This window comes from Bacillus sp. ABR, assembly GCF_056172715.1.
Window position 1 is genome coordinate 230687 of sequence record NZ_JAOYSL010000006.1, and the last position, 48133, is coordinate 278819.

General features: G+C 37.8%; 51 protein-coding genes and 1 other annotated feature (1 of these 52 only partly in view). Of the genes, 16 read left to right on the plus strand and 35 right to left on the minus strand.

Annotated features, from left to right (window positions below; all coding sequences use genetic code 11):
- From OIT90_RS18155 to OIT90_RS18185, 7 genes are all read right to left on the minus strand, one after another.
- A protein-coding gene (locus OIT90_RS18155) for an ABC transporter ATP-binding protein (RefSeq protein ID WP_474892808.1) crosses the window boundary here: on the minus strand, positions 1-405 show its start. 453 nt of this gene lie to the left of the window's left edge; 405 of the gene's 858 nt are visible here — the first part of the coding sequence; its start codon is at positions 403-405; its stop codon lies beyond the left edge, outside the window.
- Between the two features lie 130 nt (positions 406-535).
- A complete protein-coding gene (locus tag OIT90_RS18160) occupies positions 536-652 on the minus strand; it encodes a class III lanthipeptide (RefSeq protein ID WP_189282667.1) in 117 nt (38 codons plus the stop codon).
- A 32-nt stretch (positions 653-684) separates the two neighbouring features.
- Positions 685-816, minus strand: coding sequence for a class III lanthipeptide (locus tag OIT90_RS18165; protein WP_317615026.1), 132 nt, complete (start codon positions 814-816; stop codon positions 685-687).
- 21 nt (positions 817-837) lie between these two features.
- The gene (locus OIT90_RS18170; protein ID WP_189282669.1) at positions 838-957 is read right to left on the minus strand and encodes a class III lanthipeptide; all 120 of its coding nucleotides are present in this window, start codon (positions 955-957) and stop codon (positions 838-840) included.
- A gap of 59 nt (positions 958-1016) precedes the next feature.
- Positions 1017-1136, minus strand: a complete 120-nt coding sequence (locus OIT90_RS18175) for a class III lanthipeptide (protein WP_219909118.1) — start codon at positions 1134-1136, stop codon at positions 1017-1019.
- 66 nt (positions 1137-1202) lie between these two features.
- Entirely contained in the window at positions 1203-3797 is a 2595-nt protein-coding gene (gene lanKC / locus OIT90_RS18180) for a class III lanthionine synthetase LanKC (protein WP_474892809.1), read from the minus strand.
- A 37-nt stretch (positions 3798-3834) separates the two neighbouring features.
- Positions 3835-5598, minus strand: coding sequence for an ABC transporter ATP-binding protein (locus tag OIT90_RS18185; protein ID WP_474892810.1), 1764 nt, complete (start codon positions 5596-5598; stop codon positions 3835-3837).
- A gap of 569 nt (positions 5599-6167) precedes the next feature.
- On the opposite strand from OIT90_RS18185, the gene OIT90_RS18190 reads away from it, so the two are divergent.
- From OIT90_RS18190 to OIT90_RS18210, 5 genes are all read left to right on the plus strand, one after another.
- Entirely contained in the window at positions 6168-7055 is an 888-nt protein-coding gene (locus tag OIT90_RS18190; RefSeq protein ID WP_474892811.1) for a helix-turn-helix domain-containing protein, read from the plus strand.
- A 226-nt stretch (positions 7056-7281) separates the two neighbouring features.
- Positions 7282-7546, plus strand: a binding site (T-box leader).
- Positions 7547-7605: 59 nt separating this feature from the next.
- Positions 7606-9267, plus strand: coding sequence for a 2-isopropylmalate synthase (locus OIT90_RS18195; RefSeq protein ID WP_474892826.1), 1662 nt, complete (start codon positions 7606-7608; stop codon positions 9265-9267).
- Positions 9268-10323, plus strand: a complete 1056-nt coding sequence (locus OIT90_RS18200; protein ID WP_247544666.1) for a helix-turn-helix domain-containing protein — start codon at positions 9268-9270, stop codon at positions 10321-10323.
- An 18-nt stretch (positions 10324-10341) separates the two neighbouring features.
- A complete protein-coding gene (locus OIT90_RS18205) occupies positions 10342-10818 on the plus strand; it encodes a YbaK/EbsC family protein (RefSeq protein ID WP_058837864.1) in 477 nt (158 codons plus the stop codon).
- Between the two features lie 434 nt (positions 10819-11252).
- Positions 11253-12290 carry a PIN domain-containing protein gene (locus OIT90_RS18210; RefSeq protein WP_474892812.1) on the plus strand — a complete coding sequence of 346 codons (1038 nt, stop codon included), beginning with the start codon at positions 11253-11255 and terminating at the stop codon, positions 12288-12290.
- Positions 12291-12590: 300 nt separating this feature from the next.
- Here OIT90_RS18210 and OIT90_RS18215 read toward each other — a convergent pair whose 3' ends face one another.
- From OIT90_RS18215 to OIT90_RS18280, 14 genes are all read right to left on the minus strand, one after another.
- Positions 12591-13181 carry a hypothetical protein gene (locus tag OIT90_RS18215; protein WP_309217248.1) on the minus strand — a complete coding sequence of 197 codons (591 nt, stop codon included), beginning with the start codon at positions 13179-13181 and terminating at the stop codon, positions 12591-12593.
- A 58-nt stretch (positions 13182-13239) separates the two neighbouring features.
- Positions 13240-14490 (minus strand): tyrosine-type recombinase/integrase, encoded by a 1251-nt coding sequence (locus OIT90_RS18220; protein WP_474892813.1) that lies wholly within the window; start codon positions 14488-14490, stop codon positions 13240-13242.
- Positions 14487-14693 carry a DUF3173 domain-containing protein gene (locus OIT90_RS18225; protein WP_474892814.1) on the minus strand — a complete coding sequence of 69 codons (207 nt, stop codon included), beginning with the start codon at positions 14691-14693 and terminating at the stop codon, positions 14487-14489. The genes OIT90_RS18220 and OIT90_RS18225 overlap by 4 nt, the downstream gene beginning before the upstream one ends.
- A gap of 20 nt (positions 14694-14713) precedes the next feature.
- Positions 14714-15745, minus strand: coding sequence for a replication initiation factor domain-containing protein (locus OIT90_RS18230; protein ID WP_474892815.1), 1032 nt, complete (start codon positions 15743-15745; stop codon positions 14714-14716).
- The gene (locus OIT90_RS18235; protein ID WP_474892816.1) at positions 15723-16229 is read right to left on the minus strand and encodes a peptidase; all 507 of its coding nucleotides are present in this window, start codon (positions 16227-16229) and stop codon (positions 15723-15725) included. Before OIT90_RS18235 ends, OIT90_RS18230 begins: the two co-directional genes overlap by 23 nt.
- 297 nt (positions 16230-16526) lie before the next feature.
- Positions 16527-17798 carry an FtsK/SpoIIIE domain-containing protein gene (locus OIT90_RS18240; RefSeq protein ID WP_474892817.1) on the minus strand — a complete coding sequence of 424 codons (1272 nt, stop codon included), beginning with the start codon at positions 17796-17798 and terminating at the stop codon, positions 16527-16529.
- A gap of 134 nt (positions 17799-17932) precedes the next feature.
- Positions 17933-18295 carry a hypothetical protein gene (locus tag OIT90_RS18245; RefSeq protein ID WP_474892818.1) on the minus strand — a complete coding sequence of 121 codons (363 nt, stop codon included), beginning with the start codon at positions 18293-18295 and terminating at the stop codon, positions 17933-17935.
- A 60-nt stretch (positions 18296-18355) separates the two neighbouring features.
- Positions 18356-18679 (minus strand): hypothetical protein, encoded by a 324-nt coding sequence (locus OIT90_RS18250; RefSeq protein WP_285605129.1) that lies wholly within the window; start codon positions 18677-18679, stop codon positions 18356-18358.
- Between the two features lie 213 nt (positions 18680-18892).
- Entirely contained in the window at positions 18893-19087 is a 195-nt protein-coding gene (locus tag OIT90_RS18255) for a hypothetical protein (RefSeq protein WP_285605130.1), read from the minus strand.
- A gap of 211 nt (positions 19088-19298) precedes the next feature.
- Entirely contained in the window at positions 19299-20840 is a 1542-nt protein-coding gene (guaA, locus tag OIT90_RS18260; protein ID WP_024424487.1) for a glutamine-hydrolyzing GMP synthase, read from the minus strand.
- A 186-nt stretch (positions 20841-21026) separates the two neighbouring features.
- Entirely contained in the window at positions 21027-23231 is a 2205-nt protein-coding gene (locus OIT90_RS18265) for a DUF4129 domain-containing transglutaminase family protein (protein ID WP_474892819.1), read from the minus strand.
- A 9-nt stretch (positions 23232-23240) separates the two neighbouring features.
- The gene (locus OIT90_RS18270; RefSeq protein ID WP_474892820.1) at positions 23241-24431 is read right to left on the minus strand and encodes a DUF58 domain-containing protein; all 1191 of its coding nucleotides are present in this window, start codon (positions 24429-24431) and stop codon (positions 23241-23243) included.
- A complete protein-coding gene (locus tag OIT90_RS18275; protein ID WP_039176899.1) occupies positions 24428-25390 on the minus strand; it encodes an AAA family ATPase in 963 nt (320 codons plus the stop codon). The genes OIT90_RS18270 and OIT90_RS18275 overlap by 4 nt, the downstream gene beginning before the upstream one ends.
- A 102-nt stretch (positions 25391-25492) precedes the next feature.
- The gene (locus OIT90_RS18280; RefSeq protein ID WP_059376152.1) at positions 25493-26392 is read right to left on the minus strand and encodes a cation diffusion facilitator family transporter; all 900 of its coding nucleotides are present in this window, start codon (positions 26390-26392) and stop codon (positions 25493-25495) included.
- A 482-nt stretch (positions 26393-26874) separates the two neighbouring features.
- Here OIT90_RS18280 and gabP point away from each other — a divergent pair, with 482 nt between their 5' ends.
- From gabP to OIT90_RS18295, 3 genes are all read left to right on the plus strand, one after another.
- Positions 26875-28263, plus strand: a complete 1389-nt coding sequence (gabP, locus tag OIT90_RS18285) for a GABA permease (protein WP_039176895.1) — start codon at positions 26875-26877, stop codon at positions 28261-28263.
- A gap of 98 nt (positions 28264-28361) precedes the next feature.
- Positions 28362-29894 (plus strand): multicopper oxidase family protein, encoded by a 1533-nt coding sequence (locus OIT90_RS18290; protein WP_474892821.1) that lies wholly within the window; start codon positions 28362-28364, stop codon positions 29892-29894.
- Between the two features lie 274 nt (positions 29895-30168).
- Positions 30169-30540: a carboxymuconolactone decarboxylase family protein gene (locus tag OIT90_RS18295; protein WP_039176890.1), complete on the plus strand. Its 372-nt coding sequence runs from the start codon at positions 30169-30171 to the stop codon at positions 30538-30540.
- Between the two features lie 214 nt (positions 30541-30754).
- Here OIT90_RS18295 and OIT90_RS18300 read toward each other — a convergent pair whose 3' ends face one another.
- Both OIT90_RS18300 and OIT90_RS18305 read right to left on the minus strand, forming a co-directional pair.
- Positions 30755-31804 (minus strand): hypothetical protein, encoded by a 1050-nt coding sequence (locus OIT90_RS18300; protein ID WP_474892822.1) that lies wholly within the window; start codon positions 31802-31804, stop codon positions 30755-30757.
- A gap of 73 nt (positions 31805-31877) precedes the next feature.
- A complete protein-coding gene (locus tag OIT90_RS18305) occupies positions 31878-32246 on the minus strand; it encodes an RlpA-like double-psi beta-barrel domain-containing protein (protein WP_024424478.1) in 369 nt (122 codons plus the stop codon).
- Between the two features lie 209 nt (positions 32247-32455).
- Between OIT90_RS18305 and OIT90_RS18310 the strand changes: the two genes are divergently transcribed.
- From OIT90_RS18310 to OIT90_RS18320, 3 genes are all read left to right on the plus strand, one after another.
- The gene (locus OIT90_RS18310) at positions 32456-33130 is read left to right on the plus strand and encodes a hypothetical protein (protein WP_341040044.1); all 675 of its coding nucleotides are present in this window, start codon (positions 32456-32458) and stop codon (positions 33128-33130) included.
- A 125-nt stretch (positions 33131-33255) separates the two neighbouring features.
- On the plus strand, positions 33256-33723 hold the full coding sequence (locus tag OIT90_RS18315; protein ID WP_059376139.1) for a hypothetical protein: 468 nt from the start codon (positions 33256-33258) through the stop codon (positions 33721-33723).
- Between the two features lie 138 nt (positions 33724-33861).
- Positions 33862-34212 (plus strand): DUF4064 domain-containing protein, encoded by a 351-nt coding sequence (locus tag OIT90_RS18320; RefSeq protein ID WP_025092751.1) that lies wholly within the window; start codon positions 33862-33864, stop codon positions 34210-34212.
- A 30-nt stretch (positions 34213-34242) separates the two neighbouring features.
- Here the strand turns inward: OIT90_RS18320 and OIT90_RS18325 are convergent, their stop codons facing one another.
- Positions 34243-34677, minus strand: a complete 435-nt coding sequence (locus OIT90_RS18325; protein ID WP_058837870.1) for a hypothetical protein — start codon at positions 34675-34677, stop codon at positions 34243-34245.
- Positions 34678-34922: 245 nt separating this feature from the next.
- On the opposite strand from OIT90_RS18325, the gene OIT90_RS18330 reads away from it, so the two are divergent.
- Positions 34923-35459, plus strand: coding sequence for an LptM family lipoprotein (locus OIT90_RS18330; RefSeq protein WP_474892823.1), 537 nt, complete (start codon positions 34923-34925; stop codon positions 35457-35459).
- Between the two features lie 476 nt (positions 35460-35935).
- On the opposite strand, the gene groL is transcribed toward OIT90_RS18330, so the two are convergent.
- Together groL and groES are read right to left on the minus strand one after the other, a co-directional pair.
- Positions 35936-37570 carry a chaperonin GroEL gene (gene groL / locus OIT90_RS18335; protein WP_474892824.1) on the minus strand — a complete coding sequence of 545 codons (1635 nt, stop codon included), beginning with the start codon at positions 37568-37570 and terminating at the stop codon, positions 35936-35938.
- Positions 37571-37626: 56 nt separating this feature from the next.
- Positions 37627-37911, minus strand: coding sequence for a co-chaperone GroES (gene groES / locus OIT90_RS18340; protein ID WP_024426730.1), 285 nt, complete (start codon positions 37909-37911; stop codon positions 37627-37629).
- A 229-nt stretch (positions 37912-38140) separates the two neighbouring features.
- Here groES and OIT90_RS18345 point away from each other — a divergent pair, with 229 nt between their 5' ends.
- Genes OIT90_RS18345 through OIT90_RS18355 form a run of 3 tightly spaced genes read left to right on the plus strand, consistent with a single transcriptional unit; the run spans position 38141 to position 39749 of the window.
- The gene (locus OIT90_RS18345; RefSeq protein WP_058837872.1) at positions 38141-38875 is read left to right on the plus strand and encodes a CPBP family intramembrane glutamic endopeptidase; all 735 of its coding nucleotides are present in this window, start codon (positions 38141-38143) and stop codon (positions 38873-38875) included.
- Positions 38872-39066 (plus strand): YdiK family protein, encoded by a 195-nt coding sequence (locus OIT90_RS18350; RefSeq protein WP_003213897.1) that lies wholly within the window; start codon positions 38872-38874, stop codon positions 39064-39066. Before OIT90_RS18345 ends, OIT90_RS18350 begins: the two co-directional genes overlap by 4 nt.
- Positions 39067-39122: 56 nt before the next feature.
- A complete protein-coding gene (locus OIT90_RS18355) occupies positions 39123-39749 on the plus strand; it encodes an NUDIX hydrolase (RefSeq protein ID WP_058837873.1) in 627 nt (208 codons plus the stop codon).
- Positions 39750-39788: 39 nt separating this feature from the next.
- Here the strand turns inward: OIT90_RS18355 and tatC are convergent, their stop codons facing one another.
- Genes tatC through moaC form a run of 4 tightly spaced genes read right to left on the minus strand, consistent with a single transcriptional unit; the run spans position 39789 to position 41921 of the window.
- The gene (gene tatC / locus OIT90_RS18360) at positions 39789-40547 is read right to left on the minus strand and encodes a twin-arginine translocase subunit TatC (protein WP_098676753.1); all 759 of its coding nucleotides are present in this window, start codon (positions 40545-40547) and stop codon (positions 39789-39791) included.
- Between the two features lie 6 nt (positions 40548-40553).
- Positions 40554-40733: a twin-arginine translocase TatA/TatE family subunit gene (locus OIT90_RS18365; RefSeq protein WP_008355689.1), complete on the minus strand. Its 180-nt coding sequence runs from the start codon at positions 40731-40733 to the stop codon at positions 40554-40556.
- 27 nt (positions 40734-40760) lie between these two features.
- The gene (locus tag OIT90_RS18370; protein ID WP_008355687.1) at positions 40761-41414 is read right to left on the minus strand and encodes a redox-sensing transcriptional repressor Rex; all 654 of its coding nucleotides are present in this window, start codon (positions 41412-41414) and stop codon (positions 40761-40763) included.
- Positions 41415-41429: 15 nt separating this feature from the next.
- A complete protein-coding gene (moaC, locus tag OIT90_RS18375) occupies positions 41430-41921 on the minus strand; it encodes a cyclic pyranopterin monophosphate synthase MoaC (RefSeq protein WP_039176857.1) in 492 nt (163 codons plus the stop codon).
- 138 nt (positions 41922-42059) lie between these two features.
- Here moaC and OIT90_RS18380 point away from each other — a divergent pair, with 138 nt between their 5' ends.
- Positions 42060-43982 (plus strand): ABC-F family ATP-binding cassette domain-containing protein, encoded by a 1923-nt coding sequence (locus tag OIT90_RS18380; RefSeq protein WP_474892825.1) that lies wholly within the window; start codon positions 42060-42062, stop codon positions 43980-43982.
- Between the two features lie 270 nt (positions 43983-44252).
- On the opposite strand, the gene tsaD is transcribed toward OIT90_RS18380, so the two are convergent.
- The 5 genes from tsaD to thiL are packed head-to-tail and all read right to left on the minus strand — an operon-like array spanning position 44253 to position 47865.
- A complete protein-coding gene (tsaD, locus tag OIT90_RS18385) occupies positions 44253-45281 on the minus strand; it encodes a tRNA (adenosine(37)-N6)-threonylcarbamoyltransferase complex transferase subunit TsaD (RefSeq protein ID WP_041086990.1) in 1029 nt (342 codons plus the stop codon).
- On the minus strand, positions 45274-45702 hold the full coding sequence (gene rimI / locus OIT90_RS18390; RefSeq protein ID WP_047202836.1) for a ribosomal protein S18-alanine N-acetyltransferase: 429 nt from the start codon (positions 45700-45702) through the stop codon (positions 45274-45276). Before rimI ends, tsaD begins: the two co-directional genes overlap by 8 nt.
- Positions 45703-45727: 25 nt before the next feature.
- Positions 45728-46417, minus strand: coding sequence for a tRNA (adenosine(37)-N6)-threonylcarbamoyltransferase complex dimerization subunit type 1 TsaB (tsaB, locus tag OIT90_RS18395; RefSeq protein WP_216100109.1), 690 nt, complete (start codon positions 46415-46417; stop codon positions 45728-45730).
- Entirely contained in the window at positions 46398-46874 is a 477-nt protein-coding gene (gene tsaE, locus OIT90_RS18400; protein ID WP_064497654.1) for a tRNA (adenosine(37)-N6)-threonylcarbamoyltransferase complex ATPase subunit type 1 TsaE, read from the minus strand. The genes tsaB and tsaE overlap by 20 nt, the downstream gene beginning before the upstream one ends.
- Positions 46875-46887: 13 nt before the next feature.
- Positions 46888-47865: a thiamine-phosphate kinase gene (gene thiL / locus OIT90_RS18405; RefSeq protein WP_064497653.1), complete on the minus strand. Its 978-nt coding sequence runs from the start codon at positions 47863-47865 to the stop codon at positions 46888-46890.
- Positions 47866-48133 lie beyond the last annotated feature (268 nt).

The window sequence follows — 48133 nt, forward strand, 5'->3', positions numbered from 1 at the left end:
TCCTCGCGAGAGTTTACCTACTAATCCATTCTTAGGTAATGAAAATAAATCTATATACTTAAAAAACTTTTCATTATCCCATTGACGATAGATATTTGATAACACCCGTGATAATTGCTTAATACTTATGTTTTCTGAAAAATTATTATTATCAAAAACAACACCTATGTTCTCTTTTATCGAAATATCATTATGGGGTTCTACTCTATCAAAGATTTTAATCGTTCCATTTTGTTTTTTTAATGAGTTTAATATCGTCCCGAAAGTTGAGGTTTTGCCGGCACCATTTTCCCCAATAAAGCCAACAATTGAAGACTTAGGAATCTTAAATGATATATCTCTTAATTGAAAATCGGAATGAGAGTACTTTTTTGAAACCTTTTGCACTTCTAATACGTATTCCACTCTATTCACCTTTCTTAATAAACAGGAAAAGGATTTACTATCCTTTTCCTAGTTTTTCAGATTGACTTCAATTATAATTGATATTTCAAATATTTTACATGTGAAATTCGAACTTATTTTTTTGCTTTTTTTAGCAATTGTTACTAACTGTTGAACTTCCCACTAATGTAGTAAAAATCGTATACCATCTTTCAGGCTCTACTTCAGAATTCTCAGTTAATTGTTGTAATTTCAATACATCTTTCATTATTATCCCTCTTTTCAATATGAGTAAATTTTTTAGCAGTTATTACTTATGGTTGAGCTCCCCACTAATGTGGTAAAAATCGTATACCACGCCTCTGGACTTACTTCAGAATCTTCATTTAATTGCTGGAGTTTTAAAACTTCATTCATAACTATCCCCCACATTCAGAAATTTTTTCACCGATATTATTTGCAGTTATTGCTAACCGTTGAACTTCCCACTAATGTTGTGAAAATCGTATACCATCTCTCTGGTTCTACTTCAGAACCTTCTGTTAATTGTTGAAGTTTTAAAACATCTTTCATCCTTTCTCACCTCCTTTCAAGGAAAATATAGACTTTATAGTTCAACTAGATATTATCAATTAACAGTGATTACTAATCGTTGATAATGTGACTGAAATGGTTGTAATAGTAAACCACACTTCCTCCTTTTTTGTTTCAGAATTCTCTGTTAATTGTTGAAGTTTTAAAACATCTTTCATATTTTCACCCCTCCACAAAATTTAGTTTAAATCTCAAAGTCACTTAAAATAAATCAAATGAGTTTTTCACATCACTTTCAATAAATTCCCTCTAGTTTTCTCTAAAAATTGATCAATATGAATAATCGGCAACCAATACATAGGGTTTGAATATTGAAGTGACTTTAAGCCCAATATGATTCCTGCACTTCCAGAATAAAAATCATCTGATAAGCGATAACAAAAATTTCCTGGAAACAAAATTTGATCATCTTTATATATAAGAAATAATTCTAATTTTCTCTTTACCAGATCTATTTCATCTGATAACATTTGTTTATTTTTAATCATTGATGGAATTAAAAGAAAACTGCCCACTCCATCGAAAAGTCCTCCACTAAATGCACATCTAACTTTATTTAAATTAATGATTTTCTCCATCTCTAATTCAAATATATTGCTTGAATTTATATAGTTTAAGTACCAAATAGCAACTCCAATTCCTATGGAACCTCCTGATAAATAAGGTAGCAATCGATGATTATCATCAAATGTTTGCAAAGTGTTTGTACTAGAATCCACTTTACACCTTTTCAGGTCTCTATTTATATATTCGATCGATTTTAAATAGTAGTCTCTTTTCTTAGTAATTGAGAACAAAGCTGTATAAAATAAAGATATTCCTGACCACCCATCAATTAATCCAATAGGAACTCCCGTCCAATCTGTCGATGTCAATTTAATTTCTTCCCTTACTTTGTTTTCAATAATATTTGCTATCTCTTCACAAATAGCTAAGTATTCTGATTTATTTTCTTCTAAATACAAACTGATTAATGATAATCCTATTCCAGGCAAACCTGATCTTAATGACATATCATTCATACTAGAGTATTCAATTTTTCTGAATAACTTTTTTGCCTCCTCTTTGTAACCTAGTTCATATAAAATGACTCCAATACCTGCTTTTCCTGTAAACAATCCATCCTCTTCAAAATGATCCAAGTTTTTAATTAAAACATTGGAAACCCATTCAATCACTTGTGTGTTTAAACTTCCAGATCTAGATAAAGCTAAAATTGATCCTGTTCCACCGGTAAGTATATTAAATTTTCCATCTGTGTTAACAAACTGTCTAACATCCCCATGAACCAAAGAACTATCAGGCAAAAGATTATTTTCTATTCCATTTCTCAGACCACTAATAATTGTTGAAATATCATTCCTTTTTGCCATTTCCGCGCGAATATTCTGTTGAAATGTTTGCTCTTTAGTTTCTGATAGTTCTTCATCACATTCTTTTTCTATATTCAAAACAAATTCATAAACCTCTTTTCCAAATTCACGTTCTATCCAATTTCTATGTGTATTTTTAATACTCGGCTCTAGGTCAGTAACAGGGCCAATAGGTAAAATGCAAAAGTGCAAAATTTTCTTGATAGCATACCAATCTCGTTCTTTATGATTTTTATTTTTCACATGAGTAAAACCGATTGTTTGCAAAGTACTTTTTTCTTCAAGTTTTGTACTAGCTGCTGACTCAAAGTCAATAATTTTCACATCCAAATCAGGTGTAATCATTATATTTAACGGCTGTAAGTCTCCCATGCCAATATCTCTTTCATGCATTTTTTTAACTGTGGTGATTAACTTATTTAAAATGATTTTTACTTTCCTGATATATGCATCTTTATCATTTTCCAAGTTGAATGGATAGTTTACTGCACACCAAGATTGTAAAGTTAAACCCTCTATAAATTCTTCCACAAGAAACACATGCTTCCATGTTTTAAAATAATCAACAATATTTACTACTCCACTAATATCTGCAAGCTTAGTTAGAGCATCATGTTCAATGTTCAAACGATCAATAGCATCATTATATTCTCCATCCAGACCTACTTTTGGTCTACCTTCTTTAATGACCACACTTTTTTGATCCAATTTCCTTATACCTGTGTATATCCCACCTCCATTATTAAATCTAAGAACGCCTTGAAAGTCATAACCATTAAATTTCTCATTTTCTTCATTTTCATGGGAAATATTTATTGAATCTAAATATTGATCTAACTCCTTTACAAATTCGGGAACTTTATAATATGGTTGTCTGTTATCTAGAATGAGATTTCCCTGTTCATCCTTTATGCAAAGTTCGCCTTTTTCGTTATAAATATTTTTGAAAGCTCCATATCTATAATATATGTTGCTATCTTTCCATGATTTATCATTAAGAATATATGGGCCATTTTCATAACCTCGTAACTCTTCATACAAATCGTTGAGCAATTGTAAAAACTCATTATCTGTTGGAGGGTATATCGCTATAAACTTCCCCGAAGAAATTCTATTTCCATGCTTTGAATTTAAATTGAATAACGTCTGCTTGTCCTTAATATGCTTAAAAGCAACTTTTCGCTTAAACAATAATTTGCTTACCACTTTTAAAATATCTTGTGCATCATTTATTGTCGCACTTATATGTATTTTCCATCCTTGTTCTTTTATATTGATGCTAGGGTTAGAATAATAAATCCATGGTGAATTCTCTTCTATTGTTATCTTGTAACCTTTAGGTAAGTTATCAATCTCGTAAGGTCTGCTTGGAATTAAAGATTTTTTCTCTACATAATAATTAGAATCATCACTCATATGCTGAAAATAAACAAATTTCTTATCCATCTTAATGTTCTCCTTACTCAATTAAGTCATTTTTTTATTAACTGCTTTCTTGCAGATCATTTTTTGTTTCTTTAAACTGTTGCTCACAAAATTGACGATAAAGTTGATGATTATTTTTTAATTCGTGATGCTTCCCATTCCCTGTTACCTCACCATTCTCCATAAAAACAATGTTATCGGCGTTAATAATAGTTGATAATCTATGTGCTATTACAATAGATGTTCTACCTTTTATGATTTTCACCATCGCTTCATTTACGAATTTCTCTGATTGACTATCTAAATTTGAAGTAGCTTCATCTAAAAAAATAATTTTTGGATCTTTTAGAAACATCCTTGCAATAGCAATTCTTTGCTTTTGTCCACCAGATAAATTCAAACCTTTTTCTCCAATATCAGTATCTAATCCATTTGTAAATTTCCCCACAAACTCCCATGCATATGCCGATTTACAAGCATCGATTATTTTTTCTTCGTCTGGAATTTCATTTAAACCAAAGAGAAGATTCTCTCTTATTGTTCCACTTATTAAACTATGTTCTTGTGATACATATCCGATTTGATTGCGCCAAGACTTTAGGGAAAATGTTTCTATATCTTTCCCATCCATAAAAATTGTTCCACTAGTTGGTTTATAATATCGTTCCAATAGAGAAATTAGAGTTGTTTTACCACTACCACTCGGACCCACTAATGCATTTGTAGTTCCACCCTTGATAGTTAAATTTATATTTTTTAGTGAAAATGTGTCATTCTCACTGTAATAAAATCTTAAATCTCTAATGACTAAATCATTATTGGTTATAGTTAAATCTTCACCTTCACTTTGCAATTCTTCACTTTCAGATAATAATTGAGAAACCCTTTCAGTTGCTCCAATAGTTTTTTGTAATTGAGTGAAAAATAAACCAAAGTTTGTGATCGGACCTATGACATAAAATATAAGTGTTAAAAATGCAATAAATGTCCCTGGACTTAAATCTCCATTAGCTAATTTAACACCGCCCACCATAATAATAGTGACTATGATAATCATCATAATTAAATTAATTACTGGATTAACTAAGACCATCCATTTCGCTTGTTTTAAACTAATATTCTGTAACCTTTCAATATCTTGACTTCCTTTTTGAATTTGAAATTCCTCTGCTGTTGAAGATTTCACCAATTTAATAGCTGAGATTGTTTCAACAGCTCTTACATTTAAATTTCCTGTTAAAGTCTGAGTTAATTTTGAGAGTTTTGCTAATATTTTTCCTAATGGGATAAAGAATATTAAATAGAGTGGAATTGCAACAATAATGATCAATGTTAATTGCCAATCATAATAAAATAACCAAAATCCACAAAATAAAATCATTAAGACTGCGTTTACAAATTGTGAAAATGAATTACTAACCAAGTTATAAATTACAGAAGTATCATTTACAAATCTACTGGCTATATCTGCTGAACGGTTTTTGTCGTAAAAACCAATCGGTAATTTTACCATTTTCCTCCACAATAACATTCTGAGATTGGCCACTACTTTCAGTCCTTCAACACTCAACATATAACTACCAATCGCTCCTAAAATAGCACTAGATAAAAATATTCCGATTAGCGCGGTTAAATCCAAAGAGTGAATAGTGTTTTTGGAATTATATGAATCTATTATTTTCTTCAAAAAATGTGGTACTAAAGTCGAAGCAGTTGCACTTATTGCAGTTAAAATCATTGCAATGATAAACAAATTTATGCTGATTCTCGTTTTCCTAATTAAAGAAAAAAATACTTTCCACTTGGTTTCTTTGTATTCCATATTTATCACCTTTTATATTCTTTATTTAGTGAATATCGAGTTAGGTCTTCTTTAGGTGTGGGAGTATGATATACATTTACTAAATAATTTGTATTGATAGGGATTATTTCAAATTATTATAATTAATGGGTTAAATTGTTATTATGTATATACTCCCACATTTTCCATTTAAAAGTCAATAAAAGATTCCAAAAAAATCAAACTTTGGTTCTGATATAAGGTTTCTCATAGTCATATCTAGGTGTATCTTTATTATTAATAACTATTTAAAAACTAATCATACGTTTGAAAATCCAATCGTTCGACTCAATTACTATACAGTTCATAATAATGAATTTTATTTGTTTATATAAAGAGAATTAGAATATCTTTCTTTACCAATTTTAAATCTGTGGAATAGCCATTTTTACACTCTTGTCACTTCATGTTGAGTTAAAATCACTATAGATATACCCGTTCGGGACTTAGGACAAGAATACCCATTCTACTATCGAAACTTAGCACAAAAAGTCAAGTTTCCTAAAGAGCATTTCGGCTATACTAAACTCGTAAGGCAGGGAGGTGCTCGGTTGTCCTATCAAGAACATGAGAAATCGATTCAAGAAACATTAAATTATATTGAACAGCATCTGAAAGATGATTTACCGCTTCAAACTCTAGCGAAACACGCTGGTTATTCTAGGTTTCACTTTCACCGTATATTCAAAAGAGTGATTAAGAAATCAGTTGTGGATTATATAAGGGAACGACGGATGACCCAAGCGGCGAAGGATTTAATTCATACGGACCAAAGGGCGATTGATATCGCATTGCAGTATCGTTTTGGTTCACAGGAATCCTTTACTAGAGCCTTTAAGAAGATCTATGACATGTCACCCGCACGTTATCGGAAGTTATTAAGGAATATCATTGATGAGGAGGAAACGAATATGGCTGCAAACAAGAACACACCTACTGGCTGGATTATGACGGGGGACACCCCATCTGATTATGAAACAGGTTTGGATAACAGAATTGTACACAGTGGTACGTACTCCGCTTACCTGAAATCAAAGGATGAAAAAGCACGAGGATTCGCGACCTTGATGCAGCAAATTAAGTCTGATCGTTACCGTGGAGAACGCCTTCAATTTTCTGCTTTTGTCAAAAGCAAAGATGTGAAAGGTTCAGCTGGTTTATGGATGAGAATTGATCATTCTTCAGGTGAAGTTCTTGCGTTTGACAATATGATGAATCGTCCCATTACAGGAACAAACGGCTGGAATCATTTTAGTGTAGTTCTAGATGTTCCAGTAAAAAGTGAAGTGATTGCGTTTGGCATATTGCTACATGGTCAAGGTCAAATTTGGATGGACGAACTTAGTTTTAAAACGGTAGATGAAAGTGTGCCAGTGACAGAACAAAATACTGTGGATCATTTAGAGGATGAACCAGTGAATTTAAATTTTGAAGGCTAGCAGACTGAATTTAAGAGGTGGTTCATTGCCATGAAAAAAATTGGTGCGATTTTATTGTTCGCTATGAATTCACTCACCTTTATTTGTGGCCTTGGATTTTTATTTGGTGAAGAGGATTAAAAATGAAGATAAGACATCCATAGGACAAAAAAAATCAATTGAAAAAGATATCCCTGTCACTATCTCTTTTTTATAGACTTGGTATAATAGAAAAAATCAGAAAAATGAGAATGCGATGATAAGGAATAGTACTTGCCGAATTGTTTTCAGAAAGTTGCTGGCTGATGAGAAGCAATAACAAAAAGGCAAGGAACTCACCTTAGAGTAGCCTTAGTGAAATGAAAAGGATTGATGTAGTTAAGGTCGGCACCCCACCGTTATATGGGAAGGATATAAGATCAAACAATCTGTATCCGAATAAGGGCATGATAATGTTTGTTTATCATGAAATAGGGGTGGTACCGCGTAAGAAGAAGTCTTTCGTCTCCAAGTTAAATCTTGGGGATGAAAGGCTTTTTTTATATTCCAATTACAGGAGGAATCAATGATGATGTTTAATCACAAAAAATACGAAAAGAAATACTTTTTGCCACCGAAGCTTACTTATGATTGGGTGAAGAAAGAAACACTAGAAAGTGCTCCGATATGGTGCAGCGTGGACTTACGGGATGGAAATCAAGCATTACCTATTCCTATGAACTTAGAAGAAAAATTGGAAATGTTTCAGTTACTAGTAGAGATCGGTTTTAAAGAAATTGAAATCGCATTTCCAGCTGCTTCTGATACAGAGTTTAGGTTTTTGCGGACACTGATTGATCATCATATGATTCCAGACGATGTCACGATTATGGTGATCACGCAAGCGAGAGAGCATATTATCCGCCGAACGTTCGAAGCCATTAAGGGGGTACCGAAAGCGATTGTTCATTTATATAATTCGACTTCAGAAGCGCAGCGCAGACAAGTATTTAAGAAAACAAAAGATGAAATTAAACAAATTGCCATTGATGGAGCTATTTTAGTAAAAGAACTTGCCGAAAAAACAACAAGTGATATTTATTTTCAATATAGTCCAGAAAGCTTTCCAGGAACAGAAGTTGATTATGCGTTAGATATTTGTAATAGTGTTTTAGATATTTGGAAACCGACACCAAATCATAAAGCAATCATCAATATTCCGACAACAGTTGAATATTCAATGCCTCATATCTTTGCAAGTCAGATTGAGTATATACACAAAAATCTGTCTTACCGAGACAGTGTGACATTATCTGTTCATCCTCATAATGACCGTGGCTCTGGGGTGAGTGATGCAGAATTTGGTGTTCTGGCTGGCGCAGAAAGAGTCGAAGGTACATTATTTGGTATCGGTGAACGTACAGGGAACGTTGACTTGATTACCTTGGCGATGAATATGTATTCACAAGGTTATGATCCAAAATTGAATTTCAATAACCTAGAAGCTATTCGTAAAAAATATGAAAAACTAACAAAAATCACTGTTCCTGAGAGGCAGCCCTATTCTGGGGAGATGGTTTTCACCGCATTCTCTGGGTCACATCAAGATGCGATATCTAAAGGGATGAAATATAGAAAAGAAAATAATGTTGATAAATGGGACGTTCCGTATATCCCAGTAGATCCAGTTGACTTGGGGAGGAACTATCAAACGGATGTGATTCGAATCAATAGCCAGTCTGGAAAAGGCGGCATAGGCTATATACTAGAAACAAATTATGGCATTAAACTTCCTTATCAAATGAATGAAGCCATGGGATATGCAGCGAAAAAAGTATCTGATCAGACAAATAGGGAATTGTCTATCGAAGAAATATATCATGTTTTTGAAAAGCAGTATGTTGATTTTCACCCTCATTTCCAGCTGCTTGATTATCAATTTAATAAGGGAAATAAGCAGGAAGTCACCTTAACTTTGCTGAGAGATCAGCAACAAATTGACATACAAGGAACTGGCACTGGAAGTTTAGATGCCATCAGTAACGCGTTAAAAGCATATTTTCATCTCGAGTATGTTTTGGAAGTCTATGAACAGAATTCTTTGGGCAAGGATTCCGAAGCAAAAGCCTGTGCACAGATTGGAATTTCATCTCAAGGAAAAATGCATTGGGGTGCGGGAATTGATAAAGATATTATAGAAGCAACAGTGAAGGCCCTGGTGGTGGCAGTAAATAAACTAGAGGTTTGGATGTAGATGGAAAAAGATAAACTTGAAAAACATGAAGTGATGCAATATTTAAGAGAATATAACGAACAAGAAATCTTTTATCAACAATACCAACAGAAAAAGCATGACAATACATCATTGCAATTATTTTTGAAGGATTATGATAAACACAGTCTAATGCATAAACAAATATATATAGAAGAATTTTTGCTAAAAGGACAGAATGAATTTGAAAAGGAAGATACCATGTGGTTAGATCAGGAGAAAGATATCGAAGTGAGAAAGTATAGCCGTTTTATGCCCCAATTGTCGGCTATCCATGATTTCTTTGAGATGATCTATGTTCTGGAAAATGAGATGTATGTAGAAGTGGAAGGCAAAAAAATGGCTTTAAAATCAGGAGATATTGCCTTTATCCCACCTAACACAATACACAAGCCAATTGTAATGGAGAATACAATCGCCATGCAAATCATGATCCGTAAGAGTACTTTTCAAAAAGTGTTTTTTAAAATGTTAAAAGGAAATCATGTCATTTCAGAGTTCTTTTTGAATGCATTGTATATAAAAGAAAATAAAAATATTCTTATTTTCCATAGTCACTTGGATAAACATTTGCTAGACTGCTCTCTTCAACTTTTTACAGAAAATTACAATCGACTCCCTAGTTACCAGTTGATTATGAATAATTTGTTTGAGATATTATTATGTCTTTTATTAAGATTCAAACCAAGTCATATGAACGTCAATCATGTCAAACAATCTAGTGATATACGTATGATTCAAATGCTACAATATATTCAGCAATGTTGTGAGCATATTACCATCCAGGAGATGGCAGAGGAATTTAACCTTTCACAATCTTATCTGTCAAAATATATAGCTCGTAAGCTTGGCAAATCATTTCGTGAGATTCGACAAGAAATAAGAATGGAAAAAGCCTGCGAAATGCTCACTGGCAGCCATTTACAAGTAGATCATATTGCGGCAGCCGTTGGTTATCAAAATGCAGAACATTTCATTCGTTTATTTAAGAGAAAATATCACCTAACACCACATCAATATCGATTAAATAATAGATAATAAAGAGGAGAAATGATCATGTCCATCAAACAAGTAAAAGACTATTTTAAACAATATGATATGGATACTCGAATTCAAGAATTTTCAGTATCTAGTGCAACCGTAGACTTGGCTGCTTCTGCACTGGGCTGCGAACCTGAAAGAATCGCAAAAACCCTCTCCTTTCTAGTAAATGGACAAGCTATTTTAGTTGTGACCTCTGGCGATGCAAAAGTTGATAACAAAAAATTCAAGGAATATTTTAAAACAAAAGCTAAAATGCTTTCTCCTCATGAGGTTGTTGATTTGGTCGGTCATGAAATTGGGGGAGTTTGTCCTTTCGCTACAAAGAATGGCGTTTCTGTTTATTTAGATATTTCACTAAAACGTTTTGAGACAGTCTATCCAGCCTGCGGGAGCAGTAACAGTGCTATTGAACTCACAATAAAACAATTAGAAAAACACTCCGGTTATTCACAATGGATTGATGTGTGTAAGGGATGGAATGATGAATGAACACATGAAGACGGAAGGAAAAAGTGCAGTTAAAAATAAAAAAGAGCTAGAGACCCTTGATACACAAAGGTTTCTAGCTCTTTTATAACTATTCCCACTCGATTATATATGGTACTTTAAAAACCTTTAGAACATTAAGTTTTTTAACTGTAGACATTAATTTGGTGGGGGGATTGGTGGTCTGTCTACCAATATTAAAACAAATTCACTCAGTGCCAATGTACAATTTAATCCCATATAAACATTAAATCTTCATTTTTTAAATGTACTTGTTTTTCATACCTTTTTCTCTCCTAAATCGTCCGAATTTATAAAATTGAAATGTTAAAGAGCAACTTTTCTCATAACAATATTAGTTGAATATTTTGCCCAAAATTCATTTAGTATGTATAATTAAATATTAAAGGCTTTAATCAAAAAAAGGAGAGAATTTAATGTCCTATATAATTATTTTGGATACAAATATTGTATTTAATGATTTTTTCTTCAAATCTGCAAATATGAAAAAATTACTAAAATTAACACAACATGATAAAATAGAACTCTGTATTACGAAGTTTAATTATTATGAAATCCTAAAAAAATTCAGAGATCAAATTAGACCTCAGATTAAAACAATAAAGAGTACTAGAGCTGATTTAAATAAATTAGAAGTATCCCATATAATTGATTTTGATAATTTGAAAGCTGATACATTTGTTGAAACATATAAGAATACACTTGATGAGATAATTAATAAGAATAACATAAAAATTATTGGTTTCCCTACATCAAAAGATGTAACTGAAACAATCTCACTTAAATACTTTAATAACAAGAAACCATTTGATGAAAATAAAATTTCTTTCCAGGATGCAATTATTTGGGAAAGCTTAGTAGAATATTATTGGGACAACCAACCAGATCAAATTGCATTTATCTCAACTAATCATAAAGATTTTGCTAATAAAGATAAAAAAGTTATTCATAAGGATTTAGCAGAGGATATTGAAGATTTATCATATTATGAGTCGTTATCGGAATTTTTAAAGAATGAAGAAAACAATTTAAGAGACTACTTTATTGATAACTATGAATACGATGAAGAATCATTATTAACTAACTTAAAATCATTCTGTGAAGAAAATTCGTTTATGCAAGATACAATTGATGACATGCTATTAAATGATCAATTTGAAGGTGAATATTTTAGTGGTTGGGGTACTGATGGATATATCGAAAATTACGAAATTTCTATAAACGAAGTTTCTAGGGATATTGAAGATGATACTTTGTTGGTACATTTTGATATCGAAGTAGATGTAAGTTTTAGTATTGAAACATTAGACCCAACATATGAACGCGGAGATCCTGGCGATGGAATGATGTCAGAAAGTAGTAGTACACAAATTTTGATTTGTAGTAATATAACTTACTTATTAGAAAGTGAAGAACTAATAGATTATGTTGAATTACACAGAGAATTTCGTTAATATTCCGAATCCATTTTGATTAACTTTTTCAAAATGGATTCTTTTTATCTACCGTAGAATACTAGTTAAAAAGGTATGTTTAACCATACTTTTTGTAAAAGCAATACCACACATTGATGCTTATTTACAGTCTCTAACTTCTTTTGAAAATATCCAAAGAGAGAAGATAAATTAAATTCTCGATAATTGTTATTCTAAAATCACCTTGATAATAATTGCAATTTTTTAAAGAAGATTCATTTTAAAATTCACCTTGTCAAAGATCTCTTTTTTAGATCACGCTGATGGTTAACCAATTCTTTATTGTGGAAATCCTCTATCAAAGTCAATTAAATAAGTATTGTACTTTTCAAAATGATTAGAGCCTTTATCATGATAATACTTTTCAGCAGATAAACAGATATTCTTACATAGTTCATCTATATTTATAGTGACTGTCTTGATTTTATCTTTTTTTAAGTCACCATGACTTTGGTTTGTATAATTTGAACTAACAGATTCACCAAATGAATCTGCACCATTTACTCCTAATGTAAACTCATAGGAATAATAATACTTTTTATCTTCTTTCTTTCCCCATTCTTTTATTTCAGAATTTCCAGCATGCAAAAAAGAACAGCGTAAAAAATAACACATTCTTCCTGTAAAGTAGGGGTTTTTTGCTTTAGCATAATCCCTAGTCCACCCTTTACAGTCTGCATAATACTGATTTACCCAATTATCAAACCACATCGCATACTGTTTCCCAACATTTCGCTTCCCATCATCAAATACAATATTCGGGTATTCAATTTCTCCACAAATATCAGGTAAAGTTAAGGCTAATGCAAGAGCAGACAAATAACTTTTATTTTTTAGAGCAATTTCAATATCCCTTATTTTATCTAACATAAAATTTTCCTCTCTTAATTTATTCTGTCTCTGATGATTAGCACATTATAAAGCTTGATCAAGTGCTACTATTTTTTAATACTTGATTGCCATTAAAATTAATGTTTGTTTGTGATGCTGTCTTGATTTTAACGTTCCCCTTCATTATTTCAGCTATCGCAGTATCTGCCCCACTCCACATATGGGCATAGTGTTTTAAAGTAATCTCTGGACTTGAATGCCCCATACGTTGTGATAACACAAGAACAGAAACGTTAAATTCATTGATTAGATACGAAGCATGGGAGTGACGCAATCCTTTTGCTTGAATCCTTGTTACTCCTGCGAATTGAGAATAACGTTTAATGATTCTGCCTATTGTCGATTTAATCATTGGCAATCCATCATAACTAAAAATAAAGTCATTTGAATTACCTAACCCTATCTCCAATTGTCTATTTCGCCATATTGTTAATATATTTATTGTATCATCATCAAGAGCGATAATTCTCTTTCCATCTTCCGTTTTTGTATAAGAATTTCTTTTCCATTCACTTCGCGTTTTCATAATTAACATATGATGGACACGTAAACGTTTATTTTTCAAATCGACATCATTCCAATGTAAAGCAGTACCTTCATTCACTCGTATTCCGGTCATATAGTAAACCCACAGCATTACAAAATTCAAATGTTCATAAAAATCTTCTATATAAATTTGGTTTATCACTTTTTCAAAATCTTCTTTTGTCCAATACGACACATTTGCCTTACCTTTTGGTATTGCTCTAACCTTCTTAGAGATATTCATTTCTAAGTATTGCATTTCCACAGCTTTATCTAAACTTTTACGGAACGTTCCAAATACTAGACTTGCATATGATTGTGAATACCCCGCACCACCATTTTCTTTACTTGTTAATAACCATGTGCGAAAATGCTGTACATCTTCTACTGAGATTGAACGAAGAGGGATAGAAGCAAATCTATCCCTGATCTTCTCTAATATTCTTTTTCGCACAGAGAATGTACTTTCTTCAACATTTGTTTGATAATAAGGTATGTACACACTATTCATAAATTGTTCATAAGTCATTTTATAGTTAGAATAGCTGTTAACCTTATGATATTCTCTTTTTAATCGAGTTAACTCTTTGTTTGCTTCAAATGCAGAAGAAAAAGGCTTGCCATTAATATCTTTTCTTCCTTTTTTTCGTATTCGTTTTCCAGTAATTCGATCAATACCAAATTCAGATTGATAAAAGAAATTTCCTTTATCATCAACATATACACCAGGATATTTCGTTGTTTGTTGCGTTTTATTTTTCATTGGGAGTTACTCATTTCTGCCAAAAGTGAAACTCCTAAAATTGATTCAACCACATCCCTCGGTACTCTCCCCAGCCTTTTGTTGTTATAATATAGACAACCTTTTTGTACCATGATTGCTTTTGCCTGCCTAATTAACGAAATAGCTTGATATTTCTTATAGCCTAGTTTTATTAAATCATCTTTACAAATTGTTGTACCCATCACACATATCCCTTTCCACACTAATATTCATCTTCGCTTACAAGTTCTAAAACACGTTGCTCGATTAATGATTGATCAGACTCAGTGATTTTTTCTTTCCCTATATGTACTAACTCTTTCAAATATTCCTCAGCATATTTTTCGCCGTATACTCGCCTAAATGATTCATAGACCATACTTATTGACTTTACAGTTGAATGCTCAACCCATTTTTTCTTTTTCTTTAAAGTCAACTTTTCACGCTGTACTTTCAAAGGTATTTCTTCAATACCTTCTATAAACTTTCCCCACCATTTCATAGTAGGAAGCCTATTTTTGTTATGTAACTCACTAACATTCTTAGGTTGTCTCTTCAAACAATAATGTGCTGATAGAACACCTTTAACTATAGCGTTCAATGGTTTCCCATTTGAGATTTGAAGAGCAACTAACATTGCTTTGTTTCCTGTCAACTCCAGTTCCCATCTAACCCATTTTCCAATGTTCACAACTTCATCTGCATTATCTCGTCTTTCTTGTTTCTTATCATAAATTCGTAAAATTTGAGGAGATGATCCTACGTACAACGTAAACCCTGTTAGTTTTCCATCAAGAATCCTTCCACTATTTATTTCAACATATTTATGGCTTTTCGTACTCAACTGCCCTCGTTTCACATAATCCTGTAGCGTTTTTACAGATGGAGAAGCATTATCGAATATATCTAATGCCAAATCTATCCTTGATAACTTCCCTTGTATTCCTAAAATAAATGATACAAATTTGTACCAATGCCATCCATCAATTCTTGACATGTATTCCTCATACTGCCGGCAAGCTTGTCCTGACATATCTACAAGAATGCTTCCATGATTTCCCGAAGAATGGAGTTTTATATTCGCAAAGCTAATGCATCTATCGTATGTTGGATAAGGTGACCCCTTAATCTCTGAAGAAAATTCAGAGATAGGGATTCCTAAAATTTCATTAGCAACGATTGAAAATTCACTATTCGGAATTGAACAACGAAAGTAATCAATGAGACACTGATTACTTCGATTTAGACGACTCATGTGCTTCACCAATGATATAACTATCAGCTTCAACTTTAAGCTCTGAATACTGCCATGTATCAATCATTGGTTTACCTTGCCCAACAAATGCTTTCTTTTGAACCTTTTTAGGCTTTACTTTTAGTCCCGAAAAGGAAATTGGAATGAACTCACCATCTTCATAATCATCTAAAATAGGTAGGCTATCCTGTTTTTCAACTATTACAGTAATAGGGGAGCCAATTTCAGTACCGCCATTTTGTAAGACGAGTTCGATAAATGGACGATCATATACTTTAAATGTGACAGAATACTTTCCAGTTTCAACTAACTCTCCATTTAGATTTTTTTCTTTCTCAATTCGAGTAGCAAAGCCGTCTTTCTGAATCAGCATGGCTGTAGGAATCTTAAATTGTTTAATATCAAAGTGGAAATCAGCCAAATCCACATTTTCCGAGTCATTTAACGAATGTAATTTAGACGATTTTAATATTAGTTTTCCCATTTTTACAGACACCTCTTTATCATTTTTTAAATCCCCAACTCTCGGGATTTCACACAGCCCTCTAACCCATGAGCACCAAGGGTTTCGAGCATTTTCGTTGAGGGAGATTCACCAGTGTTACCCAACTGGTGCGACTTTTTTTCGATTCATGTTGAGCAAAAATCGCTCAACTGGCCATCAATTTTTCTGAACGTTTTCGACCACTCCGTTCGGATGGCTCTGCCACCGCCTCAAACCTTCACAAAAATTGTCGGTCAATATTGGCTGTAGCTGTTTGACAAGAATAGCATTAAACACTTAATTTACTCTCTGACTCATTAGTTTTTCTATTTCTGCTATAAAATCAAAATCTTTGTCTATATACGGCGTTTCGAAATAAACTGGAGAAGTGTGTTTGCCATCTAGTTGTATGTAACCTCCACCTTTTTCTGTGACGGTCTTATATTCAACGTTTTTCGTATCAAATATCATATTATAGCCAATGGAATCCATAGCACCTAACCCAGCTTTAAACCCCATTTGTGCCCTTATATTCGTAGGTAGATCATCTGCTGATGGACGTTGCATAAGGATCTCGATCATTACTCCTGCTTGTCTACCTTTCATTACTAAAGTAAATACATAATCTAATGCTTCTTTAGCAATTTTCTTATCTACTGAATGCATAAAAGCTGAAAATTCATCAAATATCACAATAACAACAGGCAAATTGAAGTCTCGATACGTTTTTCCGAAAGCTGATATATCATTAAAATACTCCGTATATCTTCGTTCCATCAATTCGACAGTTTCCCTAAGAATTCGGCATATTTGGTTGGCATCTGTTGCAACTTTATTTTCAAATCCAGTAACAAATCTAAACAGACTCAAATCGGCTTTTTTAGGATCTATAATTCGCAAATCAGCTTGCGGAGTTAACTTCAGATAATTAACAATTTTACCTAATATAAAGAAAGACTTGCCCGATCCAGTGCCTCCTACAATGAGAGAATGGGGAACCTTATGAAGCTCATAAGATATGTTGCCAGTTATTTTGATTTCATCTGAATCATTTACGTTAGTTACAGTAGAATTTAAATCTATACGTTCATCTTTGTGCTTTAAAAATACATATTCAGCATAATCCACTGTCTTATTGGTAGAGTCTAGCTCCAAGCCTAAAGCAGCTTCTAAATTCTCTCCTAGTTTGGTTGCTTCTTTGGTAAACCTGTCACCATCACGTAAAATTCTTACAACCACATGCCTACTTGTTTCCCTATATTGGATGCGGATTACTCTGACAATTCTCTTTTCCCTAACAACTCTATCGTTTTTAATAGATTCAAAGTATTCCTCGTCATATAATTTCAAAGTATCAATCATATAAGCTAAATTGTTCGCAATCCATGATTTAGGATTCTTAACAAATTTAAAATAGAACCTTATACTTTTATAAATGGATACCGCCCAAAAAATGATGATGATTAGATTAACGAAACCATTAAAACTGATTGAGCGATACACAACAGGAATATTAATTACTAGTGGAGGAATAGCATTAGACACCATTCCACAAAAAGCTGTCAGCACAAAAATGAACACTCCAAGGAGATATTTTAATAAATTCATTTTCCTGCACGGAAAAACAACATGATGCCATTCACTCTGCCTTCTACTAAGGATATTCTTTAGTGCCTCTAGCTTCACGGATCACTAACGCCCTTTCAAGTTCTATTTTTTATATTTACTCGATTCACTAATAATTTTACAAGGCCCACATGAATTAGCTTGCCGATTAAAACTAGAAGAATTGCAGATATTAATCCGCCCCAAAATACATGGGAAACATCAAAACTGTAATTTTTAAAACCTTGACCAAAGGTATCAAACTCTATCCAGCCATACTTTACTCCTGTCCCATAAACTTCACGAAGGTTAGTTACATCAGATGAAAACACATATGTTCTACCAAAATCCGTAATACCTGACAGCCAATTCCCCAATATCAAATAAACAATCGTAAAGGGTAGAAGAATTATGGCTACTTCAAAGATGAACTTGTTTATCACTTTAATTTTATTTTTCATTAAAATCTCCTTATTTCCCTAGTTAATAGAGAGTAACTAGTTAGCTACCCTCTTTTTTGATTACCTATACTCGATGAGATAGTTGTTAAAAACAATTCTCTTATGATCAACAATATCGTCTATCAATAAGGAATCTGTTAAATAATGATGATGATTTGAACAGTACTGTAAAGCACATAAGGTCTCTCTTGCATACTTACCGTAGACTTTACCTGCGTTGAATATCTCCTCTAACTTTTTTCTTGCAGTCTCTTCAAGGTCATAATGAGGAATGTTTTTTATTCCTCTAATCTTCCTTTCTTGACCATGGACTTTGCGAATCGTTCTTGCTGAATATTCTCCTTGTAGAAGCTTGCCCAATACACCTTCAAAATTTAAATTCATTTCTATTCCCCTTTCCTTATACCTTTTAATACTCTTTAAGAATCTTAAGGATTCTTAAATACTCTTATAGAGTACAATTAAAATCTTCTTAGGTCAACTATAATATTATTTAATAATCTAAAATATTCTTTAATCACCCTAAAAACCATAATAAAAAATCCGATAAGACTAACTTATCGGACTAGTTAAGTGATAACAGAAAGAGAATTAATTCTAATCATTCTCTACTTTATCTATATCTTTTTCATTTGGGAACTCTTTCTCATACAACAGAGCCATAGCTTTATTCAATACATATGCAGTTGTAACTCTTCCACCTTCTTCCTCCCACTTTTCTCTAACTTTTCTTTCCTTTTCTTCATTAGCCAAGGTTAAATTGTACGAAACTTTTCTTCCCATTTTAGCCATATTCCATCCTCCTTATACGCATTTAGGAATCCTTTAGATGCTTTGATATTATTATAGCATCCACATTATTTTTTTCATAATTAAATAACCCCACCTATATATTGGTGGGGTTGTTGGGGGGTATCTATATTAAATCATGTTTTTTTTCACACTCTTTATACATAGAAACTAGCCCTATATCAAATTAAATTAATCAAATCAACATACGTGTTTATTCCCACTCAATCGTAGCAGGCGGCTTACTCGTAATATCATACACCACGCGGTTAATATGCTTCACTTCATTCACGATACGAGTCGAGATCTTCTCAAGTACATCCCAAGGGATTCTTGCCCAGTCACTCGTCATACCATCAATAGAAGTAACAGCACGGATACCGATTGTGTAGTCGTATGTTCTTGCGTCACCCATAACACCTACGCTGCGGATGTCTGGGAGAACCGTGAAGTATTGCCAGATGTCGCGCTCAAGGCCGAAGTTGGCAATTTCTTCGCGTAGAATTGCATCCGATTCACGGACGATTTCTAGTTTTTCTTCTGAAATTTCACCTAGTACACGGATACCTAGTCCTGGACCTGGGAATGGCTGTCTCCATACGATGTCATCAGGAATGCCAAGCTCTGAACCTAAGGCACGGACTTCATCCTTGAATAGCGTATTGAGTGGCTCAATCAATTCGAACTGCATGTCTTCTGGAAGACCGCCTACGTTGTGATGAGATTTGATTGTTTGTGCCGTTGCTGTTCCGCTCTCAATGATGTCTGTGTAAAGTGTTCCTTGTGCTAAGTAGTCGATTCCTTTTAGCTTGTCCGCTTCGTCATCGAATACATAGATGAATTCGTTACCGATGATTTTACGTTTTTGCTCAGGATCAGACACACCTTTTAGCTTGTTTAAGAAACGATCTTTTGCATCTACTTTAATCACGTTCATGTTGAAACCTTCGCTAAATGTTTTCATAACCCCTTCTGCTTCGCCTTTGCGAAGAAGACCGTGGTCAACGAAAATACATGTCAGCTGATCGCCGATGGCTTTGTGGATCAATACCGCCACAACAGATGAATCAACACCGCCGCTTAGTGCGCACAATACTTGCTTGTCGCCTACTGTTTCACGGATTTTCTGCATTTCGATTTCAATGAAGTTCTCCATTGACCATTTGCCATCACAATCACACACGCCGAAGACAAAGTTTTTCAATAGGTCATTTCCGTACTCAGAGTGACGTACCTCTGGGTGGAACTGAACGCCATAGAAATTCTTCTCAGCTAAGCTCATCGCTGAGTTTGGACAATGTGCACTTGTTGCATCGACAGTAAAGCCCTCTGGTACTTCAACTACGAGGTCACCATGGCTCATCCAAACGACTTGATCCGTTGGAAGGTCTTTGAATAAAGCAGGTGTTCCGTTAATATGAATATCTGCTTTTCCATATTCACGCTGGCTGGCCGCTTCTACTTTCCCGCCTAAATAGTGAGTCATGAGCTGCATGCCGTAGCAAATGCCTAGAACCGGAATGTCTAGATCAAAAATCTTTTCATCACAGCGGAAAGATCCTTCATCATAAACACTGTTTGGTCCACCAGAAAGGATGATTCCTTTAGGCGCCATTTCTTTAATTTCTTCAGCAGTTAAAGTGTGCGGATGAAGCTCACTGTACACACCAAATTCACGAATACGGCGTGTGATCAACTGATTGTACTGACTGCCGAAATCGAGAACCAAAATCATTTCATTTACTAAATTTGTCATGGTGTCACCTCTATGTCCAATATAGTTTTTTATAAACGCACAGAAAAAATGAGAGGAGAAAACCTGCTCTCAGTGTGAATCACGCTTTTGAAGCGCCCAGACTCACATCCGAACGCTTCAATTTCATGTATTTTAGAAGGTTTTAATATTCACCTATTCTAACAACAGGAAGGTACGCGGTCAAGACTATCTCCTGTTTATTAAATTTTCCCATAACTTTGCCGACTGCTGCCAAAGCGCCGACGAATCCTCTCGCCGATAAAGCGCACGTTCATAGAGCTGCGTCAGCTCTGACATGTCATGATCTCCGTCCTTGTCATCGATCAAAGAAGCGAATTCTCTTAGCGTCATACCTGGCTTTTTCTCAATTCCCCTACGCCCTAGATGCTTTAATAGAGCCGCATATGCATAGAAGAATGCTACATCCTCCGGCAGACGTTTCACCTTTCTTACAATAAAGAATGGCAGCCATCTTGTTCTGAATCGATAAAGCAACCAGCTGATGAATCCAAGCAGGACAATAGCTCCTGCCGCATAACCTACAACCCAACCAGCATGTACCATATTTGGCTTTGCCTTCGCTGCTTGTTCCTTTTGTTGTGCCGGCTGCTCTGTCTCCTGCTGCTGCGGCTGGTCTTGCTGCTTTTCTTCACTTGCATCAGAACTAGACTGATTTTCTTCTTCCTTTTGATCATCCGTTTGATCGCTTGAAACGGCTTCATTCGTAAATGTCTCTGGGTTTGTAAATCCTTTTGTCGGTTCAAAGGTGACCCAGCCTCTGTTTGGAAAATAAACCTCTACCCATGAATGCGCATTGTTATTGGTTACTTCATACACATTGTTTCCATCCATTTGTGTTTCATATAACTGGCCAGACGTATACCCTTTCACCCATCTCGCCGGAATGCCGATCGAACGAAGCATCACGATCATAGAGGTTGAAAAATTATCACAGTAGCCAATCATCGTATCAAATAAAAATTGATCCACATAATCTTCATTACGACCAGGCACAGCGACATTCTGCGTTTCATATGAAAACTTCGCAGATCCTAAATAATCCTCGATCGCTTTCGCTTTATCATACATATTGTCCTTCGTTTCCGTTAAGCTGTTTGCCAAAGTTTTCACACGCTCTGGAAGTGAGGATGGAAGCTGCAAGTATTCACGGCCAACCTGCTGATTCACCTGCTTCTTTGTCGGTACTTTAATTCTCTGTAAATCCTCTAGGATAAATGTAGGGGATAAAAAGCTGACTTGATAGTTCCCTAAATTTTTGGGTGGGTTTTGCATAGACGGGACAATTTTCTCCGTTTTGCCCATGATTTGCAGCGGAATGTTTTCCATTGGCGTCAGCATGATCGTTCCAATAGGATACACAGCATGATTAAATCGATAGTCCGATTCTATATCAACTCTCGTTTCATGCACCTCTGTTTTCACACGCTCGGTAAACCACCGATTCGGCACAGATTCGTCCTTTAGCCGAGTAGGCTTCGTATCATTTGACGCATCCTCCCAGCCCTTTCCTGTGTAAATACTTTTTGTTTCTACACGAAAATAAGTCGGCTCCTTTCCGCTCCACTTAAAGACTGGTGTACGGTCCTCACTAAACGGGCCGCCAAGCGCCGAATCATCTGCACTATATCCCACTTTATTCTGCCCGGCTGTCCCATCTTGATTCGTGACCGCCTTAAAAAACGGGACAGGATCGGGCCATTTCGGATCAGACTTTGGCAAAGAAGCACCGAGTGACGCTGATAGAAGGACAAGCGCCAGCATGGGGAAAAACCATTTTAGACGTGCTTTCTGTGACACCCGAACGCCCTCAGCTGAACGCAGTCGATCGAAATACAGCAATCCAAGCAAACAAAAGCCAAATACCATAATACGAACGATCGCAAAGGTCGCATCATATGGCGTAAACGTATCAAGAATTGTGACATACACAATCGTCATGAGTAAAAAGAAAAAGATACGCTGCTGATAGACCACCCAATAATGAAGCAAGTAGACAAGCAGCCACAGCAAAATATAAAACAACAATGTGCGGAAAGACGGATACATGTCACTCCACATGCCCATGCTCATTAACGTGATATTATCCTTAATATCAGCAAACAAAGCAGACGGATAGCCTGGCGCTGATTGATAAAAGATCAAATATAAGGCGAGCAAAATCAGTCCAGCACAAATAGGAAACGTCACATACCACTTCAGACGAAAGAACGTAAACAAACACGTAAGCCCGATAAAAATGATGAAATAAGACGTATGGCTCGTCTCTGTAAAATCTTGAAGTGGACGAAGCCACTCCCATAGCAGCAGAAAAGCTACAGCATAATAGATGAACAATTCAAAACGGCTTTGCCGCAGATGCGTATGCAGCATAAATGTTTGTCACCTCACAGTTCTTTCGTGCAGCCGGTCTTCAAATAAAAGGGTGATGCGTATTCCAGAGGCCTTGAGCCGGTCTGCAAGCTGTTTTTCTTTTGTCGTCAATCGGTCAACGGCTTTCTTCACTAAAAGCACGGTGATGTTGTTTCTATTTCGATTTCCAAAGAGACTTGCCGCAAGCTCCTCCTGCAGCTGACCTGTGACGACATATTTTCCTGAATGCTGATACTCACTCGCTGCTAACGGTTTATATTCTAGTGCGCGGGAAGGCTGATGCTGCACTCTTGTTAAATAATAAAGCATGTCCTGTAAATGAAGTTCTCCTTGATCGACTCGAAAGGCATACTGATCTCCCAGAGGGACAAGACCTGACGGCACTCCTTTTTTCACAGCCGTTTGAAGAACAGATGCTGTAATAGAGACAACTGTTTCATAAACAGCTTGATCAGTAAAATCAGCAAACACGACAAGGTCCTTTGCTTGATTCTGTTCAAATTCCTTCGTCATCAGCTGGCCTCTTCTGGCCGTCGTCTTCCAATCCACCCAAGCAAAACGGTCTCCTTGCTGGTATTCTCGTACGCCTGTTGTCACATGAGTCGGTTCATTTAACCACGAGTGAACCGCTTTGCCTCCATTTTCACTCAGTGACTCAGCAGGCTCTACAGGGATATCCAGCACTTTTGGGTAGACAAGCAGTTTTTTCTCTAGCGGAATGATGATTTCTTTTTCAACAAACCCAAACATATCACCCGTTTTGATTCTAACCGCTGTCAAATGATGCTCTCCCCGCGGAATATCATTCAATTGATAAGAAAATCTCCATGTTTTCCGAAACCAAGGAAACAGCATTTGCTTCATTTCAATCTGTTCCTGTAAATGAAAGGTGTCTGGCGGAGCATCCTCAATCATGACGTAAACGTACGGAAATGGATGTGTCCGCTTGATTTCAAGGTCAACGGACAGCACGTCCCCCGCCTTCAAGCGGGTTTGCTGTAATGTTCTCTTGGCTGTCGCGCGAAGCGGAACGAGCGCAAACAGCAATGCATACAAAGCATATGGTAAAAATGCATAAAAAAGGAACCAGCTCACAAACCCTCCCTGAAACATGGCATAACAAAAGGCTGCCGCAGTGAGAATGATGAGCATCATCACCCGTAACCATAATGAAACTGCTAAACGATGACGTGACTTCATTGAGTCATCGACTTTTGAACTGGCACGCCAATTTGCTCTAGCATTTGTCGCAGCAGTGTCTCCGCCTTCTTCCCTTCATATGTCGCTTCTGATGTCAAAATCATACGATGCGGTAATGTATAAGGCACCAAATACTGTACATCATCAGGAATCACATAATCGCGCTGATTCAAAAGAGCATACGCCTGTGCCGCTTTCATTAAGGCGATCGATCCCCTTGGACTGACACCTAGATAAACAGATGGGTGTTTACGCGTCGCTTGAGCAATTTCAACAATATATTCTTTAATGGATGCATCCACATGAATGGTTTGAACAGCCTGCTGCAACGCATGGATATGTTCCTTTGTCATGACAGCTTGGAGCGTATCAATCGGGGATTGCTTCTCCTGCAAGTTGAGCACCTCCAGCTCCTCGAGCATGGTCGGATATCCCATCTGCAGCTTGAATAAAAACCGGTCCATTTGCGCTTCTGGTAGCGGATAAGTTCCTTCATATTCCACTGGATTTTGCGTCGCCATGACGAAAAATGGATCCGCAAGCGGCATCGTTTCTCCGTCCACTGTGACACTGCCTTCCTCCATCGCTTCAAGTAATGCTGATTGTGTTTTAGGAGAGGTCCGGTTGATCTCATCAGCTAAAATAATCTGCCCCATGATCGGTCCTTGCCTAAATTCAAATTCATTCGTCTTTTTATTGTAAATCGACACGCCTGTTACATCTGAAGGCAAAAGGTCAGGAGTGAATTGGATTCTCTTAAACTCACAACCAATGGATTTTGCCAAAGCACGAACCATCATCGTCTTCCCTACACCAGGCACATCCTCTAGCAGCACATGCCCCTTCGCCAAAATCGCAACAAGGCTTAATATCGCAATGTCTTTTTTCCCAACCATGACTTTATTGATGTTATCTACGATTTTTTGTAAATCTGAATGCATCGGTTCTTCAAATGCCATCCTGATCCTCCTATCACGTTTCTGTCAAATTTCATATAGTCTAACTTTACCATACAACACGCATTTGCATATAACATCAGCACGTATAAAAAAGAAGCCTTCTCACGATGGAAAAGACTTCTTCTCTTCTTTCGGCTCACTTGCTGGCTCCATATGAACATGAGAGTGTAAAATATCATGCTCCTGTTTCATTCTGCGTTCAATTTCATCTGCAATATCATGGCTTTCTGCAATGTTCAAGTTGGGCTCGACCTCAACCACTACATCCACATGGACTGTACTTCCAAGATAACGCGCTTTAATATCCTTTAAATCGCCCACTCCTGGTGTTGCTTCAATGGTCTCTTTATATTTAGACATATCTTTGATATGAAAACCGTCTGTTAACGAATGAGAGGCATCTCTGAAAATTTCCCACGCAGTTTTACAAATAATTAAGCCAATGACAAACGCTGCAAGCGTATCAATCCATGCCAGCTGAAATTGAGAAGCGATAATTCCTACAAATGTTCCAATACTCACATACGCATCTGATTTATTATCAGCAGCTGCCGCATGAAGTGCCTGGCTATTGATCCGTTTGGACAGATTGCGGTTATAAATATACACACCGTACATCACAACAGCACTTCCTGCTGCCGTCCAAGCCGCGATCATATCCGGCGTTTGATGCTCAGATGAGAAGAGCGACTTCCCTGCACTCAGCAAAACCTGAAGCCCAACAAGCATCATGATAAAGGAAGCCACAAGAGACGCAATATTTTCCGCTCTAAAATGACCATATGGATGATCTTCATCAGGCGGCTTTTGAGAAATACGCAGCCCAATCAACACAGCAAGGGATGCAATAATATCCGTCGTGTTATTCAATCCATCTGCCGAAAGGGCCTCTGAATGAAACACGTACCCAATAATGAGTTTGACCGCAGATAAGATCACATAGGCAATGATGCTGACCCAAGCACCCGTTTCACCTTGTCTTAATTCGTTATAGCGCTCCATGTCGAACCGCGCCTCCTCACACATCACTTTTCTATTATTTATCTTACAAAGCAAAGCCCGTGTGGGTCTACAGCAACATGATTCGCTTATGTCAGCAAAATAGGATAAATAGAAATGTGTTGACCTAAGTAAACTTATTTTTACAAGGTCAAATGACCTCAAGACCTACTCCTATCAACCTTTTTCCAATTCTCTTCGAAATGGACATATCGTCAAATCTCTCTCCTTGGGGAAATTATCAGAATAATTTTATTTTGTGACACAACTTCCCCACCCCCTTTTTTATGTTATTTTAAGAATCATCCGAAGGAAAAGAGGGAACATAATCTCTCAAATCCTTTATACTTTTTAACATCATGTTAAGAGGTTTGAAATGTCAGTTTGATAACCTGTCCAATGCTGAATGACAATTCAGTGTGATAAAATTTAAAATATTCTAAAAACAAATTCTCTATTCATGAGAAATGTTTGGAGGTAAAGAAATGTCCAACATGACAAACGGTCTTCAAAAAAACCTTAAAACAAGACATATTTCGATGATCTCCATTGCTGGGGTCATTGGGGCAGGGCTATTTGTTGGTAGCGGCGCTGTCATTCATTCTGCAGGGCCTGGATCCATTCTTTCCTATTCTTTTGCCGGACTTCTGGTGATCTTTATTATGAGAATGCTCGGAGAAATGGCATGTGCCTATCCGACAAGCGGTTCTTTCTCACAATATGCGAGCGATGCTATCGGTCCATGGGCCGGTTTTACAATCGGCTGGCTTTACTGGTTCTTCTGGGTGATCGTCATTGCCATCGAAGCCATTGCTGGTGCTGCCATTATTCAATATTGGTATGGAGATGCACCTGTTTGGCTCACAAGTCTTATCCTCACAATCCTCTTAACATTAACAAATATCTTTTCTGTTAAATCTTTTGGCGAATTTGAATATTGGTTTTCATTGATTAAAGTCGTCAGCATCATTCTCTTTCTACTCATTGGTTTTGCATTTATCTTTGGTTTTGGCGGTCATCATACTTCAGGTCTTGCCAATCTAACAGGGAACGGCGGTTTCCTTCCAAATGGATTCAGCTCTGTGTTACTCGGAATCGTTGTCGTCATCTTTTCCTTCATGGGAACGGAGATTGTGGCCATAGCGGCCGGTGAATCAGCAGACCCAGTCAAATCTGTGACGACAGCCACACGCTCTGTTGTATGGCGTATTATCGTATTCTATGTCGGATCAATTGCTGTCGTTGTCACCTTGCTTCCGTGGAATTCCGCAAGTATTTTAACAAGCCCTTTCGTTGCGGTATTAGAATACATCGGTGTTCCATCAGCCGCTCAAGTCATGAACGTTATTGTCTTAACAGCTGTTCTATCTTGTTTAAACTCCGGATTGTACACAACGTCCAGAATGCTTTATTCATTAGCAGAAAGAGGCGAAGCGCCGAAACGCTTTATGAAAATTAGCAAACGTGGTGTTCCTGTAGCAGCTACAGTCGCAGGTACCTTCTTTTCCTACATTGCCGTCATGATGAACTATTTTTATCCTGAAACCATCTTTTTGTTCTTAGTCAATGCATCTGGCGCCATTGCCCTTCTTGTCTACTTAGTCATCGCCGTTTCACAATTAAGAATGCGCCGTAAAATCGAAAAAGAAAATCCAGAACAGCTTAAAATCAAAATGTGGCTGTTCCCATACCTCACGTACTTTACTATTTTGGTCATTTGCGCCATCTTGGCATCGATGCTGTTTATCGAATCCATGCGGCCACAGCTCATTTTGACGAGTATCATTACCTTTAGCGTACTGGCTGCTTATTTTATCTTTAAACCGAATAAAAAAGTGCCTGCAAATGCGGCGCTCGAAAATAAACACCCTTAATTTATCCCGCTGAAAAGCGGGTTTTTTTATTTTATTCACCTATTTGGATGTCCGCACTTATACTGTATCAAATTGTATTTAAGTGAGGATTAGTCAACATGAACCTAGAAAAATTTGTTGACGAGCTTCCAATTCCAGAAGTCGCGGAGCCCGTCAAAAAGAACCCAAGACAAACGTATTATGAAATTGCTATGGAGGAGGTATTCTTAAAAGTTCATAGAGACCTGCCCCCAACCAAGCTATGGACCTATAATGGCAGCTTGCCTGGTCCAACCATTAAAGCCAATCGAAATGAAAAGGTCAAAGTGAAATGGATGAACAAATTGCCATTGAAACATTTCCTCCCTGTCGATCACACCATTCATCCTGGGCATCACGATGAACCAGAGGTCAAAACAGTCGTTCATCTGCATGGCGGTGTCACACCAGCAAGCAGTGACGGCTATCCAGAAGCCTGGTTTTCACGGGACTTTGAAGCAACCGGCCCCTTCTTTGAAAGAGAGACTTACGTATACCCAAATCATCAGCAAGCCTGCACATTGTGGTATCACGATCATGCGATGGCATTGACACGACTAAATGTGTACGCCGGTTTAGCTGGGTTTTATTTGATCTCAGATGCATTTGAAAAGTCCTTAGAGCTTCCGAAAGATGACTATGACATTCCTTTAATGATTATGGACCGTACGTTTCAAGAGGATGGCTCACTGTTTTATCCTAGCAGACCAAACGACACGCCAGAAGACAGTGACATACCAGATCCATCCATCGTGCCCTTTTTTTGTGGAGAAACAATCTTAGTCAATGGAAAAGTATGGCCGTATTTAGAAGTAGAGCCGCGAAAGTACCGTTTTCGTATTTTAAATGCGTCCAATACTAGAACTTATGAGCTGCATCTAGATAACGACGCTACAATCATGCAAATTGGTTCCGATGGGGGATTTTTGCCAAGACCCGTTCGCCATCAATCATTTAGCATCGCGCCTGCTGAACGTTTCGATGTCATCATCGACTTTTCAGCTTACGAAAACAAAACGATCACTTTCAAAAATACAGCCGGCTGCGGACAGGATGTGAATCCTGAAACAGATGCGAACATTATGCAATTCAAAGTCACACGTCCGCTAAAAGGAAGGGTACCTAAGACATTACGTCCGATTTTCAAACCGCTGCCACCGCTTCGGCCAAGTCGAGCTGATCGAGAGCGTACACTCACACTTACCGGCACACAGGATAAATACGGCCGCCCAATCCTATTGCTCGATAACAACTTTTGGAATGACCCTGTCACGGAAAATCCTCGTCTTGGCAGTCTAGAGGTTTGGTCCATCGTCAATCCAACCAGGGGTACACACCCTATTCATTTGCATCTTGTTCAATTTAGGGTATTAGACAGAAGGCCGTTTGATACAGAAGTCTATCAATCGACAGGAGAAATCGTGTATACAGGACCAAACGAAGCACCTCCTTTACATGAACAAGGCTACAAGGACACCATTCAGGCACATGCAGGTGAAGTCATTCGGATCGTTGCTCGATTTGTTCCATATACCGGCCGATATGTGTGGCATTGTCATATTTTAGAGCATGAAGATTATGACATGATGAGGCCGATGGATATCATTCATTAAAAATGAAACCATTCTTCCGCTAAATGCGTAGAACTTTTATGAAATTGCTGATTACAAAGGGCTAACGGACATCTATTCATTAGCCCTTTTATGATCCATTTCAAAATGGAAAAATAAATCGCATGAATCATTCCTTTGAGGAGCATTACACACTTAAAAAGTTGACGCAGCAAACCGATAATACTACTATATACCCATTACATCTATCAAAAGGCACATAAGCCATAATGAACGAACAAATGGAAAATTGCGATAACAAACGGAGGAGTTCAATTTGAATGAAGAAAAAGAAACTTGCCAGGTCAAACAAGAAACAGCGGCAGGTAACAGAGAGAAGCTTTCAATTCATGAGAACGAGAGCATTCGGTCAAACATTGAACAACTAACCATTGAACTCAGTGAACAAAAAGAATTCAACCACTTCATATTAGATGAAAAACAAAAGGCCATCAGCACATTATCTTCCCTCATCACAAAAGGCGATTGTGATGAAGACTTAAAGACTCATTTTGAACAAGCATTACATATTGGACTTTCTGTCATAGAAATTATGGAGATTATTAAACACTGTACAAAGGTTGCTGGCTTCCCTCACTCCATTAATGCCCTGTTTATCTTTCAAAACTTATTAGATGAAAACAAATAAAACAGAGAAAACGAGATGTCATCAGTCCTCTCGTTTTTTTATGTTCACTCATATTACTCTTTTTCTTTTTCTCTGTCACATAAGCAAAATATGAAAATAGCACTCGTATCACTGTTTAAAAGCTGATTTTCTTCCTATAAACTCACCATTTCTCCAGCATTTCAAGTGACAAAATAAAAAAACGTCCAGTTATATAAATAACTGAACGTTTCCTTTATCGATTGACAGTGAAATTGTTAATGATTCCGCCATCCTTCTCCCAAGCGGCTTCCACTGTTTTCTTCTTCATATTGTATTCAAAAATCGTTCTTACCTTCGCTTTTCGTCCAGTGTCATCCTTTAATTCTTTTGCGTTTTTTGCAACACCTAAGAAATAAACAGACGACCCGTCCGTAGAAAATTGCGGCTGTGCAGCACTTAAAATATGAACATCCTGACTGTTTTTAACGAGTGTCATCATTTTTCCTGTGTCTACATCAAGCATTTTAATAGAGGATATTTCTTTTTCTTTACGAACCTTTACTTCTGTATAAATCAATTTCTTATGATCTGGAGAAAATGAAATATCATTGATCGTTTGTGAGATGCGTGCAATGCGTTTCCCCTTCTCACCTGTTTGAAGGGTGATCTTCATGGTTGTTGGTTCAGGATCTCTGCCCTTTTCATTCGCTTCATCGGTTTTTTGATAATCTTCTTTTAAAGAATAATGCTGGATCGCCAAATCATTTGAAGTCGGATCATATGCAAAAGAACTCACCGTATCGTCCTTGCTTTTTTCTGGATACAGCTCCTTCATTTTGTGTGTTTTCAAATCAAAAGATGCGACATAAAATTGCTCTCCAGAATCCTTGTTATACCTAAGAAATAACTTCTTCCCATCACCAGACAGCCTCATACTGTCGATGGAATCATCACTCGTAAACAGTGTTTTTTCTTCTTCAGATTTCACCTTTAATTCCCGAATACTCACCTTTTGCGTATCTTCATCTGTATACGTGTAATATAAAATCTGTTTCGTAGAATCATAAGCAATCGAAGGATATGCTGTCAGTTTCTCCGTATGAAGCGCCCGATCATGCAAGTAATAAGTATTGTTTAACTTTTGATCTGTAAATGAAACGAGCAATTCGTCTTTTGCATCTTGGTTTGTTTTAACTTTCCCTGCATGTTTTGCCTCTTGCCCCGGCTTCATCATGAAGAAAATAACTGCCGCAATTACTGCGACGCCAATGACTGTGATGATCCACCATGTTGATTTTTTCATTGCCTTTCAGACCCTCTCTACAAGAAAAGAAGCCAGAAAATGAACTTTTCCCGCTTCTTTGCATGCCTATGTATTAATAAGTGTAATGCCCTTTTACGACACCTTTACTTGTTTTATACCCAAGTGCTTTGAATGCTTTTGGACTTACGTCTAGTACAGCGTTTGGCATTCTGCCTACATCATATTTATATACTGTAATCACTTTATGTGGTTTCGCTTTTGTTGTCACTCTTAGTTTTGTACCTTTTTTCGGTACGTCAAAGCCCATTTTAGTTGCTGCATCCCAATGACCGAGTTTTTTTCCATCTGCGCCTTTTTTACCGACACCATTATACCAAGTAATATTGCCGCTTACTTTTTTTGCACTTGCTCCATGTGAGAAACTGAATGCTAAAAATAAACTAGCTACTGTTACGATTGTCGTGATAAGCTTTTTATTCATTAAGAAATCCTCCGTTTTTGGTTTCTGCACTCATTATACATGAAGATGAACCCAGTTATTTTACAGACACATTACAATTCAAATACAAGTTGACCACTTTATGACCGATTAAGTTCATAAATACTGCCAAAATCAGCTAGAACATTGTAAGTAGCTCCCCTCTTTCATTTTATATAATGAAGGTGAATTAAATTTAAGGGGGAATTTTCATGAAAAAGTGGTTCACTGTATTGATTGTAAGCTTAGCCTTCGTTTTGGTATTTTCAAGTCTTCCTGCCTCAGCGGCTAGTCCTCGTCACGGCGCCATTGTGACACAAACGGATGAAGCCAAATGGTCAGGTATCTCTGCCGATATTGTCCTGCCGAAAACAGCCACCATTAAAAACGGCTATGCGGACTGGTATCTCGGTCTCGGCTCTGCCGTTGTAGAGAGCGGTATTTCAAAAACGTCTTCTGGCTATAAGGTCTTTCTGGGCAGCGGCTCACAAGGCGGCAGTAAATACTGGAACAGCGAATACGATTCAAGTATTAAAGATGGCGCACGCGTAAACTTAAAGCTCATCAACAACGGTGATGGTACAGTGTCACTATACGTCAATGGAAAACTGCGCTATAAGCAGCCTGTTTACAACCCTAGCCGTCTGAAAAATCTTGATGTTGTCAAAATGGTACACGGCGTACAGGATAATGGAACAAACAGCTATTCACAAGCAAGCTTCTCAAATGTACAGCTTCGTGCAAATACATCAGGAAGTGTTTATAAAAATTGGGATGGGTCAATCAAATCATCGCTTTTACGTAAAAATTTAGAATCTGGTGCTGCCACTCCTAAATTCACCGTTATTTCTTCTATCCCATTAAGTACAAGCCTTTCAGCACAATAAGAAATAAAGCACCCGATAGAGGGTGCTTTTTATTGTTCACAGCTTATCAACACTTCTCTTTTAATCAAAACAAGGATTCGTGGTAACATAAGCATACATACTTCGAAGAAAAAAGGAGATCGAACGTGAAAAAAAGTCTACTTGTTTTCATGAGTCTAGCTGTAATTCTCTGCATTCTAGCAGCTTGCTCAAATACGACGAAAGAACAAAAAACAGAAACGAAGGCACTTCCAACAATTAATGAACGCATTCAAAAGGAAACGAAAGAAGTGATGGAGCAGTCTAAGCTCATCAAAGACACTGACATCACCGTTGATCAAAAGAAAAAAATCATTTCTTTAAACGTAACAGCTTCCTCTGATACCAATAGTGATTACGCTGAAGTCATTGGTTTAAACTTTGCAAAAACGCTGGCCATTGGAGCATCAACCGAAAAAGAAAACAATCTTCATAAACCAGAAAACGACAGCCTCGGCGCTCTCTATTCCTTTTATGACCTAAACATCACCGTGAAACAAGAAAACGGCAAGGTGCTGGCAAAGGGAACGAAAAAAACAAATGAAACAAAAATTACTTGGGAAAGAGCCCAATAACTGGACAAGAAAATCCTTTATGGATTTCCTTCTTTTTTTTAACAAAACTATTAACATTATGAAAGAAATGCCGATTAGTAAGATTGTGTTGGTTCTTAAGTACCAATAATTCTTATTTACATATCGGAGGAAAGTATTATGAAAAGAACGACAGAATTTGTTTTAGGTTTAATTGGAGGTATTTTTGGATTTTTCGGCGCAATGTTCGCTCTTGCTTTCGGAGGAATCGATGCAGCATTTAGCGATTCAGGCACCAGTGAAATTACAGGATTAGGCTGGGCAGCAATGCTTTTCTCTATTCTTGCCATTGTCTCATCTGTCATTGTAAAGAAAAAAGCAAAGCTTGGTGGAATTCTATTATTAGTATCTGCTGTAGGTGGCATTATTTCTATTTCTATGTTCTTCATCCTTCCAGCTGTATTAATCATCATTGCAGGCTGCATGGGCGTGTTTAGAAAAGAGCCTGTCGTCAATAACACAACTGCATAAAAATAGAGAATAAAGCTTGTAGAGATTGCTCTACAAGCCTTTTCTCTCTACTTTTTGTAATTCATATTGAATGGCATCAACTAACTCTATTATGTTTTCATCTGTCCAAAGATCCAACATAAATAGAATGTCATTCATCATGTGTGACAAATCTTCCCGGCTCATCAATTCTTCTTTGTAAGCAGGGACAACAAAGAAATAGAGCAGATCAGCCAATTCAAGAGCGACACGTACATCTTTTTCATCCATGATGGCTTTATGCAAAGAGTGGATGAGCCATTTGAGGTCTTCATGATTTTCAATAGGAACATACATCAATTGGTGTATTTCATCGGTATCCCTCCCCCTTAGAATCCTCTCAGCAGATTCCTTTGAAAGAGCCCCAACTGTATTTGAGGATATATTCAGAAACAAGAATTCATGTTGATCCTCTCTATTAACCGTCTTGATTGACGAACCATCCATCTCAATCACTCCCAATCCCTTATAATAATTCTATTATAAGGAAATTCAAGTTCGATTTAAGTCACAAGAAGTGGATTTTATGTAATTTTAAGCTAACCGGTTTATAAAAAAACACTCTAAAACAATTATTTTCTATTTTTATCATTTTTTGTTGATTTTAAAGTACTTTTATCCTATTATAATAGTCATGGTCAATGTATAAGCACAAGATGCTTATACAAATTAAACAAAAGGGGACTTTCATTTTGAAGAAATTCTATGCTTTATTTTTAGCTTTAGGGCTAACATTTACACTTGCTGCTTGCGGCTCAACAGAAGATGTGTCTACAGGTGCGTCTAAAGAAAAAGAGTCTACAAGCACAAAAACACAATCAAAAAACAAAAAAGATGATGGATCAAAGAAAATAAATGCGAGCAAACACAAAACAACTGCTCAAGGAATGAAAGTAAACCTTGGCGAAATTAAAATTATGAAGGATAGAATCAATGTTGGAATGAATATTGAAAATACGACAGATAAAGTTCTAAACTTCTATCCAGATCAAGGTAAAGCTGTAGCGGGAAGCATGCAATTAGATGCGAATATGTTTATGACTGACGGTGATATTGGTGGCGAAGTTGAAGGTGGCGTTAAACAAGATGGTGTTATTCAATTCTTAGCTCCTGAAGGCAAAGAGATCAACGTCAAAAACATCAAAGAATTAAAGCTGAAATTTGGAAATGTCTCAACTGACGATTACATGAATAGAAAAGACGTGACATTCACAGTAAAAGTAAAATAAGCTTTCACTAATGCCCTTGAATGATGAGGGCTTTTTTTATTTGATAACGGCTTCTGTGAAGAGGATATGCTTTATGCATACGGTCCTTAGAAAATCACGATCGCCTTTTAAAACTCAGCAAATGCTTTCCACTTAACAAAAAAACCCCCTACTCCTATTTGAAAGTGGGGGTTAACTCTTTCATTATTTATCACGCTTCTTCGATCCAAACAATCCAAACACGACGGCCAGTGCAACAATAATCGCCACCCACGTCGTCAAGCCCATACAATCACCGCTTTTCTCTTTAAATTACCCATTCTCTTCATATCGGGTAAAGACCCATGAAATCACTGTCTCTTATTTTAACGATTGAAAAACAGTAAAGGTTTCAATTCATCATCCCTGGTACTTTTTATTGCATGTGACCAAATCGTGGCCAAAATCATGAAGACATAACAAAAACCCCTATATTTCAAGGGGTTTTCGAGGGGTGTTTACATCATTCCGCCCATTCCACCCATGCCGCCCATATCTGGCATTCCGCCGCCTGAGCCGCCTTCTTCTGGTTTGTCAGCTACGACTGCTTCAGTTGTTAGAAGCATTGCTGCTACAGAAGCTGCGTTTTGAAGTGCAGAGCGAGTGACTTTTGTTGGGTCAACGATTCCTTTTTCGATCATGTTTACCCATTCATTTGTTGCTGCGTTGAAGCCGACACCAATTTCTTCGTTTTTCAAGCGCTCAACGATGACTGATCCTTCAAGACCTGCGTTATGAGCAATTTGACGAATTGGCTCTTCAAGAGAACGTAGAACGATGTTTACACCTGTTTGAACGTCACCATCAGCTTCAATTGAAGCGACTTTTTTGTATACATTCACAAGTGCTGTACCACCACCAGATACGATACCTTCTTCAACTGCTGCGCGAGTTGAGTTCAGTGCATCCTCGATGCGTAGTTTACGCTCTTTTAGTTCTGTTTCAGTTGCAGCACCAACTTTGATGACAGCGACGCCGCCAGCTAGTTTTGCAAGACGTTCTTGTAATTTTTCTTTATCGAATTCAGAAGTTGTTTCTTCTACTTGAGCACGGATTTGGTTCACACGTGCTGAGATTTGAGCAGAATCTCCTGAGCCCTCTACGATTGTTGTGTTTTCTTTTGTCACAACGACTTTAGAAGCGCGGCCAAGCTGACCGATTTCAGTTGATTTCAGGTCAAGTCCTAGGTCTTCTGTAATTAATTCTCCGCCAGTTAAAACAGAGATGTCTTCAAGCATTGCTTTACGACGATCACCGAATCCAGGTGCTTTTACTGCTACTGCGTTGAATGTACCACGAAGTTTGTTCACAACAAGAGTTGCAAGTGCTTCGCCTTCTACATCTTCAGCAATAAGCAATAATGGTTTTCCTTGTTGTACAACTTGCTCAAGTACAGGAAGGATTTCTTGAATGTTTGTGATTTTTTTATCAGTGATTAAGATGTAAGGATTTTCAAGAACTGCTTCCATCTTATCAGAATCCGTCACCATGTATGGTGAAGCATATCCGCGGTCAAATTGCATACCTTCAACCACTTCAAGCTCAGTTGTGAATCCTTTAGATTCTTCAATTGTGATGACACCGTCGTTACCTACGCGTTCCATCGCTTCAGCGATTAGGCTGCCGACTTCCTCGTCTGCTGCAGAAATAGCCGCAACTTGAGCAATTGATTCTTTGCCTTCGATTGGTTTAGAAATCTCGTGCAAGCCTTCAAGTGCTACTTTTACTGCTTCTTCGATCCCTTTACGAACGCCAACAGGGTTTGCACCAGCTGTTACGTTTTTAAGACCTTCACGGATCATCGCTTGAGCTAGAACTGTTGCAGTCGTTGTACCGTCACCAGCTACGTCGTTTGTTTTGCTTGCAACTTCAGCAACAAGTTTTGCACCCATGTTTTCAAATGCATCTTCTAATTCGATTTCTTTTGCAATCGTTACACCATCATTTGTGATAAGTGGAGAACCGAATTTTTTCTCAAGAACCACGTTACGTCCTTTTGGTCCTAAAGTTACTTTCACAGCATCTGCAAGTGCATCTACACCACGTAACATCGCACGACGTGCTTCTTCACTGAACTTAATATCTTTTGCCATAATAACGAAACCTCCTCAGTCTTTTTAAAAATATATCTCAATGCTTTTTTATGTGATTAACCAATAACAGCTAAAATGTCGCTCTCACGAAGGATTAAATATTCTTTTCCTTCATATTTCACTTCAGTGCCTGCATATTTTGAGAAGATAATGCGGTCGCCTGTGCTTACTTCTAACGCAACGCGCTCACCACTTTCAAGTACACGCCCTGAACCTGCTGCAACAATTTTACCTTCTTGCGGTTTTTCTTTTGCAGAATCCGGTAACACAATACCGCTAGCGGTTTTTTCCTCAGATTCAACGAGTTCAATGATTACGCGATCGCCTAATGGCTTTAACATAAGAAACAACCTCCTCAATTTTTATATGTAGTCTTTTTTAGCACTCATCACCAGTGAGTGCTAACACATTTATTATAATAAAGAATGTCTTCTGCAATTTCAAGTGAAAACCTTTAAAAATTTTTACGCTTTCACGATCTTTTTGAATCTCAGATTCTTTCCTTTTCATCGTAAAAGAAGACTTGTGTTACAATAAATTTAGTTCTTTTAGTAAAGGGGTTTTCGTTACTTGAAAAAACAATATTGGTACATCATCTTAACGTATATATTGGTACAGGTATCTGCGTTTCCTTATTTTCTCATAATGAAATGGCTGGGATTCATTCAATCACCGATGACTCAAACAGAGCTTTCAAAATTATCAGGAACGTGGACAATCATCAGTTTCTGTATCGGATTGATCATTATTCTGCTCATCCTTCGAACCGTCCCAAAAGCTTCACTGCGAAATGAAGCGCCAGCTTCAATCGGTTCTGCTATCGCATGGATCATTGGCGGTTTCTTTCTTTCTCTCTTTGCACAATCAATTGCGGGGGCGATTGAACAATATGCATTTGGCATTGGACGAGAATCTGAAAATACCCAAAACATTTTATCCATTATGGATGCCGTTCCTTGGCTTGTGATCGTCATCGCCCTGATTGGACCGATATTAGAGGAAATCATTTTCCGTAAAATCATCTTTGGTGTGATTTATGAAAAAACGAATTTCTTCATTGGAGCACTTGCCAGTTCAGTGGTTTTCGCTGCTGTACATTATGATTTTCCCCATATCTTGCTCTATACCGCAATGGGCTTTACCTTTGCCTTTTTATATGCGAAAACAAAACGAATCATTGTCCCAATCGGCGCTCATATGCTGATGAACTCACTTGTCGTTCTTGTGCAGATTGAGCCAGTGAAAAAAATGATTGAAGAACAATCTCAAACCATGCAAATGATTATTGGAGGCTTTTTCTCATGAGAAACCCAGTCGTATGGGGCATCATTTATTTTGCCGTAGGTGTGGCTTTCACCTATATGGCCATTCAAAATCCAGGTGACATGTGGTCATTTTACAGCATTTTGCTGATGGTGTTTGCGGCCTATAATATCAATATCGCGCTTAAAATGTTTGCCTTCTCTGTCAAACTCAAAAAACAGCAGCAAAAATAAATCAAAAACCATTTTCCGCGTTTGGAAAATGGTTTTTTTATGGAGGATGTAACTTCATGGAACATGAAAAACTTCGTTTCTTCAATGATCAGCATGAAACCATTGGAGCTGCCGCTCGTTCAGATGTCCACGCCCAAGGTCTTTGGCATGAAACATTTCATTTCTGGCTTCTTAAAAAGGAGCTTGGCACCGTGTATCTCTATTTTCAGCTAAGGAGTCCTGCAAAAAAGGATTTTCCTTCACTGTTTGATATCACCGCAGCAGGTCACCTTCTCGCAGATGAACAGCCTTCTGATGGCTTAAGAGAGGTAGAAGAAGAACTTGGTCTTTCTATCCTTTTTGAGGACCTTACTTATACAGGAATCATAAAAGATGAAATTCACCTGCCTTCTTTCATCGACCGTGAGTTCTGCCATGTGTATCTTTATATGAATGAAGAAAAGCACATGGAAGTTCATCTACAGAAAGAAGAAGTCGCTGGTCTGTACAGAGCAAAACTGGTTGATGCACAGCAGCTTTTAACAGGATCATGTGAAAGAATTCGTATCGAGGGCTTTATAGTTGATGCAAACGGAGAACGACGTGAGGAAAGCATCGAAGTGGGTATTCATAATTTTGTCCCGCATGAGCCTGCCTATTATGAGCACCTCTTTCACACGATCAATCAATTTCTTACACAATAGAAAAAGCATCGTGATCCCTTATTGGATCATGATGCTTTTTTATGAAACATAATGTTTTTCTTTCTCCTCTGTTTGCTGCATTTTGCGGTAGGTCACTCTTGAAATGATAATGCTCACTTCGTATAAAACGAGCATTGGCAAGGTGACCATGAGGTGAGAAACAAGCTCTGGCGGTGTAATGAGTGCGGCAATGACAAGGAGGACAAAATAGGCATACTTCCGTATTTTTGATAAAAACATCGGTGTGATGATGCCGAGTCTTGTGAGAAACATCAACACGACGGGCATCTGAAACAAAAAGCCAAATGGAAGTGTTAGCTGCATTAGAAATGTAAAATACTCATGAATCCCAATGACTTGCTCTACATTTAAATCATTCGACATTCGCATCATAAAATCGACGACAAACGGAAATAAAATAAAGTAAGAGAAAGCCACACCGCTCAAAAATAAAAGCAGTGCAATCGGAATGTAAGCAAGTGTCACCTTTCTTTCTTTCTCATATAAGCCAGGACTCACAAACGCCCACAGCTGATATAAAATAACGGGACACGTCAAAACCAAAGCAATGACAAATGCGAACTGCATAAACACGTACAGTGGATCTGTAAGTTTAAATGCATTCAGCGTCAGTGTTGCCGCTTCATCGGTATTTTGTAAATACACAATGACCGGCTTAGCGAGAAAAAAACCAGCCACCATAAAGGCGACAAAAAACATCGCAATGATCACTAGGCGTTTTCGCAGTTCCACAATATGCTCCATAAGCGGCATATCTTTGACATTCATGAAGCTCATCCTATTCTACTGATCTTCTTTTTTCTTTTTTTCTTCCTGATCATCAGCTAAGCCTTTTGTGGCATTTTTGAATTCACGTAATGTATCTCCTGCTGCTCTTCCTAATTCAGGAAGCTTTTTCGGCCCAAAAATAATGAGCGCTACAATCGCAATCAGAATCAAACTCCCAGGACCGATCGGACCCATTTGCTCCACCCCCTTTACCCCTTTTCGTCAGTCCTCCTGCGTAACAGAGTAATGCTTTAAGAAATACACAAGAGACTGAAGTTCAACCGCCAAATCTATATGATGAATTCGAATGTGTTCCGGCACATTCAATCGAGCCGGCGTAAAGTTAAGGATTCCTTTGATGCCAAGGGCAATCAAACGATCTGTAATGGATTGAGCTGCTACGGCAGGTACTGTCAAAATTGCAACAGGGATATCTCCTACCTCTTGAACATGCTCTTCAAGCTTATCCAAATCATAGACAGGCACGCCGCCTATCTCACTTCCTATTTTACTCTCATTGACGTCAAAAGCCATTGAAATTTTTGTATTATTATTTTTTATGAAATTATAGTGTAAAAAAGCAGTCCCTAAATTCCCGACACCGATGAGCATGACATTGGTCATTTCATCTTGGTCAAGGGTCTTTCTGAAGAAGGTCAAGAGATAATCGACATTATAGCCATACCCTTTCTTCCCAAGTGCACCAAAGTACGAAAAATCTCGGCGAATGGTAGCAGAATCCACTTTGACTGCATCACTAAGCTCAGCTGATGACACCCTTTGTTTTCCTGATGCATGCAAATTTTTTAAAAAACGGTAGTAAAGCGGCAAACGTTTGGCTGTCGCTTGTGGAATTTTTGACTGATCTATATTCATATAAGGTCCTCCAACTTAAATATCAGATGCTCTGTGAAAATCACCGTTTTTCCCGCCTGTCTTTTCAATTAGATAGGTTGGACCGATGATCATGCCTTTATCAATCGCTTTGCACATATCGTAAACGGTCAGTGCACATACTGAAGCAGAAGTGAGCGCTTCCATCTCCACACCCGTACTTCCTTTTGTTTTCACCTGTACTTGTATGTTCAGGATGTGCGCATTTCCGTCTTCCTCCCAATTAAAGGAGATATCCACGCCTTTTAGTGCAAGCGGATGACACATTGGAATGATGGTAGATGTTTGCTTTGCTGCCATGATGCCAGCAACCTGTGCAACAGACAGCACATCCCCTTTTCCAATTTCATGCTGTTGTATTTTATGAAACACTTCTTTTATCATACGAACACTTGAAACAGCAACGGCGGTTCTCACTGTAGACGATTTGTCACTAATGTCGACCATCTTTGCTCTCCCCTGTTCGTTAAAGTGGCTAAATTGACTCATCTTTCAACGCTCCCTCACTCAAATGATACACTATTTTTTCCTATCTGTCTTTCATTTGAATATGGCGATTGTATGTAACATTTGCCGGTTTACTGCTGATAAGCTACACTTAACATATTATAGCAGAGGTGAAGTTACATGATGATTCTACAAGTGAATCAGCTGTCCAAATCGTTTGGCGCTGATACCGTTTTAACGAATATAAAATTGGAAGTCAAAGCAAGGGATCGAATTGCCATTGTAGGTCGTAACGGCGCAGGCAAATCCACGCTTTTGAAAATCATTGCCGGTCAAATGTCTTACGAGCAAGGTGAGATCATCAAACCAAAAGACCTATCGATCGGCTATTTAGCACAGCATACCGATGTGACGTCTACACGTACGCTAAAAGACGAATTATTATCGGTTTTTGATCATTTAAAAGAGATGGAACAAGAGATGAGAACCATTGAGGAGAAAATGGCTTCTTCCACAGGTTCTGAGCTGGAAGCCCTGATGAAAACCTATGACAGGCTTCAGCAGGAATTTAAAGATCAAGGCGGCTATCAATATGAAGCAGATGTCCGCTCCATTCTTCATGGACTCGGCTTTAGTCATTTTGAAGATGAGACAACCGTCCAATCTTTAAGCGGCGGCCAGAAAACCCGTTTAGCACTTGGAAAGCTCTTGTTAATGAAACCAGAACTCTTAATTCTGGATGAGCCGACAAACCATTTAGATATTGATACCTTATCATGGCTTGAGCAGTATTTGCAAAATTATACAGGTGCCATTCTCATCGTGTCCCATGACCGCTATTTCTTAGACAAAGTCGTAAACCACGTCTATGAAGTCTCAAGAACTTCGATGAAAAAGTTTGCAGGGAACTATAGTAAGTATCTGGATCTGAAAGCAGAGCAGCTCGAGCGGGATATGAAACTATACGAAAAGCAGCAAGAAGAGATCTCAAAGCTCCAGGATTTCGTGGACCGCAACCTGGCAAGAGCCTCCACCACAAAGCGCGCTCAAAGCAGACGCAAACAGCTCGAACGGATGGATCGTTTAGATAAGCCTTTAGGAGATGAAAAATCTGCAAACTTTCATTTTGATATTACGAGACAAAGCGGCAATGATGTACTGAAGGTACATGATCTCGATATTAGTTATGATGAAAAAACACCGCTCCTATCCTCTCTTTCTTTTCAGATTAAACGCGAGGATAGTGTGGCACTCATTGGTCCTAACGGGATCGGGAAATCAACCCTTTTAAAAACGTTAACGAACACATTAACACCAGTAAAAGGCGACATCACTTTTGGATCTCATGTCACGATCGGCTACTATGACCAAGAGCAAGCCAAACTGACATCCTCGAAAAAAGTGCTAAATGAGCTTTGGGATGATTATCCTCATATGAATGAAAAAGAAATTCGGACATGTTTAGGAAATTTCCTCTTTTCAGGGGATGACGTTTTAAAGCCTGTCCATGCATTAAGCGGTGGAGAAAAAGCACGCCTTGCGCTGGCAAAGCTGATGCTCCAAAAAGCCAATTTTCTTATTCTCGATGAACCTACAAACCATCTGGACTTAGATAGTAAGGAAATTTTAGAGAATGCATTGATCGATTATCCAGGAACTATCTTATTTGTTTCGCATGATCGTTATTTCATCAATCGTCTGGCAACGAAAGTTTTCGAACTGTCGCATGCAGAAACTAAAGAATATCTCGGTGATTATGACTACTACCTCGAAAAGAAAAATGAACAACTAGAGCTGAAGGCACTTCAAGAAAATGAACCGGTTAAAAAACAAACTGCCCAGCCAGCAGAAACAACAAAGCTTTCTTATGCGGAAGAAAAAGAACTGAAAAAGAAAGAAAGACAAAAGCAGCGCAGGATTGAAGAAATTGAAAAACGGATTGCTGTCATTGAAGACAAGCTCGGTGAAAATGAAGAGCTGTTATGTGATCCTGATATTTTTCAAGATCACGAGAAGGTCCAAGCCATTCAAACAGAAAATGATACGCTCAATCAAGAGTTAGAATCACTTTTTGCGGAGTGGGAAGAGCTGTCAGATTCTTAAAGAGTGCCCTAAAGGGTACTCTTTTTTCTTTCAATGAAAATTTATTATCCACAACGATACCCACAATAACTTCTTGATTATTCTTAAACACTTTAGACTTATCCACTTTATCCACAGTGTTTTAATCACATATCCACAAAAAAGGTCGTATTTATACACATCCTCTTCACTTTAAAACAAAATTTTCTAACAATTGTGGATATTTAGCGTTTACATGTGAATAAATCGCTTTCATAGAAAAATAAAAAACCCCTGTAATCCACAGGAGTTTTATTTATATGAGACTAGCGGCAATCCTGGCTGGCCATTCATCGCCATATCGCCTCTGATTCCTTTTTCAAACGCAATGGTTCCAGCGGCAGCGATCATGGCTGCATTGTCTGTACAAAGTGATAATGGTGGAATAATGACCTTCACATCTGGTAGTTTCGTGAATGCTGAAGTTAAAGCTTCTCTTAGTCCTTTATTGGCAGCGACTCCTCCAGCTAGAACTACCTGCTTCACACCATAGGCTTCTGCTGCTTTCAATGTTTTACCAACAAGCACCTCAATGACGCTTGCTTGAAAACTTGCGGCCAAATTCTCTGGGGCAATCGTTTCTCCCTTTTGTGACGCATTGTGTAACGTGTTGATCACAGCTGATTTTAGACCACTGAAGCTAAAGTGATAAGACCCTTCTTCAAGCCATGCACGAGGAAGCTTAATTGTCGGCTCTCCTTCATGTGCTAACCGATCAATATGAGGTCCGCCTGGGTACGGGAGACCCATCGTCCGGGCTACTTTATCGTAGGCTTCTCCAGCTGCATCATCTAATGTTTCTCCGATGACCTCAAAAGATCCGTGCTCCTTCATTAAAACAAGCTCAGTATGTCCGCCAGAGACAACAAGAGCTAAACATGGAAACTCCAGTTCATCAACAAGCTGGTTGGCATAAATATGCCCTGCAATATGATGAACACCAACAAGAGGAATTTGATGGGCAAAGCTCAGTGCCTTTGCTGCATTGACGCCAATCAGCAGGGCACCGACGAGACCGGGTCCTTCCGTAACAGCAATCGCATCCAAATCCTTAAAGCTCATACCCGCCTGTGTCATCACTTCTTCTAATACGATGGTGACTTGCTCCACGTGATGCCTCGAAGCAATTTCAGGTACAACACCGCCAAATCGTTTATGACTGTCTATTTGAGAGGCGACCACATTTGCCACGATTTCCTTTCCATTTTTCACAATGGACGCAGCTGTTTCATCACAGCTTGTTTCTATTCCTAATATGAATCGATCTGTTTGTTCACTCATTTATATTCACCCACATGACTAACGCATCTTCTCCATTATCCGTATAATAATTCTTTCGAATAGAAGCTGGTCTGAAACCGAGCTTTTCATAGAGGGATTGTGCTGGTGTATTCGAAACCCGCACCTCTAAAGAAAGATGATCTGTCTTTTTTTCTTTGCAAAATTCCATGACATATCGAAGCAATGCTTCCCCGTAGCCTTTTCCTCTATGCTCAGGGAGAATCGCAATGTTCGTAATTTGTGCATCGTCCATGACAATCCAGACCCCGCAATATCCAACAGGCTGCTGATCTTCTTCGATGAGGAAATAATGGCTGTATTGGTTATGAAGAATCTCATAGACAAACGATTCCTTTTTCCAAGGCGCTGTAAACGAATGCACTTCAATCGTATACACCTCTGGAATGTCCGCTACTGTCATTTGTCGTATTTCTGCTATGTTAAGGTTATTTTTGTCCTTCAAGCCATTTCACTTCCGCTTCTGCCAAACGAATATAGTTAGGAACAAGCTGATGAACATCTTCAGCAGGACGATCTGCACCTAAAAATGCAAGCACTGAAGGTCTTGGGTTATGAAATATCCCCTCTGCCAGTACAGCCGTTTCTCCTAAAATGGAGCGAATGCTCTCTTCATGAAGGTGCACATCTTGTCCAAGAAATAGAACAGATTTTCCTGTCTTCTTCAGCTCATGAAGCCAATCCGTCAGCAGGATATTTTGATCTGGTTCGACCTCTTTGATCTTACCTTTCTCAAACGTATATAGCCCAGTATAAACTTGTCCTCTTCTCGCATCAAATAGAGGTGAGATATACCCATCAAAATATTGGCCATTTGCCGCAAGCGCTTCTAAACTCGAAACAGCCGATATCGGGATAGACAGCGTCCACGCAAGTGTTTTTCCTATGGTAACACCAATTCTGACGCCAGTGTAAGATCCAGGTCCTTTTGCCACAACGATTTTACTTAGTTCGCTTGGTGCTACACCACATTCTTTCATCAATGCTTCAACAGTGGGCATCGCTCGGACGGAATGGTTCTTTTTTAAATACGTAATGCTCTCGCCAATCACAGTGAGATCTCTTACAAGAGCAATTCCTAGTGTATGGTTTGATGTATCAATGGCCAGTATGGTCAAATTCTTTCATCTCCTTACAAAGGGACTCATAACGCTCCCCTTTTGCATCAAACGTGAGATGCCGTTCTTCTTCACGTTCTGTTCTCAGCATTTCAATTTTTAAATAGGAAGAAGGCAATTGAGGTTCAATCAGATGTGCCCATTCAACCAAGCATACACCTTCACCCTCAAAATATTCTTCGAGTCCGATGTCTTCTTCCGCATCTTCCATGCGGTACACGTCCATATGGTAAAGTGGCAGTCTGCCATCAGTATATTCTTTAATAATTGTAAAGGTGGGGCTGTTGACGATACGGGTAATTCCTAAGCCTTCCGCAAAACCTTTTGAAAAAGTGGTTTTGCCTGCGCCTAAATCTCCTTCTAATGTCAATACATCGCCTGGCATCACAAGTTTGGCCAAAGCAGTGGCAATTCGTTTCGTCTCATCCGCACCTTTTGTTGTCCATGTTAATTTCACCGTTGATGTCACCTCATTTCTTAAAATGATTATATCCTTTTTTCATTAACATCGTTTGTTGATCATTGTCTTTTAACATAACACTAGCTGCTTGATCATCCTTGACTTGTCCAATACGTGTGATCTGAATGCCTTCTTTTTGACATTGAGATTCAAAGCTTTCCCAATCAGATTCTGGTATCGTACCAGTTAAAACAAAGTCTTCTCCCCCAAATAACACCCATTCATGCCAGTCTTTGCGCAGCACCTGTAAATCTGGATGAATTGGAAGCTTATCAGCTTCTATCTCGATCCTCACACCGCTCGCTTCGGCTATCTCATTCAACTCACTCGCTAATCCATCACTCACATCATTCAAGGTGACCCGCGGGAAACTTGAACAAATGTGACCAGCAGCAATATGAGGCTGAGGCATTTTGTGACGCTTAAGAAAGAAATCAGCGTCGACCGCCTTAGAAGGGACTGCTTCGTTCATTAAGATTGATAACCCAGCAGCCGACGAACCGAGTTCACCTGTGACAAAGACGACGTCTCCAGTTTGAGCACTGTGACGATAACAAGCCGTTCCCTTTGACACCTCACCAATGACCGTCACGGTAATGACAAAGTCACTGCGGGTGGCTACTGTATCTCCACCAATCAAATCCATACGATAGGTGTCAGCCAACGCTTTCATTCCCTCATAAAGAGCCGTGACGATTGTTTCATCACCATGAGGCGGGATTGCAATTGAAACAAGATAATACTTTGGGGTGCCTCCCATTGCAGCAATATCACTGACATTGACTGCCAGTGCCTTAAAGCCAACTTCATAAGGTGTGGAAAAGTCAAAACGAAAATGAACATGCTCCACCATTGTATCAACACAAACGACCTCTTCACAATGTGAATGAGGTTGATAAACACTTGCATCATCACCGATGCCCATGATCAAAGAGCGCTGATATGTATCTTTTGGTGTGATTCGGCGAATAAGATCAAATTCATCCATAAAAAGACAGCCCCTTCTTGCAATCAATTGGTTAAGTAGACATGATGTCAAACACAGTTAGTATTAGTGTAGCGAATATAAGTCTCAGTTCCAACTAAAAATGATATAAAGAAAGCCTGGTGTGTAAAAACCAGGCTGGGTTGAAGTAATCTATCTATTCTTTCATATAGTGTAGCCAAACACAAATCATTTCATTGCATCGTGGGTACTTATAGAAAGAAAAAGACATAAAAAAAAACGAAACTATACGTTTTCGTTTACAAGTTAT

Excerpts from the sequence above, each read along its gene's own strand:
- OIT90_RS18160 (WP_189282667.1), bottom strand. The coding sequence starts at position 652 with ATGAAAGATGTATTGAAATTACAACAATTAACTGAGAATTCTGAAGTA.
- OIT90_RS18165 (WP_317615026.1), bottom strand. The coding sequence starts at position 816 with ATGTGGGGGATAGTTATGAATGAAGTTTTAAAACTCCAGCAATTAAAT.
- OIT90_RS18170 (WP_189282669.1), bottom strand. The coding sequence starts at position 957 with ATGAAAGATGTTTTAAAACTTCAACAATTAACAGAAGGTTCTGAAGTA.
- OIT90_RS18175 (WP_219909118.1), bottom strand. The coding sequence starts at position 1,136 with ATGAAAGATGTTTTAAAACTTCAACAATTAACAGAGAATTCTGAAACA.
- lanKC (WP_474892809.1), bottom strand. The coding sequence starts at position 3,797 with ATGGATAAGAAATTTGTTTATTTTCAGCATATGAGTGATGATTCTAAT.
- OIT90_RS18185 (WP_474892810.1), bottom strand. The coding sequence starts at position 5,598 with ATGGAATACAAAGAAACCAAGTGGAAAGTATTTTTTTCTTTAATTAGG.
- OIT90_RS18195 (WP_474892826.1), top strand. The coding sequence starts at position 7,606 with ATGTTTAATCACAAAAAATACGAAAAGAAATACTTTTTGCCACCGAAG.
- OIT90_RS18200 (WP_247544666.1), top strand. The coding sequence starts at position 9,268 with ATGGAAAAAGATAAACTTGAAAAACATGAAGTGATGCAATATTTAAGA.
- OIT90_RS18205 (WP_058837864.1), top strand. The coding sequence starts at position 10,342 with ATGTCCATCAAACAAGTAAAAGACTATTTTAAACAATATGATATGGAT.
- OIT90_RS18210 (WP_474892812.1), top strand. The coding sequence starts at position 11,253 with ATGTCCTATATAATTATTTTGGATACAAATATTGTATTTAATGATTTT.
- OIT90_RS18215 (WP_309217248.1), bottom strand. The coding sequence starts at position 13,181 with ATGTTAGATAAAATAAGGGATATTGAAATTGCTCTAAAAAATAAAAGT.
- OIT90_RS18220 (WP_474892813.1), bottom strand. The coding sequence starts at position 14,490 with ATGAAAAATAAAACGCAACAAACAACGAAATATCCTGGTGTATATGTT.
- OIT90_RS18225 (WP_474892814.1), bottom strand. The coding sequence starts at position 14,693 with ATGGGTACAACAATTTGTAAAGATGATTTAATAAAACTAGGCTATAAG.
- OIT90_RS18230 (WP_474892815.1), bottom strand. The coding sequence starts at position 15,745 with ATGAGTCGTCTAAATCGAAGTAATCAGTGTCTCATTGATTACTTTCGT.
- OIT90_RS18235 (WP_474892816.1), bottom strand. The coding sequence starts at position 16,229 with ATGGGAAAACTAATATTAAAATCGTCTAAATTACATTCGTTAAATGAC.
- OIT90_RS18245 (WP_474892818.1), bottom strand. The coding sequence starts at position 18,295 with ATGAAAAATAAAATTAAAGTGATAAACAAGTTCATCTTTGAAGTAGCC.
- OIT90_RS18250 (WP_285605129.1), bottom strand. The coding sequence starts at position 18,679 with ATGAATTTAAATTTTGAAGGTGTATTGGGCAAGCTTCTACAAGGAGAA.
- OIT90_RS18255 (WP_285605130.1), bottom strand. The coding sequence starts at position 19,087 with ATGGCTAAAATGGGAAGAAAAGTTTCGTACAATTTAACCTTGGCTAAT.
- guaA (WP_024424487.1), bottom strand. The coding sequence starts at position 20,840 with ATGACAAATTTAGTAAATGAAATGATTTTGGTTCTCGATTTCGGCAGT.
- OIT90_RS18265 (WP_474892819.1), bottom strand. The coding sequence starts at position 23,231 with ATGCTGCATACGCATCTGCGGCAAAGCCGTTTTGAATTGTTCATCTAT.
- OIT90_RS18270 (WP_474892820.1), bottom strand. The coding sequence starts at position 24,431 with ATGAAGTCACGTCATCGTTTAGCAGTTTCATTATGGTTACGGGTGATG.
- OIT90_RS18275 (WP_039176899.1), bottom strand. The coding sequence starts at position 25,390 with ATGGCATTTGAAGAACCGATGCATTCAGATTTACAAAAAATCGTAGAT.
- OIT90_RS18280 (WP_059376152.1), bottom strand. The coding sequence starts at position 26,392 with ATGGAGCGCTATAACGAATTAAGACAAGGTGAAACGGGTGCTTGGGTC.
- gabP (WP_039176895.1), top strand. The coding sequence starts at position 26,875 with ATGTCCAACATGACAAACGGTCTTCAAAAAAACCTTAAAACAAGACAT.
- OIT90_RS18290 (WP_474892821.1), top strand. The coding sequence starts at position 28,362 with ATGAACCTAGAAAAATTTGTTGACGAGCTTCCAATTCCAGAAGTCGCG.
- OIT90_RS18300 (WP_474892822.1), bottom strand. The coding sequence starts at position 31,804 with ATGAAAAAATCAACATGGTGGATCATCACAGTCATTGGCGTCGCAGTA.
- OIT90_RS18305 (WP_024424478.1), bottom strand. The coding sequence starts at position 32,246 with ATGAATAAAAAGCTTATCACGACAATCGTAACAGTAGCTAGTTTATTT.
- OIT90_RS18310 (WP_341040044.1), top strand. The coding sequence starts at position 32,456 with ATGAAAAAGTGGTTCACTGTATTGATTGTAAGCTTAGCCTTCGTTTTG.
- OIT90_RS18320 (WP_025092751.1), top strand. The coding sequence starts at position 33,862 with ATGAAAAGAACGACAGAATTTGTTTTAGGTTTAATTGGAGGTATTTTT.
- OIT90_RS18325 (WP_058837870.1), bottom strand. The coding sequence starts at position 34,677 with ATGGATGGTTCGTCAATCAAGACGGTTAATAGAGAGGATCAACATGAA.
- groL (WP_474892824.1), bottom strand. The coding sequence starts at position 37,570 with ATGGCAAAAGATATTAAGTTCAGTGAAGAAGCACGTCGTGCGATGTTA.
- groES (WP_024426730.1), bottom strand. The coding sequence starts at position 37,911 with ATGTTAAAGCCATTAGGCGATCGCGTAATCATTGAACTCGTTGAATCT.
- OIT90_RS18350 (WP_003213897.1), top strand. The coding sequence starts at position 38,872 with ATGAGAAACCCAGTCGTATGGGGCATCATTTATTTTGCCGTAGGTGTG.
- OIT90_RS18355 (WP_058837873.1), top strand. The coding sequence starts at position 39,123 with ATGGAACATGAAAAACTTCGTTTCTTCAATGATCAGCATGAAACCATT.
- tatC (WP_098676753.1), bottom strand. The coding sequence starts at position 40,547 with ATGAGCTTCATGAATGTCAAAGATATGCCGCTTATGGAGCATATTGTG.
- OIT90_RS18365 (WP_008355689.1), bottom strand. The coding sequence starts at position 40,733 with ATGGGTCCGATCGGTCCTGGGAGTTTGATTCTGATTGCGATTGTAGCG.
- OIT90_RS18370 (WP_008355687.1), bottom strand. The coding sequence starts at position 41,414 with ATGAATATAGATCAGTCAAAAATTCCACAAGCGACAGCCAAACGTTTG.
- moaC (WP_039176857.1), bottom strand. The coding sequence starts at position 41,921 with ATGAGTCAATTTAGCCACTTTAACGAACAGGGGAGAGCAAAGATGGTC.
- OIT90_RS18380 (WP_474892825.1), top strand. The coding sequence starts at position 42,060 with ATGATGATTCTACAAGTGAATCAGCTGTCCAAATCGTTTGGCGCTGAT.
- tsaD (WP_041086990.1), bottom strand. The coding sequence starts at position 45,281 with ATGAGTGAACAAACAGATCGATTCATATTAGGAATAGAAACAAGCTGT.
- rimI (WP_047202836.1), bottom strand. The coding sequence starts at position 45,702 with ATGACAGTAGCGGACATTCCAGAGGTGTATACGATTGAAGTGCATTCG.
- thiL (WP_064497653.1), bottom strand. The coding sequence starts at position 47,865 with ATGGATGAATTTGATCTTATTCGCCGAATCACACCAAAAGATACATAT.